47 protein-coding genes (1 of these 47 running past the window's edge) are annotated in these 57,671 nt (G+C 60.9%); 27 read left to right on the forward strand and 20 right to left on the reverse strand.

From position 1 onward, the window contains the following. Positions 1 to 376: 376 nt before the first annotated feature. Positions 377 to 595 (forward strand): DUF2970 domain-containing protein, encoded by a 219-nt coding sequence (locus FHL16_RS25815; RefSeq protein WP_010460924.1) that lies wholly within the window; start codon positions 377 to 379, stop codon positions 593 to 595. Here FHL16_RS25815 and FHL16_RS25820 read toward each other — a convergent pair. Then, positions 592 to 1,665, reverse strand: coding sequence for an ABC transporter substrate-binding protein (locus FHL16_RS25820; RefSeq protein WP_077749669.1), 1,074 nt, complete (start codon positions 1,663 to 1,665; stop codon positions 592 to 594). The genes FHL16_RS25815 and FHL16_RS25820 overlap by 4 nt on opposite strands. Before the next feature lie 524 nt (positions 1,666 to 2,189). On the opposite strand from FHL16_RS25820, the gene FHL16_RS25825 reads away from it, so the two are divergent. Together FHL16_RS25825 and FHL16_RS25830 are read left to right on the forward strand one after the other, a co-directional pair. After that, positions 2,190 to 3,848 (forward strand): nitrite/sulfite reductase, encoded by a 1,659-nt coding sequence (locus FHL16_RS25825; protein ID WP_077749670.1) that lies wholly within the window; start codon positions 2,190 to 2,192, stop codon positions 3,846 to 3,848. After that, a complete protein-coding gene (locus FHL16_RS25830; protein WP_010460931.1) occupies positions 3,832 to 4,326 on the forward strand; it encodes a DUF934 domain-containing protein in 495 nt (164 codons plus the stop codon). Before FHL16_RS25825 ends, FHL16_RS25830 begins: the two co-directional genes overlap by 17 nt. 50 nt (positions 4,327 to 4,376) lie before the next feature. Here FHL16_RS25830 and FHL16_RS25835 read toward each other — a convergent pair whose 3' ends face one another. From FHL16_RS25835 to sohB, 3 genes are all read right to left on the reverse strand, one after another. Further along, a complete protein-coding gene (locus tag FHL16_RS25835) occupies positions 4,377 to 8,186 on the reverse strand; it encodes a dermonecrotic toxin domain-containing protein (protein ID WP_077749671.1) in 3,810 nt (1,269 codons plus the stop codon). Continuing rightward, the gene (locus FHL16_RS25840) at positions 8,183 to 13,045 is read right to left on the reverse strand and encodes an NEL-type E3 ubiquitin ligase domain-containing protein (protein ID WP_238706192.1); all 4,863 of its coding nucleotides are present in this window, start codon (positions 13,043 to 13,045) and stop codon (positions 8,183 to 8,185) included. The genes FHL16_RS25835 and FHL16_RS25840 overlap by 4 nt, the downstream gene beginning before the upstream one ends. Positions 13,046 to 13,177: 132 nt before the next feature. After that, positions 13,178 to 14,200: a protease SohB gene (gene sohB / locus FHL16_RS25845; protein WP_010460936.1), complete on the reverse strand. Its 1,023-nt coding sequence runs from the start codon at positions 14,198 to 14,200 to the stop codon at positions 13,178 to 13,180. A gap of 204 nt (positions 14,201 to 14,404) precedes the next feature. Between sohB and FHL16_RS25850 the strand changes: the two genes are divergently transcribed. The 7 genes from FHL16_RS25850 to FHL16_RS25880 all read left to right on the forward strand — a co-directional run bounded on the left by FHL16_RS25850 (position 14,405) and on the right by FHL16_RS25880 (position 22,907). Beyond that, positions 14,405 to 15,115: a histidine phosphatase family protein gene (locus tag FHL16_RS25850; RefSeq protein WP_077749673.1), complete on the forward strand. Its 711-nt coding sequence runs from the start codon at positions 14,405 to 14,407 to the stop codon at positions 15,113 to 15,115. A gap of 64 nt (positions 15,116 to 15,179) precedes the next feature. Then, positions 15,180 to 15,494, forward strand: a complete 315-nt coding sequence (locus tag FHL16_RS25855) for an SCP2 sterol-binding domain-containing protein (protein WP_077749674.1) — start codon at positions 15,180 to 15,182, stop codon at positions 15,492 to 15,494. A 294-nt stretch (positions 15,495 to 15,788) separates the two neighbouring features. Next, on the forward strand, positions 15,789 to 17,636 hold the full coding sequence (locus FHL16_RS25860) for an amidohydrolase (RefSeq protein ID WP_077749700.1): 1,848 nt from the start codon (positions 15,789 to 15,791) through the stop codon (positions 17,634 to 17,636). 300 nt (positions 17,637 to 17,936) lie between these two features. Beyond that, positions 17,937 to 19,661 (forward strand): hydrogenase maturation protein, encoded by a 1,725-nt coding sequence (locus FHL16_RS25865; RefSeq protein ID WP_077749675.1) that lies wholly within the window; start codon positions 17,937 to 17,939, stop codon positions 19,659 to 19,661. Positions 19,662 to 19,715: 54 nt separating this feature from the next. Further along, complete coding sequence (locus FHL16_RS25870) at positions 19,716 to 20,579, forward strand: LysR family transcriptional regulator (protein ID WP_010460947.1); 864 nt, start codon at positions 19,716 to 19,718, stop codon at positions 20,577 to 20,579. A 100-nt stretch (positions 20,580 to 20,679) separates the two neighbouring features. After that, positions 20,680 to 21,819: an SRPBCC family protein gene (locus FHL16_RS25875; RefSeq protein ID WP_077749676.1), complete on the forward strand. Its 1,140-nt coding sequence runs from the start codon at positions 20,680 to 20,682 to the stop codon at positions 21,817 to 21,819. Next, positions 21,816 to 22,907, forward strand: a complete 1,092-nt coding sequence (locus tag FHL16_RS25880; protein WP_010460951.1) for an SMP-30/gluconolactonase/LRE family protein — start codon at positions 21,816 to 21,818, stop codon at positions 22,905 to 22,907. Before FHL16_RS25875 ends, FHL16_RS25880 begins: the two co-directional genes overlap by 4 nt. A 107-nt stretch (positions 22,908 to 23,014) precedes the next feature. Here the strand turns inward: FHL16_RS25880 and FHL16_RS25885 are convergent, their stop codons facing one another. Further along, the gene (locus FHL16_RS25885; protein WP_077749677.1) at positions 23,015 to 23,257 is read right to left on the reverse strand and encodes a hypothetical protein; all 243 of its coding nucleotides are present in this window, start codon (positions 23,255 to 23,257) and stop codon (positions 23,015 to 23,017) included. Between the two features lie 111 nt (positions 23,258 to 23,368). Next, entirely contained in the window at positions 23,369 to 23,611 is a 243-nt protein-coding gene (locus FHL16_RS25890; protein WP_010460955.1) for a hypothetical protein, read from the reverse strand. Between the two features lie 219 nt (positions 23,612 to 23,830). On the opposite strand from FHL16_RS25890, the gene FHL16_RS25895 reads away from it, so the two are divergent. Continuing rightward, positions 23,831 to 24,352, forward strand: a complete 522-nt coding sequence (locus FHL16_RS25895) for a DUF4142 domain-containing protein (protein WP_077749678.1) — start codon at positions 23,831 to 23,833, stop codon at positions 24,350 to 24,352. Between the two features lie 54 nt (positions 24,353 to 24,406). On the opposite strand, the gene FHL16_RS25900 is transcribed toward FHL16_RS25895, so the two are convergent. After that, on the reverse strand, positions 24,407 to 24,679 hold the full coding sequence (locus tag FHL16_RS25900; protein WP_077749679.1) for a hypothetical protein: 273 nt from the start codon (positions 24,677 to 24,679) through the stop codon (positions 24,407 to 24,409). Between the two features lie 281 nt (positions 24,680 to 24,960). Here FHL16_RS25900 and FHL16_RS25905 point away from each other — a divergent pair, with 281 nt between their 5' ends. From FHL16_RS25905 to FHL16_RS25930, 6 genes are read left to right on the forward strand one after another with little or no spacing between them, the layout of a single operon-like run. Beyond that, positions 24,961 to 25,812: an STAS domain-containing protein gene (locus FHL16_RS25905; protein WP_010460961.1), complete on the forward strand. Its 852-nt coding sequence runs from the start codon at positions 24,961 to 24,963 to the stop codon at positions 25,810 to 25,812. A gap of 4 nt (positions 25,813 to 25,816) precedes the next feature. Beyond that, positions 25,817 to 26,179 (forward strand): STAS domain-containing protein, encoded by a 363-nt coding sequence (locus FHL16_RS25910; protein WP_077749680.1) that lies wholly within the window; start codon positions 25,817 to 25,819, stop codon positions 26,177 to 26,179. Then, positions 26,176 to 26,580: an anti-sigma regulatory factor gene (locus tag FHL16_RS25915; RefSeq protein ID WP_010460966.1), complete on the forward strand. Its 405-nt coding sequence runs from the start codon at positions 26,176 to 26,178 to the stop codon at positions 26,578 to 26,580. The genes FHL16_RS25910 and FHL16_RS25915 overlap by 4 nt, the downstream gene beginning before the upstream one ends. Next, positions 26,577 to 27,587 (forward strand): ATP-binding protein, encoded by a 1,011-nt coding sequence (locus FHL16_RS25920; protein WP_077749701.1) that lies wholly within the window; start codon positions 26,577 to 26,579, stop codon positions 27,585 to 27,587. Before FHL16_RS25915 ends, FHL16_RS25920 begins: the two co-directional genes overlap by 4 nt. Then, on the forward strand, positions 27,580 to 28,455 hold the full coding sequence (locus FHL16_RS25925; RefSeq protein ID WP_077749681.1) for a sensor histidine kinase: 876 nt from the start codon (positions 27,580 to 27,582) through the stop codon (positions 28,453 to 28,455). Before FHL16_RS25920 ends, FHL16_RS25925 begins: the two co-directional genes overlap by 8 nt. Next, positions 28,445 to 30,388 (forward strand): response regulator, encoded by a 1,944-nt coding sequence (locus tag FHL16_RS25930; protein WP_077749682.1) that lies wholly within the window; start codon positions 28,445 to 28,447, stop codon positions 30,386 to 30,388. The genes FHL16_RS25925 and FHL16_RS25930 overlap by 11 nt, the downstream gene beginning before the upstream one ends. Positions 30,389 to 30,464: 76 nt before the next feature. On the opposite strand, the gene uvrA is transcribed toward FHL16_RS25930, so the two are convergent. From uvrA to FHL16_RS25945, 3 genes are all read right to left on the reverse strand, one after another. After that, positions 30,465 to 33,092 carry an excinuclease ABC subunit UvrA gene (gene uvrA / locus FHL16_RS25935; protein WP_077749683.1) on the reverse strand — a complete coding sequence of 876 codons (2,628 nt, stop codon included), beginning with the start codon at positions 33,090 to 33,092 and terminating at the stop codon, positions 30,465 to 30,467. A 121-nt stretch (positions 33,093 to 33,213) separates the two neighbouring features. Further along, complete coding sequence (locus tag FHL16_RS25940) at positions 33,214 to 35,325, reverse strand: hybrid sensor histidine kinase/response regulator (protein WP_077749684.1); 2,112 nt, start codon at positions 35,323 to 35,325, stop codon at positions 33,214 to 33,216. A 146-nt stretch (positions 35,326 to 35,471) separates the two neighbouring features. Continuing rightward, complete coding sequence (locus FHL16_RS25945; RefSeq protein WP_010460977.1) at positions 35,472 to 36,161, reverse strand: GntR family transcriptional regulator; 690 nt, start codon at positions 36,159 to 36,161, stop codon at positions 35,472 to 35,474. Between the two features lie 140 nt (positions 36,162 to 36,301). Between FHL16_RS25945 and FHL16_RS25950 the strand changes: the two genes are divergently transcribed. The 7 genes from FHL16_RS25950 to FHL16_RS25980 all read left to right on the forward strand — a co-directional run bounded on the left by FHL16_RS25950 (position 36,302) and on the right by FHL16_RS25980 (position 43,659). Continuing rightward, entirely contained in the window at positions 36,302 to 37,387 is a 1,086-nt protein-coding gene (locus FHL16_RS25950; RefSeq protein ID WP_077749685.1) for an ABC transporter ATP-binding protein, read from the forward strand. Between the two features lies 1 nt (position 37,388). Beyond that, entirely contained in the window at positions 37,389 to 38,306 is a 918-nt protein-coding gene (locus tag FHL16_RS25955; protein WP_010460983.1) for an ABC transporter permease, read from the forward strand. Continuing rightward, positions 38,303 to 39,091: an ABC transporter permease gene (locus tag FHL16_RS25960; RefSeq protein WP_010460984.1), complete on the forward strand. Its 789-nt coding sequence runs from the start codon at positions 38,303 to 38,305 to the stop codon at positions 39,089 to 39,091. Before FHL16_RS25955 ends, FHL16_RS25960 begins: the two co-directional genes overlap by 4 nt. Positions 39,092 to 39,108: 17 nt before the next feature. Next, complete coding sequence (locus FHL16_RS25965) at positions 39,109 to 40,170, forward strand: extracellular solute-binding protein (RefSeq protein ID WP_010460986.1); 1,062 nt, start codon at positions 39,109 to 39,111, stop codon at positions 40,168 to 40,170. Positions 40,171 to 40,303: 133 nt separating this feature from the next. Beyond that, positions 40,304 to 41,500, forward strand: coding sequence for an amidohydrolase family protein (locus tag FHL16_RS25970; RefSeq protein WP_077749686.1), 1,197 nt, complete (start codon positions 40,304 to 40,306; stop codon positions 41,498 to 41,500). Continuing rightward, entirely contained in the window at positions 41,497 to 42,984 is a 1,488-nt protein-coding gene (locus FHL16_RS25975) for an amidohydrolase family protein (protein WP_077749687.1), read from the forward strand. Before FHL16_RS25970 ends, FHL16_RS25975 begins: the two co-directional genes overlap by 4 nt. Positions 42,985 to 42,996: 12 nt before the next feature. Next, entirely contained in the window at positions 42,997 to 43,659 is a 663-nt protein-coding gene (locus FHL16_RS25980) for a flavin reductase family protein (protein WP_077749688.1), read from the forward strand. A 51-nt stretch (positions 43,660 to 43,710) separates the two neighbouring features. On the opposite strand, the gene FHL16_RS25985 is transcribed toward FHL16_RS25980, so the two are convergent. The 8 genes from FHL16_RS25985 to FHL16_RS26020 all read right to left on the reverse strand — a co-directional run bounded on the left by FHL16_RS25985 (position 43,711) and on the right by FHL16_RS26020 (position 52,346). After that, positions 43,711 to 44,370 (reverse strand): DUF799 domain-containing protein, encoded by a 660-nt coding sequence (locus FHL16_RS25985; protein ID WP_010460994.1) that lies wholly within the window; start codon positions 44,368 to 44,370, stop codon positions 43,711 to 43,713. Further along, on the reverse strand, positions 44,367 to 44,708 hold the full coding sequence (locus FHL16_RS25990; protein WP_370654478.1) for a DUF4810 domain-containing protein: 342 nt from the start codon (positions 44,706 to 44,708) through the stop codon (positions 44,367 to 44,369). Before FHL16_RS25990 ends, FHL16_RS25985 begins: the two co-directional genes overlap by 4 nt. A 60-nt stretch (positions 44,709 to 44,768) precedes the next feature. Next, entirely contained in the window at positions 44,769 to 45,443 is a 675-nt protein-coding gene (locus FHL16_RS25995) for a CsgG/HfaB family protein (RefSeq protein ID WP_162179691.1), read from the reverse strand. Positions 45,444 to 45,658: 215 nt separating this feature from the next. Continuing rightward, positions 45,659 to 48,757: an error-prone DNA polymerase gene (locus tag FHL16_RS26000; RefSeq protein WP_197678975.1), complete on the reverse strand. Its 3,099-nt coding sequence runs from the start codon at positions 48,755 to 48,757 to the stop codon at positions 45,659 to 45,661. Further along, on the reverse strand, positions 48,733 to 50,148 hold the full coding sequence (locus FHL16_RS26005) for a Y-family DNA polymerase (protein WP_010461003.1): 1,416 nt from the start codon (positions 50,146 to 50,148) through the stop codon (positions 48,733 to 48,735). Before FHL16_RS26005 ends, FHL16_RS26000 begins: the two co-directional genes overlap by 25 nt. A 7-nt stretch (positions 50,149 to 50,155) precedes the next feature. Further along, entirely contained in the window at positions 50,156 to 50,773 is a 618-nt protein-coding gene (gene imuA, locus FHL16_RS26010; protein ID WP_010461005.1) for a translesion DNA synthesis-associated protein ImuA, read from the reverse strand. Beyond that, entirely contained in the window at positions 50,773 to 51,390 is a 618-nt protein-coding gene (lexA, locus tag FHL16_RS26015) for a transcriptional repressor LexA (protein WP_042932007.1), read from the reverse strand. The genes imuA and lexA overlap by 1 nt, the downstream gene beginning before the upstream one ends. Positions 51,391 to 51,428: 38 nt before the next feature. After that, complete coding sequence (locus tag FHL16_RS26020; RefSeq protein ID WP_010461008.1) at positions 51,429 to 52,346, reverse strand: LysR family transcriptional regulator; 918 nt, start codon at positions 52,344 to 52,346, stop codon at positions 51,429 to 51,431. 103 nt (positions 52,347 to 52,449) lie between these two features. Between FHL16_RS26020 and FHL16_RS26025 the strand changes: the two genes are divergently transcribed. Together FHL16_RS26025 and FHL16_RS26030 are read left to right on the forward strand one after the other, a co-directional pair. Further along, on the forward strand, positions 52,450 to 54,192 hold the full coding sequence (locus tag FHL16_RS26025) for an amidohydrolase (protein WP_077749690.1): 1,743 nt from the start codon (positions 52,450 to 52,452) through the stop codon (positions 54,190 to 54,192). 109 nt (positions 54,193 to 54,301) lie between these two features. After that, complete coding sequence (locus FHL16_RS26030; RefSeq protein ID WP_077749691.1) at positions 54,302 to 55,039, forward strand: TorF family putative porin; 738 nt, start codon at positions 54,302 to 54,304, stop codon at positions 55,037 to 55,039. A 30-nt stretch (positions 55,040 to 55,069) separates the two neighbouring features. On the opposite strand, the gene FHL16_RS26035 is transcribed toward FHL16_RS26030, so the two are convergent. Together FHL16_RS26035 and FHL16_RS26040 are read right to left on the reverse strand one after the other, a co-directional pair. Then, positions 55,070 to 56,038: a Gfo/Idh/MocA family protein gene (locus FHL16_RS26035; protein ID WP_077749692.1), complete on the reverse strand. Its 969-nt coding sequence runs from the start codon at positions 56,036 to 56,038 to the stop codon at positions 55,070 to 55,072. A 15-nt stretch (positions 56,039 to 56,053) separates the two neighbouring features. Continuing rightward, a complete protein-coding gene (locus FHL16_RS26040) occupies positions 56,054 to 56,941 on the reverse strand; it encodes a Dyp-type peroxidase (protein WP_077749693.1) in 888 nt (295 codons plus the stop codon). A gap of 400 nt (positions 56,942 to 57,341) precedes the next feature. Here FHL16_RS26040 and FHL16_RS26045 point away from each other — a divergent pair, with 400 nt between their 5' ends. Further along, positions 57,342 to 57,671, forward strand: the 5' end (the start) of a protein-coding gene (locus FHL16_RS26045) for an NADP-dependent glyceraldehyde-3-phosphate dehydrogenase (protein ID WP_010461018.1). It continues 1,296 nt past the right edge of the window; the window shows 330 of its 1,626 coding nt (coding positions 1-330); it begins with the start codon at positions 57,342 to 57,344; its stop codon lies beyond the right edge, outside the window.

The raw sequence follows: 57,671 nt of genomic DNA on the forward strand, positions 1-57,671 counted from the left end.
GATGTTGAATGTTATGGCCAATTCGCTAGCAGGCTAGCTCCCACAGTTGTTTTGGGTCGTTCACAAACGTGTGGATCAACCCGATCAAGTGTGGGAGCGAGCCTGCTCGCGAAGGCGATGTGACAGTCAACGAAGATGTTGAATGTTACGACCCCTTCGCTAGCAAGCTCTCTCCCACAGTTGTTTTGGGTCGTTCACAAACGTGTGGATCAACCCGATCAAGTGTGGGAGCGAGCCTGCTCGCGAAGGCGATGTGACAGTCAACGAAGATGTTGAATGCTACGACCCCTTCGCTAGCAAGCTCGCTCCCACATTTGCTTTGTGCATGCCGCGGATTGTCTATGCTTACTCTTCACACATTGATGACGAGGGATTTATGGACGATCCAGTCGACAACAAGCCACCGACCTTCTGGCAGATGCTGCAAAGCGTCATGGCGGCGGCGTTCGGTGTGCAGAGCGGGAAGAATCGGGCGCGGGACTTCACCCACGGCAAGCCGAGTCATTTCGTGATTCTGGGGATTCTGTTCACGGCGGTGTTTGCATTGACGCTGTTCGGCATCGTGCAACTGGTGGTGCATCTGGCGGGGCGTTAGCGCATCAGGGTTTGCAGGCTGAACGGATAGCGATAGGAGGTCGGCCGGCCCTTGGCCGACAGACGACGGAAATTCACCCCGTAATCCGGTGATGCGCCCATGGCCAGCAACCGCTTGGCGTGGGCCTTGTCGATCAGTTGCAATACCGGAATCAACCGGTCGCGCCCGCCGTACTGGTCCAGATCCACGCCCATTTCCACGTCATGCAACTCCACCAGCGCCCAACCGCCCAATGTGAAGTGCCCGCCCACCAACACGCTCAGGCGACCGTCGATCATCGCCTGCAATGCAGCGGGCGACGTGTTCACCCCGCTGAACAAGGCATCTTTGCCGGGCACGCCACCCGTCTCCGAATAGGCTTGCATGGCGCCAAACGCCATTTCGTCATTGGCAGACCACACCAACGAGACATTCGGGTAACGCCGGAACAACAATTTGGCCTGCTCATAGGCCCTTCCCCGGCTCCAGCCACCATAAACCACTTGGCGCAAGCGCACTTCCGGGTGCTCGGCCAAGGCGCGCAGCATGCCTTGTTCGCGCAGTTGCGACGACGGCGTGATCTTCAGGCCGGAGAACGCCAGTAATTCGATGACCTGGCCAGGCGCCACGGGTGGATGCTGGCGAATCAGCTCCTTGAGCATCAGGTAGCCGCCCTCCTCATCGTTCGGCACCAGGCTGCCCAATCGATCGGAACGCTCGCCCAGCAGGCTCAGCTGATTGGCGGTCAGCGAAGCGTTGACCGTAAACAGCTTCACCCTGCTGCCTTGAGCCAGGCGCAGAATCTGTGGAGCGACATACTGTTCGTTGACGAACACCAGATAGTCCGGACGATCGGGACCTTGCAGGGCCAGGCGGGCTTGCGCCACGGTGAGCTCGGGCATGCGTTGGGAATACAGAATTCGCAGATCAATGCGCAGATCCTTGGCGGCCGCCTGCATGAATTGCGAATAGCTGATCCAGAAGGCCTCATCCGTCTTGCCCGGATTGAGGAACAACACCGACTCTGCATGCGCGACAGGACCCCAAGCCGCGCCAAGCATCAGCAGGAAGGTGTAGACAAACTTCAACATTAACGCCCGAGCCCCCGGAAATTTTCGCCGCGCATTATAGCCAGCGAAGTCCCGGCAAACGGCGTTTATTCCGGTTTTTGTCCGACAATCGTCGGAACCGGGCCCGGACGGGGTCGGTTATTGATGGCTGACCCAAAATACAGCGGTGCCCACGACCAGAATGATCAGGAACAGAATCGCCCAGGCATCGACCGTGCTATCAGGTTTTGTCGCTTTGGTAGGGTTGCTCATTGCATCGCCTCTTGTCGGTTTTATCGGTGATTGCATAAAGACTCGACCACAGTAAAGACGACGATTGCCCTCACGACAAATACGGGCTTATCAATAACGGATCTCGTTAGTCGTTTTGGTTCTTTACATATACTCAAACATCACTTTTGCGCATAACTGCAAACTGGTATCTTGCCCCGGCTCCGTAGGGAGTGCGCGGCCGTGCGCGCAGAATTGCCGAGGCAGCATCGGAGACCTCCAGGCGAAAAAACGCAACGGGATCCGACCGGCCCAAGCCTGAGAACAGGACTTATATGTACGTATATGACGAGTACGATCAGCGGATCATCGAGGACCGCGTCAAGCAGTTCCGTGATCAGACCCGACGCTATCTGGCAGGTGAGCTGAGCGAAGAAGAATTCCGCCCCCTGCGCCTGCAAAACGGGCTTTATATCCAACGCTTCGCGCCGATGTTGCGGGTGGCGGTGCCTTACGGCCAACTGACTTCGCGCCAGACGCGGATGATGGCCAAGATTGCCCGCGACTATGACAAGGGCTATGCCCACATCAGTACACGGCAGAACGTCCAGTTCAACTGGCCGGCGCTGGAAGACATCCCGGACATTCTCGCTGAGCTGGCCACCGTGCAGATGCACGCGATCCAGACCAGCGGCAACTGCCTGCGTAACGTCACCACCGACCAGTTCGCCGGTGTCGCTGCCGATGAGCTGGTTGACCCGCGCCCTTGGTGCGAGATCGTTCGCCAGTGGACCACGTTCCACCCGGAATTCGCCTACCTGCCGCGCAAGTTCAAGATCGCTATCAACGGTTCGACGTCTGACCGTGCGGCCATCGAAGTCCATGACATCGGGCTCGAGCCGGTGCACAACGCGGCCGGCGAACTCGGTTTCCGCGTGCTGGTGGGCGGTGGTCTCGGCCGTACACCGGTAGTGGGAGCGTTCATCAATGAATTCCTGCCGTGGCAAGACCTGTTGAGCTACCTCGACGCCATCCTGCGGGTCTACAACCGCTATGGCCGTCGTGACAACAAGTACAAGGCGCGGATCAAGATTCTGGTCAAGGCCCTGACGCCTGAAGTCTTCGCCCAGAAAGTCGACGCGGAAATGGAACACCTGCGCGGTGGCCAGACCACGTTGACCGAGGCCGAAGTGCATCGCGTCGCCAAACACTTCGTCGACCCGGACTACAAGGCCCTGGACAACCAGGCGGCCCAACTGGCCGAGCTCGACAAACAACACCCGGGCTTCGCCCGCTGGCGCACCCGCAATACCCTGGCCCACAAAAAGCCGGGTTATGTCGCGGTGACCCTGTCCCTGAAGCCGACCGGCGTTGCGCCGGGCGACATCACCGACAAGCAGCTCGACGCGGTGGCCGACCTGGCCGATCGCTACAGCTTCGGTCAACTGCGCACGTCCCACGAGCAGAACATCATCCTGGCCGACGTTGAACAGTCCCAACTGTTCGCGATGTGGGGCGAGTTGCGCGAGCAAGGTTTCGCCACGCCGAACATCGGCTTGCTGACCGACATCATCTGCTGCCCTGGCGGTGATTTCTGCTCGCTGGCCAACGCCAAGTCGATCCCGATCGCCGAGTCGATCCAGCGTCGTTTCGAAGACCTGGACTACCTGTTCGACATCGGCGAACTGGACCTGAACATCTCCGGTTGCATGAACGCCTGTGGTCACCACCACGTCGGCCACATCGGCATCCTCGGGGTGGACAAAAAAGGCGAAGAGTTCTACCAGGTCTCCCTCGGTGGCAGCGCGAGCCGCGACGCCAGCCTGGGCAAGATCCTCGGCCCGTCCTTCGCCCAGGAAGCCATGCCTGACGTGATCGAGAAACTGATCGACGTGTACATCGAACAACGTACCGAAGACGAGCGCTTCATCGACACCTATCAGCGTATTGGCATCGACCTCTTCAAGGAACGCGTCTATGCAGCGAATCATTAAGAACAACGAGGTCGTCGACGAAACCTGGCACTTGCTGCCCAAGGATTTCAACATCGACGAGATCAGCAACTGCGACGACCTGATCGTCCCGTTGCAGCTGTGGCGCGAACACAGTCGTATGCTCAAGGCCCGCGATGGCGGTCTTGGCGTGTGGCTGGATGCCGATGAAGAAGCCGAGGAAATCGGTGAAGACGTCGATCAGTTCCAAGTGATCGCCCTGAATTTCCCGGCCTTCACCGACGGGCGCAACTACTCCAACGCACGTCTGCTGCGTGACCGCTATGGCTTCAAAGGCGAATTGCGGGCAATCGGCGATGTGCTGCGCGACCAGCTCTTTTACATGCACCGCTGCGGGTTCGACGCCTTTGCCATTCGCGCCGATAAAGACCCGTATGAAGCCCTTGAAGGTCTCAAGGACTTCTCGGTGACCTATCAGGCCGCCACCGACGAACCGCTGCCGTTGTTCCGTCGCCGCTGATACCGGCAAAACCTTGAACCCCGCCCGGGGTTCAAGGCGCCCTCCTTCGCTTAGAAACCCGCACGCGCCTCCAGCGCCCGGAATGCCGCCATCGGGTGATCGAAGCGCCCGCTCCCGCGAATTATCCGCCCCCACATGTCCTCTGAAGCATCGGCCTCTTGCAACAATCGCCAGACTCGCGCCTGAAGTGACAGGTAACTGACCCGAAAATCGGCCGTCAGGCTCAGCCGGTCTATGACGGCTAAAAACCGCGTACCGGAGGGTTTACCTGCCAATCGCTGCCAAAGGGCTTGTCGGGACTGTTGCAACGCTTCGTCGCAGTCGCGCAACCACACCGTCGGCGTACCATAATCCGCGGCCGGAGCGCTCAGCCACAGATTGATGCCCGTCTGTTCACGATGACTGATCAACCGGTGCAGCGTGTCCTCGTCTGTCAACGGATTGCCCCATAGCAATACGCGGTCGTCCGCCACCGCCTGATTGATGATCGCGGGCGGAACCCGGTTAATACGGTTGTCGCGCAGGTCCAGCATCGTCAGATAAGGCTCATCCTTGACCCCGACAGGGCAGCGATTGATCGCCGTATTCCTCAGGTTGAGCTGGCGTAAATTGTTCATGCCCAGCACCACTGGCGGAACGCCCAACGGGTTGTCGCTCAAGTCCAGGGTTTGCAAGTGGGTCAGATCACTCAATTGTGAAGCGGCGCGCTCAGTGAATGCCAACTGTGTGGCTCGCAGATTGAGTGAGACCAGTTTCGGCAACTGCCCGATAACGGGCGGCAAGGCGCGCCCTGCGTCACCGCCTACGAAGAAAGGACGCAAATCGAAGCCTTCCAGATTCAACACTTCAAGGTTCGGAAAGCCCTCCAGGAACCCGTTCAGACTCTCGTGCTCGGTCAGGTGAAAACCATGCATCGACAATTCGATCACATCGTTGAGCCTGGCATTCAGCGTGGGTAATCGGTGAAAGTCCTCGAAGGTCAGGTCCAGCCTGACACCACGCAGTTGCCCGTCGACATAGACACGATCTTGCAGCGGCCCGCGTTTTTGCCAAATGGCGACAAGCTCCACGGCAAGCTCAGTCCTGACCCCGCGCTCCTGTTGCAGGGCGGTGTGCAGGACGTGGGCATTGTGCACGGCGATTTGCGCAGGGTTCATCCCCTCCGCCTCCTCATCGCCCATGGCCACGAAGGGAACGTCCATATCGGCAATGTCTTGTACCGCTTGATCGACCCATTCGGTCAAATCGACATTGAGCTGTTGCAGTTGCAGAGCCAGCAGGTCGATATACGCCTGCACCCTGCCCTCTGCCAGCAGCAACACCTGATCAATGCTCGCGTCGCTGATGTCCGGATAAATATCCTTGAACTGCAACTTGATCGCTTGCAACTTCAGGGCGTCACCCTGAGGGGTTGTCGGGTAACCGCCGCCGCGCAGTCCCTGCCGTTCAAAGGTCAGCCCCGTGTCCAGCCTTTGCAGGCCGAGCAGGGTATCGGCACGGGACAATGCCCGATCGCCGAGGTTGAGCCGCAACGCCTTGGCCGGGTCTGGTGACGTGAGGTGCAACGCCGAGCGTTCCTCGTCCGTCAGCACGCCGAGGACCGCGTCATAGACATCCGTTTGCCGGCCTTGGCGCAGGTAACGGTTTCCCACCTTGATGATGTTTCGGCAGTGAGGGCTGTCAAGGGGGCCGCAACGATCAAGCACCCGGCCAGAGGACGCACCGTCGAGGACCTCGATGCGCAGGTCTTTCGGCCAGCCGGGCAGATTGTTCAGCGAGTGCAATGCCAGCGTGTCCGTCTCGGCATTCGCGACCGAGCGCAGGTAAAAGCCTTCATAGACCCGGTCGAGACGGACATGCTGTTGATATTGCCGGGCTTTGCCGTCCAGTCGCGCGAATACCTGCCTGGCCTCGGTCGCATCTGGCAACGACGTGATGTCGATGCCATAGCGGTCGAGCATCTGCTCGATGGCGATTGTCGGCAGGTCGGGGTACTCGCGCTGAAATAGCCGGACCCATTCATGCTCCGACTTTTGCAGCGCTTCGTAGCGTTGGTTGAAAAGCACAGTGTCTGCTTCCAGACCGAGATCCTGATCGATCTTGAAGCGGCTGATGGTATCCGCCAATAAAGGGGTCGGTGGACGGCCCGTCTGCATCAACCGCAGCATGTCATCGTCGACCGCGCTGACCTTGGCGATCTGCGCCAGGACCTCATCGCTGAAGGAGGCCACCGAGGGGCCGATTCCACGGATCAATTCGATGCGAGGGTTCAAGGGCGTCGGCGCAACGGCCGGTTCCGACGCAGGACGGGCGCCCGGCTCTGCCGGATCGACGCTGGGCTCGCGGACGCGCTCCGCCATGCTATCGGCCTGCGCAGCGCTCCCATTGAGCGCTGACTCGGCACCCAGCATCGGCAACGCATTCAGCAAGCCAAACACCGTGCGTGTCCGGCCCTCCGAGCGTTGGCCCGGCGTTTTTCCATTGACCGCCTGATTCAGGCCATACCCGGCGTCAATGAGTCCGGCCAATGCCAGCACCCCCTCGCCTCCTGGGACAAACAAGGCGAGCGGACCAAACCGGTTGACCCATTGCACAACGGGTTCGACGACGGCGCTCAACTGATCCCGGTTGACCTGCGCATCGTCACGGATGGCCTGAAGCTCTGCCCGTGCGGCCTGTTTCATTGTCATTAGCAGGCGGGCAAAAGGGTCGGTCGCCGCCGCCGGATCATCGAAGCCGATGTAATCGTTCGGGTCCCAATAGCCATCGTTGTTGAAGAAACCGGCGTTGTTGCCCAGCCAATGTTTAGCCGGATAAATCGCCATGCCATCCAGCGCTGTCAGAACGCCGGCGTGAAACGTTCCATCTTCGCGATCGTCCTCGGCAAAGTGACGGGCCAAGGCCTGCCTGGTCGCGTCGAGCTTGCCCTGCGTGGCAACCCACTGGCGCAACTGCGCGGTATTGGCGAATTCATGCAGCGGGGAAGAATTGCCAGGGATGTACACCAGCACACGGGCACTGACGGTGTCACGGAAGGCCCAGATATCGGTCGCGGTGTAGCGGTACAGTTTCAGAAGGCCGAACTTGACGGTTGAAGGTACGCGAGTCGCTGCTTGCAGCTGCTCAAGGGTCAGCGTTTGCCAAGACTGATCGGCGGACAGACCTGCCGCCCGCATCGCCAGCGCCAGACCTTCTTGCGTCAGGCGTTGTTCATGTCTCTGCAACCAGGCCGCCATGACGAACGCCGCCTTGACCGACGTTCTCAATGCGGACGGTCTGGCCGCCACCTGCACAGCGTCGGCTGGCCATGCCTGATCGAGATACGCTTGGTACAGGTCCTTGAGCTCCAGCTCCCAGACCCATTTCTTGAAATCGGCGGGCCTGAGATTGAGCTGAGTCAGCGGCCCATATACCTGCGGGGTGGTCTGCCGGTAGATGCCTTCATAGGTCTGGTGATTGCCGCTGCCGTGATCGGCGAATTCGTCGACGTGCTCGACAATCCGAATCGTCGGTCCCACGTCCGGCGGCGTGTACAGGCCGAACGCCGTCTCGGCAAAACGCCCGTCACCCACCGTCTGGTCGTTGGACAGCAGCGCGTGCAGCAGCGACCGGGAACTTGCCACTCGTCCCTGCTCGAAACCGTTCTCGGCAGGATGACCCTTGTAATGGTAATCGAGCGTGACCAGCAAGGCCGTCTGCGGGTCGATGCCCGCGCCCCACTTTTGCTTGATCAGGCATTCGCCGAACTGCCCTGGGGATTGTGGCAAGGCGAGATCGATAACGGCTTTCAATTCATCACGCCATTTCGGCGCCGCCGACGGTGTCGGGCTATCAGCAGACTCGTGAGCGATGTCGTTCATTGAGCGGCCCCCGAATGGCTGGGCCCCGGGACTGGCGGCGCAGGATGGCGCATCAGCGCCGCACCGGTGAGCTGCCTGATCAATGCCCGACGTTCATTTTTGAAGTTATCGAAAATGGCGTTCAGGCGTTCGGTGGCCACTGGACGGGTGAGTTCAGCCTGCCTCTCCACCTGGGCAAAATCTCGTGCCGAGCGGTCGGCGATTGCCAGGAAACGATCTGGATTTGACACCTCCAGATACTCCACCCAAAACCGTTGGATGATCATCCATTCCAGCAACGCGCTGGTGCGTTCGGTGGTCAGGACTTTCTGATAAGCCCGTTCCAGCGCCGCCGGCGCCACCTGGACATCCAACGCCGATGTCACCATTCTGGGCTGAGCCGGCAAGCTCAGGCGTTCGGCCAGCCCCACGCGATACGCCAGACTGATTTCCAGAGCTTGTTCGTAGCTTCCGGACTGTGGACCGGTGCGCGCATTGATATCCGCCAGCGCAAACCCCTCGACCTCATGCAGCCTGAACAACCCCCTGAGCAGGGTGATCAGTTGCTGCTCCACCGAAGCAGGCCCGGTGAGGGCTGCGGCCATGGCCCGATAAAACAACACCTGCACTTCCATCTCACTGAAGAGTGCGGAGTAGCCATCAGCGCTGAACCTTCCGACCCGGGCCAGACGAAACAGCCTGCGTCGCAAGCCATCATCTTCCGTCGCAGCCTCCACGACACTCCACACCCGCTGGCTGAAGTGGCTGAACAGTCGTTTGTAATCGGCCGTCTCGGACAGTTGCGCAAGCATAGTGAAAAAGCTCCTGGATTCCGGATAGGCACGCAATGAATCCCACAACCCGCGCCTGCGCCGGGTTTCGGTAGAGCCAAGCCCGGTCAGCCACGCGGAACTGTGAGCCTCGGTCGGCGAGTAAGCGCCTGAGCGACGGTAGTCCGAAGCAATGATCCCCAGGCTTACACCGGTCTTCTGCTGATGCACCACGACCTTTTTCAACGTGTCGGCGGACAGAGGATTGCCATACAGGTTGGTGCCTTTGTTCGGGACCGCATGCCCCTTGAAGACATCCTCAGGCAGGATTTCGATCTGATTGTCTCGTAAATCCAGCTCACTCAGCCTGGGCAAACCGGAGGCGCCCAAAGGCCAGTTTTTTATCCCGGTGCCTTGCAGGTTCAGGTGTTCCAGGTGCTGCAACTTGCTGACATCGGGAGCCCTCACAAGGTTTGGGTTAAACGCCAGGTTCACTGATTGCAGGCTGGTCATATCAGCCAATTGAGTCACCGATTCAGAGGTCAGTTGAATGAGGTTGTCGCTCAGATCCAGATGAACCAACCCGGACATTGAACTCAACGCCAGCGGCAGCCTCGTCAGTTGATTGCCTCTCAGTGACAAGCTTCGAAGAGTGCGGAAGTTGCTCAGGAAGGCGTTCAGCCCGGCGCTGGCGCCCACGCCGTCCAGCACCAACCTCTCGACGTGGCTGAAGTCCCCGACGATAACCGGCAATTCGCCCAGAGGCTGGGCGTCAAAGCTGAGTGTGGAGCGTAGGTTAGCGCCCGCTTCACTCGCCTCGGGCTCGTTGCGCCAGCAGCGAATGATCGCCTGAGCGATGCGATATTTGCCGAGACGACTGACCTCCTGCCTTGAGCCATCGGGCTGCAGATACCAGGTTTGCCGACTGACCCAGTGACTCAGTACCTGCCTGATGGTCTGAAATTGCAGCCTCAACGCTTCCAGCTTCTTCAAGACGACCGTCACGTTCTGCCCCAGATCATTTACCAACGCGTGAATGCGAACCGGGGAATGCATCGGATACAGTTCCAGCGCCCTGCGGACCAGGACGTCTTGGGTGGTTTTGATGAGCACGGGCCTCGGCATAACGGGAGAAGACGACGTGGCGTGCCTGTCTGCCAGCCGCATGGGGGAGGTGTAGCCCGCTCGCGGGGGGCGTGCATCGATCAGTTCCGCGATGGCGGTTCGCCGTGTCAGGGCGAGCTGCGTTATTTTCTCTCGCAACGCTGCCCCGCCGTCGCTCAGGTTAACGCCCAGTGCTGTTTTGAGCGGCGTCGAGAGGCCATGCCAGAGGGCCTTGAAATACTGTTCGCGCGTGCGTCCCGAGAATGCGGTGGCGGGAGCAATGTCGTCGATCGACACGCTGTATCGATCAGGATGGACGTCGATCTGCAGCTTCTGCGCAGCGTCCGCCGATCCAATGCTGGTCGACTCGCTTTGCGCACCTGACGAAGCCTGTAACTGAACCCTGGTATTACCCGTCCATCCCGGCAGTTGCTCAAGGGTGTCGAGCACCAGGCGGTCGGTGGCCAGCCCACCCACGGCATTAAGGTACAACCCTTCGTAAGCGCGACTGATCTGCACCCGTTGCAAATAACGACGGGCTTCCTCCGCCAGACGCAAGGGTACGTTGCCCTCCTCCAGGCTGCTCAACTCCGCAGCATCGGCATGCCGCACCAGTTCTTCGGCAATCGCCGAGGGCAGCTGGGCCATCTTGTCGATCAACACCGTGACCCGGGTATCAGCCGGTACTTCAGTACGTTTGTAAATCCGCTCGAACAGCGCGAGCTTGCTGCTTTCGGCTTGATCGGCAATGAGCTTTGTCAGGGCCTTTGCCCGCGCGCTCGCGTCCTGGGTAGTGGAGCCCAGAAGGCTTTGGCGTTGGGCGCTGTCCATGGCTGTCAGCAGCGAGGTGTGTAATTGGCCCTTATGCAAAGCATCCTGGTTGAGGCTGACGGTTTTCCCCGGTAACGCCGTGGCCGCGCCATAGAAACCCGTTTGCCTGCCTGCGGCAGTGACAACTTTGATGGCCGAGTTGTCTGGCCAATGACGGGACGTCGTCAGCAGGTGCAATTGCAGATCCGGGTCTGCCAAGACTGCCGACGACGGGGTTTTCAACTGCTCGATAAAGTCGGTGACCGCAGCATCCGCCCGAAACCGCTGCACTGTATCGACCAGCAGTGCCGGTGGCCGGCTGCGGTCGACGTGTGCCTGGCGCAAGACCGTGTCCTCGATCCCGCAGACGGCAAGGATGTGCGTCGCCGTGGTATCGGGCACCTTGTCGCGGGTGTAACCGAAACGGCGAAACAATTTAAGCCGATCCCATTCTTGCGGCAGCTCAGAGTCATGGCGCCACGCCCCGACATCGTTGGTTTCAAGCTCGGGTGAATAGGTGCCGCCGCTCCCCACCGGGGCAATCACCTCCCACAGGTCCGTCGCCGTTTTTGGCCGCACGGCATACAGATGTGTATCGATTGGAAGGTACGCCTGGCCGTCCATCCAGTGCAGTCCTCTCGCATCCGCTGCGAGTGCCGGGGGTAACCGTCGGCTCTGTTGATACACCGTAAGATCGGGATTCCACAGACGGACCCGAGCGTCCACACCCGGAACCTTTCTCAGGCGCTCGATGAAGACGGATGTCCTGATGTTTTTAAACGCGGTACCAACAGCCGCCGAACCGGCGGCAAACGCGGCCATCAGGATCAGGTTTTCGATGGTATCGAACAGATAATCCGTGGCTTGCTCCTGCTCGCCCCTGGACCAACTGGCCACGCCTTCATACACCTCCGACAGCAACTGCATCACCGTCACAGCCAAGAGGATGTGGCCAACAAACGGCACAAACGATGCGCCGAACAACAGGACATTAAGGCTGATGGCCTTGTAGGTCTCCAGCCGGTCCAGTCGGGATTTTTCGTCTTCGTCGTCCGTGGGCACCACCAGAAGCCGGGCATCGGCGATGACCTGATTCGCATACTGACGAAAAATTTCCTCGAACATGTCGCCTTGTATGTCCACACCCGACAGCGACACGTAGACACTGGTCGCGGGAAGCGGCGAGGAAACGGGGACGGACAAGCGTTTTTCAAGAGCTTGCAGAAACGCGGACCGTTCACCCAGCTTGATGTAGCGCATGAAGAATTTCTGGAACGCGGAGGTTCTCAGGCGCTTACTCAATTCCACCTCGAAATCCGTGAAGGACGCGTATTCCTTCAACGGGTGCAGCGGGTCATCCGGCAGGTAGACCACGCAGCGGTAATCGTCATCGTCATGCTCCTCGACCGGCCCGATAAACATCGCGCCATTGACCGTGACATCAAACATTTCCAACGCCTGGTAACCCAGCGTGTGGTTGCCAAGTTTGACGGGGCGCTGTTCCTTGACTGACTTCAATGCCTGGTGCATTTCGACACTTATGGCTTTTTTCATCAGCGCGACATGCCGCTGTACTTCAAAGCTGTTCTTGGCGTGCGCAACATACTTGTTAGATAAGTGGTTGATACCTGACGCTGGCTCAAACAGTGATTTGACATGCGCCTGGTATTGTTTTCCAAGATCAAGTTTGCGGCACAACGCGGCGAACTCATGCGGCTCTATCGATAAGACTTTATTGACTGTGCCGGTGATGGTTTGCGGGATATAAATTAACGATGTATCGCTATAGTTTCCGGCCAGTGTTTCGCTGAGTTCAAAATTTTCACAGGCGGCCGACAGCAGATCCCGATCAATCGGCAGCACCAGTTTCTTGCGAAGTCCCAGCAGGCTGGACGTTGATCGCACGTGCTGGAAAATGACGCCCTGCGTATCCAGTGGCGTACCCAGCTTGTCCGACATGGCTTGAGCCAGTAAGGGACGACAGACGCTTTCAGGCGATTTGAAGCCCTTCAGGAGGTCGGCAAGTTCACCTCTTGAACGATGGCTGGCGGTCAGGCTTTCATAAAGTTCACTTCGCCGTTGACTTGAGGCAGTCAGCAACCAGGCAGGAGCATTACTTTTAATCAGATCAAAAAAGACACCCTGTTGATCTGGCGTCAACACAGGCGTGTTTGAGTTTGTGGGCGGAGAAGACATTGTGATCACTCGAAACTGACTAGGATCGCTAGCCTATCGAGCCACTTTTTTAAAAAGCGCTATCTATATACCGCCACAAAAAAACGGTCGCTTTCACTGCAAGGCAGTGCAAGCGACCGTTAATTTAAAGTGTTACCAAAAGCGTTGCTGGGTCAACCGGCTCCACCAGCTCAGCAATACGCGATCCACCGACCCACTGGCCGCCATCCCGATACGCTCTTGCAGGCTTTTGCGTTCGGCGTAATGCAAATGGTACAGCTCCGACTTCTTCGCTCGTTCAGCGAGGTATTCGTCGCTGGTCTTGAGTTCGTCCACCAGTTGCTTGTCCAGCGCGGCGATGCCAAGCCAGATTTCACCGGTGGCCACTTCGTCAATGGCCAGTTGCGGGCGATAACGCGAGACGAAGTTCTTGAACAGCTGGTGGGTGATGTCCAGGTCTTCCTGAAACTTCTCGCGGCCTTTCTCAGTGTTTTCGCCAAACACAGTCAAGGTGCGCTTGTATTCGCCGGCGGTCAGGACTTCGAAGTCGATGTCGTGCTTTTTCAGCAAGCGATTGACGTTAGGCAACTGCGCCACGACGCCGATCGAACCCAGAATCGCAAACGGGGCGCTGATGATCTTCTCGCCGATACACGCCATCATGTAGCCGCCACTGGCCGCGACCTTGTCGATGCAGATGGTCAACGGCACGCCGGCATCGCGGATGCGCGCCAGTTGCGAGGACGCCAGGCCGTAGCTGTGAACCATGCCGCCGCCGCTTTCCAGACGCAGTACCACTTCGTCTTTGGGCGTCGCCAACGTCAACAGTGCCGTGATCTCGTGGCGCAGACTTTCAGTGGCCGACGCCTTGATGTCGCCGTCGAAATCCAGCACGAATACCCGCGGCTTGGCCTCGGGTTTCTTCTTTTGTTTTTTATCGGTTTTAGCCTGGGACTTGCGCAAGGCCTTGAGCTGGTCCTTGTCGAGCAAGGTTTGCTCCAGGCGTTCGCGCAGCTCTTTGTAGAAATCATTCAGTTTGCTGACTTGCAACTGGCCGGCCGATTTGCGCCGACCTTTGCTGCGCAGCGCCGCGAAACTGGCCAGGACCACCAGAATGGCGATCACCAGTGTCACGGTCTTGGCCAGGAAACTGGCGTACTCGGACAAAAACTCCACAGTGACTCCTTCAAAACGATGCGCGGCTTAAAACACGCGCGGGACAACGCCAGCATACCCATGCTCCGCCTCGGCGGCCAGCCGTGAAACCTCTGGCAACAGGCCTGTAACGGGCATTTCAAACAAGCGTATGTTTTTTCATTGACAGCTCACTGTCATCCTCATAACCTCGCCAAACCTTCAACGTACCGGGATGACGCGGACGTGGGCAGCATCTATCTGATTCGACATGGCCAGGCCTCCTTTGGTGCAGACGACTATGACGTCCTGTCGCCGACCGGTGTTCGCCAGGCAGAAATCCTCGGCCAGCACCTCGCCGAGCTGGGTGTCAGCTTTGACCGCTGCCTGTCGGGCGACTTGCGCCGTCAGCAGCACACCGCCACCAGCGCGCTGGAACAGTTCGCTGCCGTGGGCCTGCCGGTGCCGACCCTGGAAATCGATTCCGCCTTCAACGAATTCGACGCCGACGCGGTGATCCGCGCGCTGCTGCCGGCCATGCTGGAGGATGAACCCGAAGCCCTGGACATCCTGCGCAATGCCGCGCAAAACCGCGCCGAGTTCCAGCGCATCTTCGCCCTGATCATCGAACGCTGGCTCGCCGGCACCTATGACACGCCGGGGCTTGAAAGCTGGCTTGGGTTTGTCGAACGCGTACAGGCCGGTCTGCACCGCCTCCTCGAAAGCGCCGACAACACCCAGAAAATCGCCGTGTTCACCTCCGGTGGCACCATCACTGCCCTGCTCCACCTCATTACTCAGATGCCCGCAAGGCAGGCATTTGAACTGAACTGGCAAATCGTCAACACCTCGCTCAACCTGCTGAAGTTTCGCGGTCGCGAGGTGGCACTGTCTTCTTTCAACAGTCATGCGCACTTGCAGCTGTTGAAGGCACCGGAACTCATCACGTTTCGCTGAGTCCGGACTATTGTGACCCTGGCTGTAATCACCCAGCTCTAATTACCCAAGAAAGGATCGAACCATGACCTCCGTAGCTGATGCCGTACAAGCAATGAAAGCCAAGTTCAACCCAGCCGCCGCTGCCGGTCTGGACCTGGTATTCGGTTTCCGCATCGACGACACCAAGAACTTCTCGCTGGTCGTCAAAGATGGCACTTGCGAGCTGCAGGAAGGCGAAAATCCTGACGCCCAGGTCACTCTGGTGATGGACGGCGAAACCCTGAACGGCATCGTCGACGGTTCGACCGACGGCATGCAAGCGTTCATGGGCGGCAAACTGCGCGCTGAAGGCGACATGATGCTGGCCATGAAACTGTCCGAGCTGTTCCCAAGCTAAGACGGCGGTTCCCGTCTTCGGGAACCTCTCTGGCTGCACACGAATCCCGCCCCTTGTGGCGGGATTCGTCGTTTTCCGCCCCCGCAAATCGGCTACCGTTGAATTTGCCGTCTATATTCCTTGTGGCCGCATGCGTCAGACATCGGCTGTTTGCCCCTCGATGAATTGACGGAGCGCACTGCCATGAGTCCACCTGACAACCACGAAGGTCTGAACCGCCGACGTGTACTGCAAGGCCTTTCGGCAGGCGCCGTCGGTGCCTGGATCAGCCCGCTCATCGCAGGGAGTAAAACCATGCCCGACACCCCGGCCGACCTCATTCTGTACAACGGACGCCTGCACACCGTCGACCGCAAGAAACCCCAGGCCAGCGCCGTCGCGATCAAGGACGGACGCTTCGTGGTAGTCGGCAGCGACGCCCAGGCCATGGCCCTGCAAGGCCCCGGCACACAGATCGTCGACTTGCACGGACGCACGGTGATTCCCGGCCTCAACGACTCGCACCTGCACCTGATCCGCGGTGGCTTGAACTACAACCTCGAACTGCGCTGGGAAGGCGTGCCATCGCTGGTCGATGCCCTGCGCCTGCTCAAGGACCAGGCCGACCGCACGCCCACACCGCAATGGGTGCGGGTGGTCGGTGGCTGGAACGAATTCCAGTTTGCCGAGAAGCGCCTGCCGACGATTGATGAGCTGAACAAAGCCGCACCGGACACCCCGGTGTTCGTGCTGCACCTTTACGACCGCGCCCTGCTCAACCGCGCGGCGCTGAAAGTGGTCGGTTATACCCGCGACACGCCGAACCCGCCGGGCGGCGAAATCCAGCGGGACGCTAATGGTGATCCCACCGGCATGCTGATCGCCCGCCCGAACGCGATGATTCTCTACTCGACCCTGGCCAAGGGGCCAAAGTTGCCGCAGGACTATCAGGTCAACTCGACCCGCCAGTTCATGCGCGAACTCAATCGCCTCGGCGTGACCAGCGCCATCGATGCCGGCGGCGGTTATCAGAATTACCCGGACGACTATCAAGTCATTCAGCAACTGGCCAAAGACCAGCAACTCACCGTGCGCATCGCCTACAACCTGTTCACACAGAAACCCAAGGAAGAGCTGACCGACTTCAAAAACTGGACCAGCACCTCCCATTACGGCCAGGGCGACGATTTCCTGCGGCACAACGGTGCCGGGGAAATGCTGGTGTTTTCGGCGGCCGACTTCGAAGATTTCCTCGAACCACGCCCGGACTTGCCGCAAACCATGGAACAGGAGTTGGAACCGGTGGTGCGGCATCTGGTGGAACAGCGCTGGCCATTCCGCCTGCATGCCACCTACAACGAATCCATCAGCCGCATGCTCGACGTGTTCGAGAAGGTCAATCGCGACATCCCGTTCGCCGGTTTACCGTGGTTTTTCGATCATGCGGAAACCATCACCCCGCGGAACATCGAGCGGGTCAAAGCCTTGGGCGGGGGCATCGCCATTCAGGATCGCATGGCTTTCCAGGGCGAATACTTCGTCGACCGCTATGGCGCCAAAGCCGCCGAACACACGCCGCCGATTGCGCGCATGCTCGCCGAAGGCATTCCGGTGGGTGCCGGCACCGATGCCACGCGGGTGTCCAGCTACAACCCCTGGACATCGATGTATTGGCTGGTCAGCGGCCGCACCGTTGGCGGACTGGAACTGTACCCGCAAGGCTTGAGCCGCGATACGGCGCTGGAACTCTTCACCCACGGCAGCGCCTGGTTTTCGTCCGAACAAGGCAAGAAAGGCCAGATCAAGGTCGGGCAACTGGCGGATCTGATTGCACTGTCGGCGGACTATTTCCACATCGACGATGAAGCGATCAAATGGATCGAGTCGGTGCTGACCATTGTCGACGGCAAGATCGTCTACGGCAGCGTCGAGTTTGAAAAACTCGGGCCGCCGCCGATTCCTGTGGTGCCCGAGTGGTCGCCCGTCGCCAAGGTGCCGGGCCACTGGAAGCCCGTGGCGCCACTGACGGCGCAGGTGCATCAATGCAGCGGCGCGTGCGCGGTGCATGCGCACAGCCACGAGCGGGCGCGATTGTCGTCAGCGCCGGTCAGCGACTTTCAGGGGTTCTGGGGCGCGTTTGGCTGTTCGTGTTTTGCGTTTTGAACAATGATTCCCCCACACCCACTGGGGGTCTGCCTCAGGCATGACTCCCAGGCTGTAGCCGCACTCGCCCCCCCCTTCTTTAGCGACCGCCGACATCGCAAACTCGTCTAAAAAACTGTTGGTTCTTACAGGTGCCAGCACAAGGACGTCGGCCCTATTCTTTCAACTGACAGGCAAGTCGGAATGGTTTGACCCACATCAAGGTCCAGCGCCTGTCATTCCCGCACCCTAACTTGCATCGAAAGCCAATGAAGGCTTATTCGAGGCTGATGGCCGGCCATTCTCAAGGAAGAGTCAAACATGCGTTCACTCAACATTATCCTGTTGTCATCGGCATTCAATGGTCTGAGCCAAAGGGCTTGGCTCGAATTGCGCGAGTTGGGACACAGCCCCAGCGTAGTGCTGTTCACCGACGAAGAAGCTGTCTGCGAGCAGATTGAGCAGTCGGGGGCCGACCTGGTGATTTGCCCCTTCCTCAAGGACCGGGTGCCGCAACTCCTGTGGAGCAACCGTGATCGCCCGGTGGTGATTATCCATCCGGGCATTGTCGGTGACCGGGGCGCCAGCGCACTGGATTGGGCCATTACCCGTGAGCTGACCCGCTGGGGTGTCACCGCGCTTCAAGCCGTGGAAGACATGGATGCCGGGCCGGTCTGGTCTACGTGCGAATTCAACCTCCCCCAAGGCCTGCGCAAATCCGAGCTGTATAACGGCCCGGTCAGCGATGCCGCGATCCGCTGCATTCGTGATGTCGTGGACAAATTCATCGACGGTTATGAGCCAGTACCGGTCGAACATCATCCCCGGGTGATGGGCCACTTGCAGCCGAACATGAACCAGGCTGATCGGACCTTCGGTTGGCATGACTGCTCGCGATTCATCAAACGCTGCATCGACGCAGCGGACGGGCAACCTGGCGTATTGGCGAGCCTGGCAGGTGGTCAGTATTACGTGTACGACGCCCATCTGGACTCACGCAGCGGCACACCTGGAGACATTCTGGCGGTGCGCGACGACGCGGTACTGGTCGCCACCGGCGATCACAGTGTGTGGATCGGTTCGATGCGACGCAAACCCCGGCCGGGCGAAGAAACCTTCAAACGTCCAGCCCGGCATGTACTCGCTGCTCAGCTGAATAACGTGCCCATCCTCCACGGATCGATCGCCTCGTCCCCTGACACCGAAACCTATCAACCGATCCGCTACCGTGAATCGGGGACTGTCGGCGAGCTCACTTTCGAGTTTTATAACGGCGCCATGAGCACCGAGCAATGCCAGCGACTGGTCACCGCTCTGCGCTGGGCCAAGACCCGAGATACCCAGGTGCTGCTGATCAAGGGTGGGCGCGGCAGTTTCTCCAATGGCGTGCACCTCAACGTGATCCAGGCTGCCGAGGCGCCGGGGCTGGAGGCCTGGGCCAATATCCAGGCGATCGACGACGTCTGCGAAGAGATGCTCAGCGCCCGGCAACTGGTGGTCAGCGGCCTGACGGGCAGTGCCGGGGCCGGCGGCGTGATGCTGGCGCTGGCCGCAGATATTGTCTTCGCCCGCGCGGATATCGTCCTCAACCCGCACTACAAAACCATGGGGCTGTACGGCTCTGAATACTGGACCTACAGCCTGCCCCGCGCCGTCGGTCCGCGGATGGCGGAAAAACTTTGCGAGGAGTGCCTGCCGGTCAGCGCGACGCATGCCATGCAACTGGGCATGGTTCAGGAAATCGGCCCACGCTGTCCGGACGCGTTCGGCCGGTGGTTGTTGCAACGGGCGGGCAATGCGCTGACCGATCCGGCGTATGCCGCTGTGCGCGAGCGCAAGAGCCGGCTCGATACGCAACTCATGCAGCACTGCAGAAACGCCGAGCTGGCGGCGATGGAACTGGACATGGTGCACGACCGCAAACAGTTCGCCGAGAAGTGCCGACATTTTGTGTTCAAGCGCAAGGCGTGCGGCACACCGGTGCGGCTGGTGGCGCAGTGGGCACGCCAGCGCAGCCGGACGCAGCCGTTGGCCGCTGCTACATAAGCCGGCCCCCGCAGATCCGTTTACAATGCCGGCACCTCCCGCACCGGCCGCCCCATGGACATTGATCTCGCTCGCACCTTTCTGGAAATTGTTCGCCACGGCAGCCTGGCTGCCGCGGCGGAAAAACTTCACGTCACCCAGACCGCAATCACGGCGCGCGTGCAAAAACTCGAGAGCCAGCTGGGCAGCACGTTATTCGTGCGCAACCGTGCCGGCGCGCGGCTGACCCCCAATGGCGAGGCCTTTGTGGTGTACGCCAATCAACTGGTCGAGACCTGGGAAGCCGCGCGGCGGGACTTGCCGTTGCCCGACGGTTACCGCGATGTGCTGCACATTGGCGGCGAGGTCAGTCTGTGCAATCCGCTGATGCTCAGTTGGGCCGGCGAACTGCGCGAGAAGATTCCCAGTCACGCCTTGCGCATGGAAATCCGCGACGGCGAGACCCTGCTGCGCCAACTGGAACTGGGGGTGCTGGACGCGGCGCTGGTTTATCAGCCCGAATATTGGCCGCGCCTGCAAGTCGAGCAGATCCTCGAAGAAAAACTCATCCTGGTACGCCTCGCCGGGCAGCCCGATCCTTATGTGTATATCGACTGGGGTCCGGACTTCCGCCGTCAGCACGATGCCGCCCTGCCGGAAAAAGCCAAGGCTGCCCTGAGCTTTAACCTCGGCCCCCTGGCCTTGCAATACATTCTGGAAAACGGCGGCAGCGGCTACTTCCGTACACGCGTGGTGCAGAGCTACCTCGAAAGCGGCGTGCTGGAGCCCGTGCCCAAAGCCCCGGAATTCAGTTACCCGACCTACCTGGTTTACTCGCGGGATCGCGACTCGGCGACCCTGCAACGGGCCTTCGATTTACTGCGTGAAGTGATCAAGATCGACGACGACTGGTCCCAGCGCTGGAATCCGCTGACCTGAATACACCGGATCATGGCGCTTGTGTCATCCAGGTTTGCTCAAGCTTGCGCGGGCAGATCAGCTAATCTGCTGGTGATAACAATAAGCAGAGGTGAACGCAGTGAGGCAAACCACCCAGGCATTCCGCGATCGCTATCGCGCTGACATCCATCCGCGCTACAACCCTTGGCTGCACGGGGCCTTTGTGCTGCTGTTCGGCGTGCTGGCCATCGGTGGGTTCTGGAGCACTGTGCATCAGGTCCGGCCGCTGGAATGGCTGACAGTGCCGTTGACGCTGTTGTTCTTCAACTTCGGCGTGTACTTGGTGCATCGGCACTTGGGGCATCACAAAAAGAGCTTCGCGCGGATGTTCTACGCCCGCCATGCCGGCGACCATCACAGTTTTTTCGCCCCCGGCCACATGACCTACGATACTGCCCGGGACTGGCGGGTGATTCTGTTTCCAGCCTGGCTGATCGTGATCCACACCGTGGTCTTCACCCTGCCCGCCTGGTGGCTGTTCAAGCAGGTCAATGCCAACGTCGCCGGATTGTTTGGTGGCTGTCTGGTCCTCGGGTACCTGATGTACGAGGTGTTCCATGCCTGCGAGCATTTACCGCCGGACAACCCGGTCACACGTCTGCCGTGGATCCGCCAGATGCGCCGCCTGCATGAACTGCATCACCGCCGCGAGCTGATGCAGGAACGCAATTTCAATATCGTTTTCCCGCTGATGGACTACCTGTTCGGCACCCTGTACTGGGAGCCGGTGCCTGCCCCCCTCACGAGTACGACCATGACCCGCATGCAGCACAAGATCGCTATCGCTGGAACTCCGATTGATGTGCTCGCCTATGCCAGCACCGTCACCCGTTGGCCGGAGTGGCATCCTTCGTCCCTGAAGGTCGAGGGCCAGGGTGGGCCGCTGCATGCCGGCCTGCGGTTCGAGGAGGACATCAGTGCCGGCGGGCGCGCGGGGCACTTGAGTTGGGAAGTCAACGAATACCTGCCAGGACGCCGCTGGAGTGCCTGGGCGCGCGGTGATCACGGGTTGTCGCTGGTCGTGACCTACGAATGCGAGGCGCAGGGCGAAGGCACACGTTTTGTACGGACCCTGGAGTATCAATTCTCGGGCCTGGCGATGCGCATCACTAATCGATTGCTGCTCAAGCGACGTATCGAGCGTGAGTCCGCAGCATCGATGCTGGCGTTGCGTGACATGGCGCAGAAAAACCTGAATCCGGCAGGAGTCAGCGTGTGAGAAGCGCCTTCAGGTTTCGCCATCTGTTGTCGCTGCTGATCATTGTCCTGGGGGCTTTTCTATTGTTGTTCCCGACCAAGGTTCGACCGGTGGCCTGGACACCGCCGCCGGCGCCTTCCCTGACCAGCGGGGTGTATGCCGACAATCAGCGGCTCAAAGGGGTGGAGCGTGTCGGCCCGGCGGACATCGAAGGGCCCGAGGCGCTGCTGCTGGAAGATAACGTGCTCATCACCGGGCTGCACGACGGCCGGCTGATCCGCACCAGCCTCGACGGCAAGGACACCAAAGTGCTGGCCGATACCGGCGGCCGGCCTCTGGGCCTGGCGCGGCACCCGAACGGGTTGCTGGTCATCGCTGACGGCGTGAAGGGTTTGCTGTCCCTGGATGCCCAGGGCCGGTTGATCCCGCTGACCACCTCGGCCGGCGGCGTGCCTTTCGGGTTTACCGATGACGTGGCCATCGATAAATCCGGGCACTACGCCTATTTCAGCGACGCTTCAAGCCGCTGGGGCTACGGCAAGGATGGCGAGGCAATCATCGAGCACGGGGGCGACGGCCGTTTGTTGCGTTACGACTTCCAGACCGGCAAGACCACGGTGTTGCTGGACACGCTGGAGTTTGCCAACGGCGTGACACTGGGCCCGGACGACAGCTTTGTGCTGGTCAACGAAACCGGCGCTTACCGCATCATCCGCTTCTGGTTGAGCGGGCCGAATGCCGGAACCCACGATGTATTTATCGACAATCTGCCGGGGTTGCCGGACAACCTCGCGTTCAATGGCCGCGACCGTTTCTGGGTGGCGCTCTACGCACCCCGTAATGCGCTGCTCGACGCCACGGCGCAGCACCCGTTCGTGCGCAAAATGATTGTTCGGGCATTGACGGTACTGCCCAAACCCGTGGAAAAGCGCGCCTTTGCGCTGGGTCTGGACCTGGACGGCAAGGTGATTGCCAACCTGCAGGATGCGAGCACCGGTAATTACTCGCCGATCACGACAGTGCGCGAGTATGGGGACTGGTTGTACCTGGGTTCGTTGAAGGCAAAAAACATGGCGCGCCTGCCCCTGAACACCGCGCTCCAGAAATAACGCACACCAAAAATGTGGGAGCGGGCCTGCTCGCGCGGGCAGTCTGCCATTCAATAGTGATATTGACTGGCAGGCTCGCTCCTACAGGGGGTATGTGGTGGTTTTGGCTAGCGGGGATCTATCTCGTCATCGCGCACGGCATTGTCCGTCTCTTCAAGCACCCGCTCAGGGTCCATCGCGGTGGAGTCGTCTTCATCCAGCGGGCGCACGCCTTCGTTGTTCGGCAATTCGTCGATGCCCGGCTCGTCTTCGGGATTGACCGTCGTGCGGCCGGGGCTTAGTGGTTCGGGATGAGTCGGGATCGGGTCGTACCCGCCCTGCTCTTCACTTGGAAATCTGGGCTCGTTCATAAGGCACCTCGCAAGGAGTCGAAAAGGTCGGACTCTGATCTTTCGAGGTGCCGGTCTTGATCACCGTTCCAATTTTTCATTCACCGGTTGTCGGTGGGTGGACAAGGCGTGTCAGGACGGCGATTGGAGCCGGTCAACGATCTTTTGCTTAACCTGCACGCGCGTCTCCTTGAGCTTCTTCAGTGCGTCATCGCTGGGCGCATCCGATTTTGCGGTTTCAGCCTTTACTACCTCGGCGTCCGCTTGCGAATACTTGTTGATCAGTGAATCCAGTAACGGATCCTTGGAGCGTTTTTGCTGGATATCTTCCTTTGAAAGTTTCAGGTCCTGATAAAGGTCGTGTGGCACCGGCATGGAACACCTCCGTTTGTTGATCGGCAGCAAACGCGATCGATTGCGTTCGCCAACTATCAGAATGGCCTCGGTTGGCCGGTTCTGTCGACCGCCTATCAGACCAGCGGTGTCCGTTCGTCGTCCTGGCGCAAACCCGATAAAACCTTTAACGCAGCGCCTGCCTCCATTGAATAACGATCACCTCGATCGCTAACCCGAACCCTGTGTGGAGAATGACCAATGGACGGATTCACCCTGCGCCATCTCGCCCTGGCCGTCGCCTTGAGCACCAGCATGGGCACAGCTTTTGCTGCCACTTCCAATGACTTTGTCGACAACGCAGCCGCAGGTGGCATTGCGGAAATCGAGACCAGCCGACTGGCGCTGGAAAAAAGCTCATCGGCCGACATCAAGAAATTCGCCAACATGATGATCACCGATCATTCCAAGGCCAACGATGAACTGGCGGCCCTGGCGAAAAAGAATGACATCGAGGTCCCGGACGAGACGACGCTGGTCAAACAGGCCAAGGAAAAAATCCTCGACATGCGGGACGAGTCCTTCGACGCGGCCTACGCCAATAACCAAGTGAAGGCCCACGAAGACACGATCAAGCTGTTCGAAAAACAGGCCAACACGGTGACGGACGACAAGGTCAAAGGCGCCACCGATTTGAAAGGCTTCGCGCAAAAAATGCTGCCGGCACTGGAAAAACATCTGGAGATGGCGAAAGAGCTCCAGGCCGCGCACCCCAGCAAATAACCGGTAAAAAGAAGGCCGCATCGATGGATGCGGCCTTTCTGCATACTGCCGGCACTAGCCGCCATCGGTATCGATGTCGGCATCCGTATCATCGCCGGGTTTCGGCCGGTCGGGATTCGGTTTGAAGCCGGGGCTGAACTCGTTGTCATTGTCGGTATGGCGGTTCTTCTGATCCACCGCTGCGTCAGCGCTTTCTGAGTCGGAGGATTGGCTCTGACGCTGACCGCCTGGCGCACCCTCACCCGGCGTCTGCGGGTCAATCGCCGGGTCATTGCGGTCGACCGGCATCCCCGATTGATCCTGTTGTTGTGTCGATTCGTCTTTCATACACACCTCGCTTGTGACGGCCAGCCCACGATTCAAACAGCCGGGGGCTTAAAGGTTCGAAGCCACCCCGGGACAGGGGTTCAATCCAATGGACAGGCAACGTCAGGCTCAAGGTCAAAAAATCGCCGTCTGCGGCAGTGCCGACTAGAGTTACCGGGCAAATGCCGGCCAGGACGAAAAATTCTTGTCAGGACGAACAACTATTTCAGACGGCAAATGTCACTGATTCGGGTCGATCGTTTTTGGGGAATCGGCCCGCCATCTTTCAGGAGCACAAGGACATGGCAGCAATGCAGATCAACACACTCGACGCGATGAAAAACAACCACACGTATTTGCTTGGGGAATGGATCAAGAGCCTGGAAGCCGGTGGTGCCAATCGTAATGTCAAAGACCACGATCTCAAGCAGCAAACCTCGGATTTTCTGCAACTGGTGACCGCGGGCCTGGAAAACGGCAACGGTCCCAACATCGCCGCGCCGGGTTGGGATGAGGCTCGTCAGTTCCTCGAAAAACTCTCCCACAGCCGCGCCCTGCTCGGCCAGGATTCGCACCAGACCGCCAGTTTCATTTTTTCACTGAAAGGTCCGCTGTTTTCCCTGCTGCAGTCCCACTACAAAGAAAATCCTGGGGTACTGGCCGAACAGCTCTGGCAAGTGTCCGAGCTGCTCGACGCGCTGGGCATGCACACCATCCGTACCTTCCAGAAATCCCGCGAAGCAGTGATCAAGCGTCAGCAGGAAGAACTGCTGGAACTCTCCACCCCGGTGGTCAAGCTCTGGGATGGCGTCCTCGCACTGCCGATGATCGGCACCCTGGACTCGCAACGCACCCAGGTGGTGATGGAATCGCTGCTGCAACGCATCGTCGATACCGGCTCGGAAATCGCCATCATCGACATCACCGGTGTGCCGACCGTTGACACCCTGGTGGCTCAGCACCTGCTCAAAACCGTGACTGCAATTCGCCTGATGGGCGCCGATTGCATCATCAGCGGCGTGCGCCCGCAGATCGCACAGACCATCGTTCACCTGGGGCTGGACCTGCAAGGCGTGGTCACCAAGGCCAACCTGGCCGATGCCCTGAAACTGGCCCTGACCCGTCTGGGAATCACCGTCAGCAAGACGGTTTAAGACGATGGAGCGCATTCCGATTTTGCAGATGGGCGACTTCCTGCTGGTGACCATTCAGGTGGACATGCATGACCAGCTTGCCCTCACGCTCCAGGACGATCTCTCTGAACGCATCAGCAAGACTTCCGCTCGCGGCGTGTTGATCGACATCTCGGCGCTGGACATGGTCGACTCGTTTATCGGTCGAATGATCGGCACCATCTCCGGCCTGTCGAAAATCATGGATGCCCAGACCGTGCTGGTCGGCATGCAGCCTGCGGTCGCGATCACGCTGGTAGAGCTCGGGCTGACCTTGCCCGGCGTCAGCACCGCGCTGAACGTCGAGCGCGGGATGAAACTGCTCCAGGAACGAGTACGCGAGCAATGACCCTGCGCAGCAGCGGCACTCAGCCCATTCAAATCGAGCAGGACGTGGTCCTGGCCCGGCAGACGGCGCGCAAGCTGGCCACCGAGTGCGGCATGCGCCTGATCGACCTGACCAAACTGGTGACCGCCGTCAGCGAGCTGGCGCGCAACACCATGGTCTATGGCGGCGGTGGCGACATGGACTGGCAGATCCTCGACGAAAACTCGCGGGTCGGCCTGCGCCTGACGTTTCGAGATGAAGGCCCGGGCATCCCGGACATCAAACTGGCAATGACCGACGGCTGGACTTCCGGCAGCGGCCTGGGCCTTGGCCTGACCGGCGCGAAACGGCTGGTGGATGAGTTCGAACTGGACACCGTACCCGGACAGGGCACTCGCATCACGATCACCCGATGGACATGAACATCGGGGGGTCGCTGACCCAAGTGCTGTTGATCGAGGACAGCAGCCAGATCGGCCATGCCCGGCGCACGGCGCAGAAGCTCGCCGAAGACAACGGTTTCGACGCGACGGATGCCGGACGCGTGGCACTGGTGGCCACTGAATTGGCCAGCAACGTGCTCAAGCATGCGGCCAGGGGCGAATTGCACCTGCGCATCCTGCCGGGCAGCAGCGCCAACGGCATCGAGATACTCGCAGTGGACCGTGCCCAAGGCTTTGACCTGCAGGCGTGCATGACGGATGGGTTTTCCACGGGCGGTACGCAGGGCATCGGCCTGGGGGCAGTGTCGCGCCAGGCGGAAGTCTTCGATGTTCATACCGACTCGCGCGGCACCGTGTTATTGGCCCGGTTATACCCACGCGCCAGCAAGGCCGCCGACTTGCGCATCGGCATCAGCCAGCACTCGCTGCACAACGACCCGGCGTGCGGCGATGTCTGGCACCTGGCGTTCGACGGGGCGAACCTCAGCGCGTTGGTGATCGACGGCCTGGGTCATGGCGAAGAAGCCGAACGCGCCGCCCGCGCCGGTGAAAAAGCTTTCGCCCTGGCCCCTTTTGCCTCGCCGGTGTACCTGCTCGAAGACATTCACCAGGCCATGACAGGCACCCGCGGCGGTGCGCTGGCGATTGCGCAGTTCGACGGTCACCTCGGTACGCTGAGATTCACCGGTATCGGCAATATCGGCGGCAGCCTGATCAGTGCGGACAAGTCCCGTGGCCTGGCGTCCCATCCGGGAATCGTCGGCGGGCAATACCGCAAAGCCCAACCCTTTGACTACGCTCATGTGAACGGACATCTATTGATCATGTACAGCGACGGCCTGCAATCCCGTTGGAACCTCCACGATTACCCCGGCCTGGTGTACCGCCATCCCGCCGTGATCGCCGCGGTCCTGCATCGCGACTTCTGTCGCGGCCGGGACGATGTAACGGTACTGGTCGTTGCACTGGAGGCTGCCCATGGCTGAATCGCCCCTGCTGCCGATCGAAGAACAATCGGCATTGATCGAGCGCTTGCAAAGTGAAGCCACGGCGCTGCGCGAAGAGCTCGACGAAACCAATCAGGGCGTGCTCGCGCTCTACGCCGAACTCGACAACCAGGCCGAAGAACTGCGTCAGGCGTCGGACCTCAAGAGCCGCTTCCTGTCCTACATGAGTCACGAGTTTCGCACGCCCCTGGGCTCGATCCTGAGCATCGCCAGCCTGCTGACCGATGAACTCGACGGCCCGCTCAGCCCCGAGCAGCACAAGCAGGTCGCATTCGTCAGCACGGCCGCGCGGGAACTGAGCGACATGGTCGACGACTTGCTCGACCTGGCGAAAATCGAGGCCGGGCGCATCACCATCTCGCCCGCCTGGTTCGACATGTTCGACCTGTTTGCCGCCCTGCGCGGCATGTTTCGCCCGATCGTCAATGCATCCGCCGTGGACCTGATCTTTGAAGAACCGGTTGGCCTGCCGCGCCTGTACACCGATGACAAGAAGCTCGCGCAGATCCTGCGCAACTTTATTTCCAACTCGCTGAAGTTCACCACACGCGGTGAAGTGCGGGTCTCGGCCTCGCTCGAAGGCTCCAGCCAAGTGCGCTTTGCCGTCACGGATACAGGAATAGGTATCGCTGCCGAGCTACATGGCGCATTGTTCGAGGACTTTTCCCAAGTCGATTCGCCCTTGCAGAAACGCTTGCGCGGTACCGGTCTGGGCTTGTCTTTGTGCAAACGCTTCGCCGCGCTGCTGGGAGGCGACGTCGGGGTAGAAAGCACGCCCGGGGTCGGCTCGACCTTTTTCGTGATCATCCCGCTGGCCATCGCCATGGAGCCCGCCGATGAAACGTGACATCCGCCTGTTGATCGTCGATGACAACGTCGCCACCCGCTATGCCCTGCGTCGACGCCTGGAACGCCACGGTTACCTCGTGCTCGAAGCCGGGACCGGCGGCGACGGCCTGGCGCTGATCGACAGCGAATTGATCGACGCGCTGATCCTGGATGTCAACCTGCCGGACATGAGTGGCTTCGATATCGTGCGCAAGCTGCGTTCGGAGCCGGCCACGGCGCTGTTGCCGGTGATTCACGTGTCGGCGGCGTCGATCCAGACCGGCGACATCATCACTGGCCTGGACGCCGGGGCCGATGCCTACCTGATCCACCCCGTGGACCCGGACGTATTGCTGGCCACCCTGCGCACCCTGCTGCGGGTGCGTGAAACGGAAAACGCCCTGCGAGAAAGCGAGGCGCGTTTTCGGGAGATTTTCGTCAACGTCTCGGCCCCCATCGCGGTGCTCGACGCGCAATTCAAAGTCCACGAATGCAATCACGCCTTCGCCCGACTGATTCAGGACAATCGCGATCCACAGAGCTTGCGTGAATGCTTCGCCGAGCAACAGGAGTCGATTCTCGATGAATTGCGGGTGCGCCTGACGGCGGGTGAACGCTGGAAAGGCACGCTGAATATGCGCATCGACGGGGAGCTGCGGGAAACCGAGTGGCAGATTTCGCCGTATCGCACCCCTGAACTGAGCCTGGTATTCGTCGAAGACGTCACCGAGCATCGCCATCGCGAGCGCTCGCACCTGGCCCGTCTCGACGATGCCACCTCGCAACTGGAACACGAGATCGCCGCACGCGTGCGCACCGAGAGCCAGTTGCTGCAAGTGCAGAAAATGGACGCACTGGGCAAGCTGACGGGCGGCATCGCCCATGACTTCAACAACCTGCTGACCGGCATCATCACCAGCCTGGAACTGATCCAGAAACGGGTGGCCGATTCGCGTACCGACAAGGTCCAGTTCTATGCCGAAGCGGCGCTGAACTCGGCCATGAGCGCCGCCTCGCTGACCCATCGCTTGTTGGCGTTCGCGCGCCAGCAACCGCTCAATACGCGTCCGGTGGACATCAACGAACACATCCGTTCCCTTGAGGAACTGCTGGTGCGCACCATCGGCGAACACATTGCGCTCAAACTCGAACTGACCTCCAAGGCCGCGATTGCCCTGGTCGACCCGATCCAGCTGGAAAGCGCCGTGCTCAACCTGGTGATCAACGCCCGCGACGCCCTTCCCCAAGGCGGAAATATCTGGGTCAGCACCTATGCGGCGTATTCCCACGGCGACCTGAAACTGGCGGACGGGGCATATGTCGCCCTGTCAGTGCGCGATGACGGGACGGGCATCGAACACAGTGTGATCGACAAGGTGTTCGACCCGTTTTTTACCACCAAGCCACTGGGCCAGGGCACCGGGTTGGGGTTGTCGAGCATTTACGGGTTCGCCCGGCAATCGGGGGGCGATGCGCACATCCGCAGCGTGGCCCGCCGCGGCACCGAAGTCACGATCATGTTGCCCGCCAGCGCCGACCCGACCACCACGGAAGCGGAACCGGCGACCGTCGATCAACAAGGCGCGGGCGAGCATGTACTGATTGTCGAAGACATGCCGTCGGTGCGCATGTTCGTTGCCGAGGTGTTGGTGGATGCCGGGTACCGCTGCACGCAGGTGGGCGATATCGAAGGCGCCCTTGAACGCCTGCAGAACGACCCCTCGATTGATCTGATGCTCACAGACGTGGGACTGCCGCGCATGAACGGCCGGGAGCTGGCCGATGTCGCCCGAGGCTGGCGTGAAAGCTTGCCGATCCTGTTCATGACCGGCTACGCGGAGAACGCGATCAATCGCCAGGTATTCCTCGGCGATGGCATGGAGATGCTGATCAAGCCGTTTCAGATCAATGAGCTGTTGGACAAAGTCCGACGCTCGCTCGACTGCGCCTGACATCGATCCTGTAGGAGCGAGGCTTACCCGCGAAGAACGATAACCGTATTTTGATCGTTCCCACGCGTGGGAACGATCATAGGACCCGGGCCAGGAACGGCGCAGTCCTACTCTTCTTGCTCTTGGCGACTTTCTGCGGCGTGCCGGCAACGACAATCTTGCCGCCCTGATCCCCCGCCCCCGGCCCGATATCAATCACCCAGTCACTCTGCGCCACCACGCGCATTTCATGCTCCACCACAATCACCGTGTGCCCCGCCGCGACCAGCGTATTCAACTGTTCGAGCAACCGGTCAACGTCCCTTGGATGCAAGCCGGTGGTGGGTTCGTCGAGCACATACAACGTCGCCCCGCGCTGGTTGCGTTGCAGCTCGGTGGCCAGTTTGATGCGCTGGGCTTCGCCACCCGAGAGTTCCGTGGCTGGCTGGCCGAGGCGCAGATAGCCCAGGCCGATGTCGCGTAGCACTTCCAGCGAACGGCGAATGCCCGGTTGCTCGGCGAACACCTCGACCGCTTCGTCCACGGTCAATTGCAAGACCTGAGCAATGTTCAGACCTTGCCAGACGATCGCGAGCGTCTCGGGGTTGTAGCGAGCGCCATGGCACGTCGGACACGGTGCATAGACGCTGGGCATGAACAGCAACTCAACGCTGACAAACCCCTCGCCTTCGCACGTCGGGCAACGGCCTTTGGCGACGTTGAACGAGAACTGCCCGGCGTCGTAGCCCTCGGTCTGCGCCTGGGGGGTGGCGGCGTACAGTTTGCGCACGTTGTCGAACAGCCCGGTGTAGGTCGCCAGGTTCGAACGCGGCGTGCGGCCGATGGGTTTCTGATCGACCTGCACCAGGCGCTTGATCGATTCCAGCCCCGCCGTGACCTGACCGCCGCTGACTTGTGGCGCATCGTCCTCAAGGCTCAACTCTTCAGGTTCGCTGGCGCTGGTCGCGCGCCCCAGATGCGCGCCCACCAACTCGAGCAAGGCCTGACTGACCAGGCTTGATTTGCCGGAACCGGAAACGCCGGTCACCGAGGTAAAACACCCCAAGGGAAACTCGACGCCGAGGTCGTTCAGGTTATTGCGCGTGATGCCTTCCAGGCGCAGCCAATCGGTCGGCTTGCGGCTGGTTCTGGCTTCGGTGACTTGCTCGGCGAACAGGTAGGCGCGGGTCTGGGAATCTTTGATTTCGGTCAGCCCCTGTGGCGGTCCGCTGTAGAGGATCCGACCGCCATGCTCACCCGCCGCCGGGCCGACATCGATCAGCCAGTCCGCACGGCGCATGGTTTCCAGGTCGTGTTCAACCACAAACAACGTATTACCAGCCGCCTTCAAGCGTTGCAGCGCTTCGAACAGCGCTTCCCCATCGGCCGGATGCAGACCGGCCGACGGTTCATCCAGCACGTAGATCACGCCGAACAACTGCGAACCCAATTGCGTGGCCAGGCGCAGCCGTTGCAACTCGCCGGACGACAGTGTCGGCGTGCTGCGCTCCAGCGCCAGATAACCAAGACCCAGATCGGTCAACGTGCTGACCCGTTCCAGTAAATCCTGGGCGATGCGTTGCGCGGCCAGGCGTTTCTCCACCGACAAGTTAGGCGTATGCCGCACATCCGGCGCGTTGGCATGGCCACTGGCGCCGTGGGCCACGCGCTGTTCACGGGCCTCGCGGGTCTGACGGTGAGTCAACACCTCGCCCGCCTCATCGGCCTGTTCAAGGTAGCTGTGGGCCGCCACCGGTTTCAGCACCTCGGCCACTTGCAGCAACGGCATCTGCGACAGCTCGCCGATGTCATAGCCGGCAAAGGTCACCGACAACGCCTCGCGCTTGAGCCGTTTACCGTCGCACAACGGGCAAGGACTGCCGAGCATGAATTGCGCGACGCGCTTCTTCATCAACGCACTTTGCGAGTGGCTGAACGTGTGCAGGATGTAGCGTCGGGCGCCGGTGAAGGTGCCCTGGTAGCTGGGCTCCATTTTGCGTTTGAGCGCCACTTTGGTTTCTTCCGGGGTGAGCCCGGCATACACCGGAACAGTCGGTGTTTCCTCGGTGAAGAGGATCCAGTCACGCTGCTTTTTCGGCAGATCGCGCCAGGGTTTGTCGACGTCGTAGCCCATCGTCACCAGGATGTCGCGCAGGTTCTGCCCTTGCCACGCCGTGGGCCAGGACGCCACCGCCCGTTGGCGGATGGTCAGGCTCGGGTCCGGGACCATCAAGGCTTCGGTGACTTCATACACCCGGCCCAGGCCATGACATTCGGCGCAGGCGCCTTGAGGCGTGTTGGGCGAGAAGTCCTCGGCATACAGCATCGGCTGCCCCGGCGGATAACTCCCGGCCCGGGAGTACAGCATGCGGATCAGGCTCGACAGCGTCGTCACGCTGCCCACCGAAGACCGCGTACTCGGCGTGCCGCGCTGCTGTTGCAGGGCCACGGCCGGGGGCAGGCCTTCGATGGAATCCACGTCCGGCACACCGACCTGATCGATCAGCCGCCGCGCGTAGGGCGCCACGGATTCGAAATAGCGGCGCTGCGCTTCAGCGTACAGCGTGGAAAACGCCAGCGACGACTTGCCCGACCCCGAGACGCCGGTGAACACCACCAGGGCATCCCGTGGAATGTCGACGTCAATGTTCTTGAGGTTGTGTTCCCGGGCACCGCGTACCCTGACCATGCCGGAAGGAGGATTGGAGGTACGCGTTGAAGTCATCGTGAGCCCTTATTGGATAGCAGAAAAAACACAAAATCCTAGGGAGCGAGCGTGCTCCCACCTGATCATTCCCGCGCAGAGCGAGGGACCGATCATTCAACCCCCCATAATGTGTGCGTGGTCAGCCACTGAGGACGGTGTGGATCATGTGTGTCAGGGCTTCGGGCCCATAAGGTTTGCTCAGCAGATGGGTATCCGGGCTGAGCTGGTGATTGCGCGAGATGATGTCCCGGGTGTGGCCGGAGGTAAACAGCACCGCCACCGGGGGATTCTGCACCTTGGCCCAGGCTGCCAGGTCCGAGCTTTTGATCAGGCCGGGCATGACAACATCGGTGAAAATCAGGTTCACCCGCACGCCCTCCAGCAACATCTGCATCGCCTGGTCGCCGTTGGCCGCGGTCAGGACCTGATAGCCCTCTTCGCTCAGCAATTCCACCGCCGAGCTGCGCACCGCTTCGTTGTCCTCCACCACCAGGATGGTTTCGTGCCCGCCCTGCCGGGGTGAATTACGTAATGTTGTTTCACTGGGCAACGCACGCAAGCTGCGCGGGAAGTAAAGCTGCACCCGAGTGCCCTGCCCGACGATGCTGGAGATCTCGATGTGCCCGCCGCTCTGTTTGACGAAACCGAACACCATGCTCAGTCCCAACCCCGTGCCCTGACCATCGGCCTTGGTGGTGAAAAACGGCTCGAACGCCTGCCCGAGTATTTCGGGCGACATACCGGCGCCGCTGTCGGCCACCGCGACACGCACATAATCGCCCGCCGCGATGCCCTTACCGGCACAGAATTTACGATCGAGCGCGACATTCCCGGCGCTCAGCTCAATGGTCCCTTCGCCCTGCATGGCGTCACGGGCATTGATCGCCAGGTTGAGAATGGCATTTTCCAACTGGTTGCGATCGACGTTGATGTACCAAGGTTCTTGCGGCACCTGCACATCAATCTGGATGGTTTCCCCCAGCGCTCGTTGCAACAGCTCACCCAGCCCTTCGAATATCAGTTGTGGATCGCACACCGCCGGCGACAACGGTTGGCGGCGGGCAAACGCGAGCAATTGCGAAGACAGTTTGGCGCCGCGCTCGACGGCCGCAATCGACGCACTGACCCGGCGCTGCACGTTGGCGTTGTCCGGCTCATGCCGCGCCAGCAGGTGCAGGTTGCCGGCGATCACCTGCAGCAGGTTATTGAAGTCGTGGGCCACGCCGCCGGTGAGGCCGCCGATGGCTTCGAGCTTCTGCGACTGGCGCAGTTGCTCTTCAGCCGCCAGCCGCGCATCGACTTCGTCGGCCACGCGCTGCTCCAGGTTGCGGGTGAATTTGAGCAGAGAATCTTCAGCAATCTTGCGTTCATGAATGTCAATCAACACGCCGGGGAAGCGGAACGGCTCGCCCTGCTCGTTGAACTCGCAGCAGCCGCTCGCCTGCACCCACAAATAACTGCCGTCGGGGCGCAAGACCCGGTACTCGGCGTTGAAGGGTTCGCCGGTCACCACTGACTGACTGACCCGTTCCTGGACCCAGCTGCGGTCGTCGGGATGAATCTTGGCTTCAGCAATGTCGGCGGGCAGGTCGGCCAGGTTCTGCTCGGTCGGGTAGGAGAACGTCCGGGCGAAGCGCTCGTCACCGGACAGCACGTTGCCCTTGATGTCCCAGACGAACGAGCCGAGCAATGCCCCGGCATTGAGCGCCAGGCGCACCCGTTCGTTGTCGGCGCGATAGGCGTCTTCGGCTTCCTGGCGCCGGCGTTCGGAGATCACATATTCAGTGGTTTCAACGACCATCGCCATGACCCCGGCGGGGCGCCCTTCATCATCGGCGACAGGGCTGTAATAGAGGTCCAGCCAGACGTCTTCGGGGACCCCGTCGCGTAGCAATTCCAGCAGTTTATTACGATAGGACAAGGTGCCGCCGGCCAGGCATGTATCCACCACATGTCGATTGAACTCGGCCACTTCCGGCCAACCCAACTCGACCGGCGAGCCCAGCAGATACGGATGGCGGCCACCGGCAAACGTCGAGTAGGCATCGTTATAGATCATGTAGCCCTCGCGCCCCCAGAGCATCACCATCGGCAGTGGCGACGCGAGCATCAGCCGCACCGTGCTGCACAGACTGGCGGGCCAGGTGTCGATGTTTCCAAGCTCGGTCTGGCTCCAGTCGAACGCGCGGATGCGCCCGGCCATTTCACCGTTCCAGCCGGCACACCCGTGGCTATCAGATAGAAACTGCATCGACTGGCTCTTTGTCCCTGTGAGTGACTGAAATGCGGGATCGCAGTGCGAGGACGGCACGTGCCCGTTTGTTTCGAGCATCGCCGACGCCAATGGTTTCATATGAGGTTAGCCGATTCAAACCGTGCGGGCTCTTGTGGCGAACGCTAGACCTCAATCAGGTGCTTGAGCGGGTGGTAGCCGGTTTTCAGTGTGGCGGCAACGTCGAGGATCGCCTTCTCGATACCATTCAAATGCATGCAGGTCAGCTCAATGGCCGCGCTTTGATTGCCGGCCTCGATGTATTCGATCAGCCGAAGGTGTTCATCATCGCGGCACGCCTCGTGGCTGTCGTCATCGAGGGCGGCGGCGTACAGCGAGGCACGGGAAATCAGCTTCTGGAACCAGTCCAGCAGCACCGGGTTGTTCAGGCTTCGCGCGAGTTTGATGTGGAACTCGCCGAGCAGATGAATCAGCCGTTCGTGGTCGCCGCTGCGGTGCGCTTCATCTTCCAGCAACAAATGATCGCGCAAGTCCTGGGTCACCGCGGTGTCCCGACGACGGCAGAGTTCGCTGACGATGCCGATCTCGATCAACCGCCGGGTTTCGAACAGCGAACGGATCTCTTCGTCGCTGGGCAACGACACCGATGCCCCCTTATTGGGCTCGGTGGTGACCAGCCCATCCGCTTCCAATTGCTTGAGCGCGGCACGAACCGACGTGCGGCTGACATTAAAAAGTTCGGCCAGCGAAGCCTCTCCGAGCTTCATGCCGGGGCGCAACGAACGTTTGCTGATCGCCTCGTAAACCCCTTGGTAGACGCGGTCGACCGTGGTTTCGAGTTTCTTATCGGTCATTTCAACCCTCCTTTAGCGCTAAACAACCGGCCCCAGGCGATGAACAGCCTTTGAAAAAGGGGGTTGCACGGGCAGATTAATCCGGTTATTTGTAGATTGCATCCAGATATTGCATACAATAATTAGAGGATTGCACCATTATGGGTCAACCAATAGCTATCGAAGTGCGTAACGTCTCTAAACGGTATTCCGACGATCCGGGACTGGCTCCAGCCCTCGACAACGTATCAGTCGACATTGCCGACAACGAATTCTTCACCCTGCTCGGCCCTTCCGGCTGCGGCAAAACCACCCTCCTGCGCACCATCGCTGGCTTCGAACATGTCAGCGACGGCGAGATCCGTCTGGCGGGCGAACCGGTCAACGATTTGCCGCCGTTCAAGCGTCGGGTCAACACCGTCTTTCAGAGCTACGCGCTGTTTCCGCACATGAGTGTCGCGCAGAATATCGCCTTCGGCCTCGAGATGCAGGGTCTTGATCACAAGCAAATTGCCCAGCGTGTCGATGAGATGCTGGCGCTGGTGCAAATGCAACACCTGGCCAAGCGCAAACCGGCCGAATTGTCGGGCGGTCAACAACAACGCGTAGCCCTGGCCCGGGCCCTGGCGCCGAAACCCAAAGTACTGTTGCTGGATGAGCCGCTGTCGGCGCTGGACCTCAAGCTGCGCAAGGAAATGCAGGTCGAACTCAAGCGCGTACAGAAGGAAGCCGGCATCACCTTCATTTTCGTGACTCACGATCAGGAAGAAGCCCTGACGCTGTCTGATCGCATTGCCGTGATGTCCGCCGGCAAGATCCTGCAGATCGGCACGCCCAACGACATTTACGAACGCCCGCAACATCAATTCGTCGCCCAGTTCATCGGCGACATCAACTTCCTCCCCGGCCACCTCAAGCGCGGCCAGCAGAACGAAAAACTCTTCGTGCCGAGCGGCATGCCGGTGGAAATTCCTTGCCCGGCTCAAGGCTTCGACGGCGCCAAGGTGCAATTGGCCTTCCGCCCGGAACGTTCGCAACTGGTCGATCCGGCGCAACCGCATCACCTGCGCGGCGTCATCGAAGCGGTGTTGTATGTCGGCACCGCGACGCTTTATCAGTGCCGCTTGAACAACGACATCAAGGTCATGCTGCGCGAAAACAACGAAGGCCTGAACCGTGGCCGGGTGGTCGGTGATCGCGTGGCGGTCAATCTGCCGCCCCACGCCTGCCTGTTGATGGAGGCCTGAGATGAGCGTCAGCAGCACTTCTCCCGCCCTCAACCGCGCCCTGTTACTGAGCCCGGTAATTCTGACCTTGCTGGCGCTGATCGCGATTCCGCTGGGGATCATGGGCTACATCAGCCTGTTGCCGCGCAATGTGTATGGCGGCGTCGACTGGCAGGCCGACTGGCAATTGCAAAGCTACGTGCAGCTGTTTTTCCAGGAAGGATTCGACGGTGAACTGGAACTGAACTGGGTCTACGCCCAGGCGTTGTTGCGCTCGGTGTTCCAGGCGGGTGGCACCACCGTGCTGTGTTTCCTGTTCGGCTTTCCGGTGGCGTTGTGGATGTCGAGCCTCACGCCGCGTCGGCGCAACCTCATGGTCTTGCTGATTACCATCCCGTTCTGGACCAACCTGCTGATCCGCAACTACGCCTGGCTGATCATCCTGCGCGAGCACGGCTGGGTCGCGCAAAGCCTCAACGCGCTGTTCCCCCAGGCCGGCGGCATCACCCTGCTCTACAACGACTTCGCCGTCTGTGTCGGGCTGGTCTACAGCTTCTTGCCGTTCATGATTTTGCCGATCTATTCGACCCTGGAAAAACTCGACTGGCGCCTGGTGGAAGCCGCCTACGACCTCGGTGCCAATCGCTGGCATGCGCTGAAGCGGATCATCCTGCCGCTGTCGATGCCGGGGGTGATTGCCGGTGCCCTGCTGGTGTTTGTGCCGAGCCTGGGGGCCTTCATCACCCCGGCGATTCTCGGCGGTGGCAAGACGCTGATGATCGGCAACCTGATCCAGCAGCAGTTCGGCACCGCGCGCAACTGGCCGCTGGGCAGTTCGCTGTCGTTCCTGTTGCTGGGGATTCTGCTGCTGTCGCTGGTGGGTTACGCCCTCTATAGCCGCAGCGCTGCCAAAACACTACGTCGGGGAGCCACCGCATGATCGCCCTGCACCTGAAAAAACTGCCACTGACCCGCGAAGTCAGCCTGCTGATCCTGGCCTATCTGTACGTGCCGATCTTCGTCCTGATCGCCTACAGCTTCAACGCCAACCGCTCGGCGACGGTGTGGACCGAGTTTTCGTTCGCCTGGTACGGACGGATTCTGGCCAACCCGTCGATCCAGACGGCGGCATTGAATTCGATCATCGTCGCCAGCATCGCCACGGTCTGCGCCACGGCGATTGCGCTGCTCGCGGCATTGGCAACGTACCGGCCGTTCTATGGACAGAAGATGGTCGAGGGCGGGATCAACCTGCCGCTGATCCTGCCGGAAATCGTCACCGCCGTGGCCACGCTGCTGCTGTTCATGGCGCTGGGAATCAAGCTCGGTTTGCTGACGGTGATCGTCGCGCACATCGGCTTCTGCATTCCCTTCGCGTACCTGCCGATCCGCGCACGCCTGAATGATCTGGACAAGAGCCTGCTGGAGGCGGCGAACGACTTGTACGCCAACCCGTGGCAGGTGTTCCGCCGGGTGACGCTTCCGCTGTTGTGGCCGGCAGTGCTGTCCGGTTCGGTGCTGGCGTTCGTGGTCAGCCTCGACGATTTCATCATGACCTTCTTCGTCGCCGGCCCGGGTTCGACCACCTTGCCGGTGTACATTTTCTCGGCAATCAAGGCCGGCGTAACACCGGAGATCAATGCGATCTCGACCCTGATGCTGTTGATTTCCATCGTGCTGGTGGTGCTGGCCTTCTGGCTGGGACAGCGCGGTAAACAACAATGAGCCTGGAGCGTTCTCGAATGAAAACAAAAAGCATGCGTCCCGCTGTCGCCGGTCTGGCCCTTAGCTGCTTCACTGCACTCACTGCGTTCGGCGCGCACGCCGCGGAACCCAAGGAACTGTTTTTCTACAACTGGACCGATTATTACCCGGTCGACCTGCTGGCCAAGTTCGAAAAGGAGACCGGAATCAAGGTCACCATGGACGGCTACGACAGCAACGAAACCTTGCTGGCCAAGTTGCAGGCCGGTGGCGCGGCGTATGACGTGATCGTGCCGTCGCAGTCGATCATGCGCACCTTGATCAACCAGAACCTGCTGCTGGAAATCGACGCCTCCACCCTGCCCAACTTTCAATACGTGAAACCCGCATTCCGCGATCCGGTATTCGACCCCGGCCGCAAGTTCTCCGCACCGTATTTGTGGGGCACCACCGGGTTCTCCTATGACAGCGCGCGCGTGCCCGGCGGCAAGCTCGACGATTCGTGGAAAGAGTTCTTCGAACCGCGCAAGGAACTGCAAGGGCAACTCGCCGCCCTCGACACTTCCAGCAGCGTGATCAACGCCGCCAGCCATTACCTGAACGTCGACGAATGCAGCGAAAACCCGCAGGACGCCAAGCGCATCCTCGAACTGCTGCAAAAACAGAAACCGTTCCTGAAGATGTACAGCTCGGACAACACCGTCGACCGCATGGCCTCCGGTGAAGTGATCATGATGCAGAACTGGAACGGCTCGACCGCACGCGCCACCTTGCAGAAGAGCACCATCAAATACGTGTATCCGCGCGAAGGCCTGGCGATGTTCCAGGACAACTTCGCCGTGCCGAAAAGCGCACCGCACCCCGGTAACGCGAAGATTTTCATCGACTGGATGATGAAACCGGAAAACGCCGCCGCCGTGTCCAATTCCATTGCCTACGCCAACGGCATCCAGAGCGACAAGCTGCTCGACGCCAAGTGGAAAGTCATGGACGCCATCAACATGCCCGACGAATTCGCCTCGCGCTTGCGGCCGGAGAAAGAGTGCAGCAACAAGGCGCGGGAGCTGCAGGATCGGGTTTGGTCGAAGCTCAAGGGCTGAGTGCCTGACTTTAGACCGAGGCGCGGCCTTCGCGGGCAAGCCTTGTTCCTACAGGGGAATGCGCATCCTTGTAGGAACGAGGCATGCCCGCGAAGACGCCGGCCAATCCACCATCAAATTTGAGGTGTATGCAATGACTCAACCCCGCTGGCTACGCAACGTGCGCCCCTACGGCGCCACAGCCGAAGACCTGCTGCTGGAAAACGGCCTGTTCAAACAACGCCGCCCGGCCTCCAACACCGCGCTGGCCGCCACCGACATTGACGGCCAATACCAGCTCCTCAGCCCTGCCCTGGTGGAAAGTCACGTCCACCTCGACAAAACCCTGTGGGGCCAACCCTGGCGCCCGAACAGCGCCGGCCCGACCCTCAAGGACTACATCGCCAACGAGCGCCGCGTCCTGCGTGAAGTTGACGCGCCCATCGCCCATCGTGCCGGCGCGTTGCTGGAAAACTGCATCGCCCGTGGCTCGCTGACGATGCGTTGCCACGTCGACATCGACCCGGAATTCGGCCTGCGCCATGTCGAGGCCATGCAACAACTGCGCGACATCTACCGCGACCTGATCGACCTGCAACTGGTGGTGTTTCCGCAAACCGGCCTGATCAGCCGCCCCGGCACCACCGAATTGATGCGCGAAGCCATGGCGCTGGGCGTGGAAAACGTCGGCGGCCTCGACCCGTGCGGTATCGACAACGACCCGGTCGCGCAACTCGACTTCGTGTTCAAGCTGGCCAGCGAATTCGACCGTGGCGTCGACATTCACCTGCATGACAAAGGTGAACTGGGCCTGTGGCAAATCGCGTTGATCGCCGATTACACCGAGCGCTTCGGGCGGCAAGGTCGGGTGATGATCAGTCACGCTTACTGCCTGGGGATGTTGCCGTGGAGTCAGGTCAAACCGCTGGCCGAACGCTTGGCGGCGTTGAGCATTTCGCTGATGAGTTCGGCGCCGGCCGATTGCGCGGTGCCGCCTTTCCTTGCGTTGCGTGAAACAGGCGTGAATGTCTGCCTGGGTTCGGACGGCATTCGCGATGCGTGGTCGCCGATGGGCAACGGCGACATGCTGGAACGGGCAATGCTGCTGGCCTTGCGCTTTGACTTGAACAAGGACGATGAACTGGCCGCAGCGTTCGAAGCGGCGACGGTGAACGGTGCCCGGGCGCTGGGTTGTGAACGGTATGGATTGGAGATCAGCCAAGCGGCGGACTTCCTGCTGATGCCGGTACAGACTTTGGGCGAAGCCGTGGTTTCTCGACCCGTGCGGCAGGTTTATCGCGGCGGTGAGTTGATCGCCTCTGGTGGTCGGCTGCTGGAAAGCCGCTTGTGAAATGCATCGGTCTGAAGGCCAGTTGCGTGGTCGGCTTCGACGGCACGCAGCATGTGCTGTGGCGCGACGGCGAAGTGGTGTTCGAAGGTTCGCGCATTGTGTTTGTCGGGCGTGGTTTTACCGGGCCGGTCGATCAGTGGATCGACTATGGCAATGCGTTGATCGGCCCGGGTTTCATCGATCTGGACGCACTCGGGGATCTGGATTCCACGGTGCTGACGCTGGACAACGGCGATGAACGCGACATGGGCCGGATGTGGTCTGAGGACTATCTGGCGGCCGGTCCGCGCGAGAGTTTCGACCCTGATGAAGAAGTCTTCAAATACCGCTACGCCTTCACGCAGTTGATCCGCAACGGCATCACCACGGCCCTGCCAATCACCTCGATGTACTACCGCGAGTGGGCCGAGACCTACGACGAATTTGCAGCGGTGGCCGGCGTGGCGGCCGAACTGGGGCTGCGCACTTACCTCGGCCCCTGCTACATGAGCGGCATGAGTTATTGGCGGGCCGATGGCACCCTCGGGCATCACTGGGATGAAGCCCGGGGAATGGCCGGACTCGATGCGGCGGTTCGGTTTTTCCATGATTTCGAAGATGCGCACCAAGGCTTGATTCGCGGCGCCTTGTTGCCGGATCGCATCCAGACCTGCACCCCGGCGCTGCTGCAACGCACCGCCGCGCTGAGTCGCGAATTGAGCGCGCCGATGCGTTTGCATTGCTGCCAGGGGCTTGGCGAGGTGGCGATGGTCGAGCAACTGCGTGGTGTGTCGCCGCTGCACTGGTTGCAGCAACTGGACCTGCTGACCCCGCGCAGCCTGCTGCCCCACGGCATCTACACCTCGGGCGATGACGATCTGCAACGGGTGGTGGATGGCGGCGCAAGCCTGGTGCATTGCCCGGTGGTGTTTGCTCGCGACGGTGAGGCACTGAATTCGTTTGGGCGCTATCGGGCCAAGGGCATCAACTTCGCCTTGGGCACAGACACCTGGCCGGCGGATCTGCTGGAAAACATGCGCCAGGGGTTGAACATCGCCCGTTTGATGGAGGGCGGCGATGCGTTGACCTCCACGCTGGACATGTACAACGCCGCCACCCTCGGCGGTGCGAAAGCCTTGGGCCGCGATGATCTCGGTCGCCTGGCAACCGGGGCCAAGGCCGACATCACGGTGTTCAGCCTTAGCGGCCTGCACCTGGGGCCGTTGTTCGATCCGCTGAAAAACCTGGTGCTGGCCGGGCGCGGTGACGACTGCATCGCCAGTTACATCGACGGCCGCTGCGTGATGCAAGACGGCCAGGTTCAGGGCATCGATTACCCCGCTCTGCAACGCCAGGCCCAACAACAATTCGAAAAACTGATGCGCAGCCACAGCGACCGGGCCATGGGCCGACCGGACTGGAAAACCCTGTTCAAACCGGCCATTCCGTTCGCCGACGACTACAGCGCAGACGCGCCGTTGAGCGCAATCGATCCCCTTATTTAGAGATGTCTTCCAATGCAAAGCTTCGACTTCAGCACATTGAGTGCGCGGGACAAATACAAGATTCTGATCGGCAGCGTGGTGCCTCGGCCGATTGCGCTGGTCACCACGATTGATGGCGAAGGCCGGATCAATGCCGCGCCTTTCAGTTTCTTCAATGCGCTGTCCGCCGACCCGCCGATCCTGGCGCTGGGCGTGGAAAACTACGGCGACCAAAGCCCCAAGGACACCACCCGCAACATCCAGCTCAATCAGGAATTCACCGTCAACATCGTCAGCGATGCGCTGGTGGAGGCGATGAATGTGTGCGCGGTGCCCTTCGCGCCCGGCTTCGATGAGTTGACGGCTGCGGGGCTGACGGCGATTGCCGGCACCACGGTCAAATGCCCGCGCATCGGCGAGGCGCCGGTGGCGTTGGAGTGTCGGCGGATGATGGCGCTGTCCATCGGGCAGTCGCGGGAAATTATCTTCGGGGAAGTGTTGATGGCGCATGTGCGGGACGAATTGATCGACCCGAAAACCTTGTACATCGATCAGCTGGGGCTGGATGCGATCGGGCGCATGGGTGGGCATGGCTATGCACGGACCCGGGATTATTTCGATTTACCGACGCGGTCGTTGCAGGCGTGGACGGATGCGCCGGGGGGTGGGGAGCGGTTTTGGCCTGCCACCAAATGATCGTCCCTTAACTGATCGTTCCCACGCAGCGTGGGAACGATCTCACTGGGTTCAATCAGTACCGTATTTCGGCGAACGCGGTCCGTACAGCAAGCCCGCCGGTTGACCGGCCGACAGCAGGCGCGCACTGGCCACACCGGCAATCGGGTGACCGGCGTCGGTGGCGCTGTTGATCACTTGCTTGACCGCTGCCGTAATCAGCATGCCAACCAAGCCGCCGCCACCGTTGTTGCCGCCCTCTTCGCTCGAAGCCCGGGCCGAGCCGGTCCACAGGGTGGTGCCGCTCTTGAGGTCGACCAGTTTCGCGGTGGCGGTCACCACGGTTTCGCTGCTGATGATCATGTAGCGCGTACCGTAGTCCGTCACGGTGATGTACAACGCCGCATCGGCACCGAAAATTTCCTGCAGCTTGTTGGCCGGGGCCTGGTGAATGTCCGCCGGTGTGGTCAGGCCATTCTGGCGGAATGTCTCATCGACCAGGGTGATCGGCAGCACGTAGTAACCGGCTTCTGCCAACGGGTACGTGACCTGCGACAACATGCTGTAGGACGCCTTGACGTCCGGCGAGTTGTTCAGCGGCGGCAGCACCAGAATGGTTTTCGGACGGGCTTGCTTGTACGCCGAATAGTCCACGGTCTTGGGGCTGACGCAGCCACCGAGCACAGCCAGCGCCAGCAACCCGGCCATCAGTTTCAATGAACGCGCGATCATTGGGTGTCTCCGGTCTTGGCGTTTTTAAGCAGAAAATCCATGTACGGCGTCGACTCGGGAAACAGGGTTTTCTCAGTCCTGAACTGCTGCACCATCTGATCGTCCTTGCCCATGCTCAGGTACAACAGACCGAGGTGCGCGTGATAGCCAGGCGGCGGCGTCTTGCCGGTGGACTTGATCTTCTGCAGGTCGCGTTCCAGCGCTTCGGCCTGGGCTTCCTTGGGTTCTTCACCCTTGAAGTACTCGTAAACTTCCGGCTGGTAGCTTTCCCACTGGTAAAGGGTTTTCGGGCCAGCGCAACCGGCCAACAGGCCGCTGACCAGCAATGTCGACGCCATCAGCGCCCACGACACATACGTCTTGAACATGCTTTTACCGCTCCTTGTCATCAACCTTGATCAGTTACCCGGTTTCCATGCCCCGGCGTTCATCCCGTCTACCAGGCGATTGATCGCCTCGCGCATGGCCAGGTCGAGCACCTTGCCGTTGAGGGTCGAATCGTAGGCAGCGGTGCCGCCGAAGCCGATGACTTCACGGTTGGACAAGGCGTACTCGCCCGCGCCCTGAGTCGAATAAACCACTTCGGAGGTGCTGATATTGACGATGTTCAGGTTGACCTTGGCGTAGGCCACCTGGGTCTTGGCGCGACCGAGAATGCCGAACAGTTGGTGGTCGCCGGTTTCTTTGCGGCCGAACTCGGTGACATCACCGGTGACCACAAAGTCAGCACCCTTGAGGCGCTGGGACTGGCCCTTGATCGCGGCTTCCTGCTGGATCTCGCCCATGTTGTCGCGGTCCAGCACGCTGAAGCGGTTGGTTTGCTGCAAGTGAGTGATCAGGATGGTCTTGGCCTGACCGCCGAGGCGATCCACGCCGTCGGAGAAGATGCCGCGCATGTAGCTTGAACGGTTGTCGAACTTGCCGACCGCCATGGGCACACGAACACCGGCATACGCCACGCTGGCGCTTTCGACTTTTGCGACTGGCAAGGCGCGCGAGCTTTCCGTGGCGCAACCGGCCATGCTGCCCAAAAGGGCAATCGCTGCCGCCGATACCAACATCCGAGAGATCATTCTCACTGTGCATTCCTTCTGAAAAAACGGTTTATCCCGGCACGGCAATAGCCAACCGCTGCGGGTTGCAGCGGCGAAAAAGCGAGGGGGAATCAAATCGATAATCGACGTGCGGGACGTCGGCGGCCGGCATTATGCCAAAGTGCCATCACTGATAACAGTGTTTAATTTTTTATTGGCGCCAATGCATTGGCTGTCGCGATCAGTGGTTGGGATCAGTGGAAATCGCGGCTGCGCACGCTGATGCCATCCAGCAAGGGGCTCAGGTCGCTCAAGCGTCCGGCAATCAGGTGGCGCACCTCGCCTTCCTTTTCCCAGCGGCCATCGACCTTGAGCAACTGCGAGCCGACCAGCACTTTTCGCTGCCGATCAGCCAGGTCGCGCCAGACGATGACGTTGATGTTGCCGAATTCGTCTTCGAGGGTGACGAAGGTCACGCCACTGGCCGTGCCCGGCCGTTGCCGGCCGGTGACCAGCCCGGCGACGCTGACCGGGCGCCCGTGCTCGACCTCCATCAGCTCTTTCGAACTGCGGCAACGTCGGGCTTTCAACTCACCACGCAACAACGCCAATGGATGCGGACCCAGGGTGGTGCCGACACTGTTGTAGTCGGCCAGCAGGTCCTCGCCCACTGTGGGTTTGGGCAGATAGATCGCAGGTTCTTCCTGACTCGGCAGGCCGGCAAACAAACCGAGTTGCTTCTGCACCCCCGCCACTTCCCAGCGCGCCCGATGACGATCGCCGGCCAGGCCCCGCAACGCACCGGCATCGGCCAGTTGCTCCTGGGCACGGGCATCGAGTCGCGCGCGCTCGCCCAGGTCGGCGATGTCGACAAATACACCCTTTGCCCTCGCCGCTTCGATGCGCCGGGCATCGTCCTCGCGAAAGCCCTTGATCATCCGCAGCCCCATGCGAATCGCCGGCTGCGCGCCGGTGATCGGTTCGAGGCTGCAATCCCAGTCACTGGCGCGCACGTCCACCGGGCGAATCTGCAAATGATGTCGGCGCGCGTCCTGCAGAATCTGGTCCGGGCTGTAGAAACCCATGGGCCAACTATTGATCAGCGCACAGGCGAAGGCCGCCGGTTCATGGCATTTCAACCAGCAACTGGCGTAGGTCAACAAGGCGAAACTGGCGGCGTGGGACTCTGGAAAACCATAACTGCCGAAGCCTTTGATCTGTTCGAAGATCTGCGCGGCGAACTCGGCCGTATAGCCGTTTTTCTTCATCCCGGCGGCCAGCCGATCCTTGTGCGGTTCCAGTCCGCCATGGCGTTTCCAGGCGGCCATGGAGCGACGCAACTGATCAGCCTCGCCGGGGCTGTAGTCGGCGGCGACAATCGCAATCTGCATCACCTGTTCCTGAAACAGCGGCACGCCCAAGGTGCGTTTGAGCACGACTTCCAGCGCCGGGGACGGGTAAACCTCGGGTTCCTCCTTGTTTCGCCGTCGCAGGTATGGATGCACCATCCCGCCCTGGATCGGCCCCGGACGGACGATTGCCACTTCGATCACCAGGTCATAGAAGGTCCGGGGCTTGAGCCTCGGCAGCATCGACATCTGTGCCCGGGATTCGATCTGGAACACGCCGATGGTGTCGGCACGGCCGATCATGTCGTAGGTTTGGACATCTTCGGCGGGGATCGTCGCCAGGCTCAAGTCCAGATGGCGATGACGACGCAGCAGATCAAAACAGCGGCGGATCGCACTGAGCATGCCCAAGGCCAGAATATCCACCTTGAGCAGCCCCACTGCATCGAGATCGTCCTTGTCCCACTGAATGATGGTGCGCTCGGCCATGGCAGCGTTTTCCACCGGCACCAGGCTGTCCAGTGGCTGCTCGGAAATCACGAAACCGCCGGGGTGTTGGGACAGATGCCGGGGGAAACCGATCAGTTGCTGAGTCAAACTCAGCACCCGGCGCAGCACCGGGCTCTCGGGGTCGAAACCGCCTTCAAGCAGGCGCTCCACGGGCGGCGTTGCATCGCTCCAGTGGCCGCAGCAATCGGCCAGGGCGTTGATCTGATCCGGTGGCAAACCCAGGGCCTTGGCCACATCGCGCACCGCGCCGGCCGCGTGATAGGTGCTGACCACTGCCGTGAGCGCGGCGCGGGTCCGGCCATAACGCTGGAACACGTACTGCAAGACCTCCTCGCGGCGCTCGTGTTCGAAATCGACGTCGATGTCCGGTGGTTCATTGCGCTCTTTGGAGAGAAAGCGTTCGAACAACAGAGTGGTGCGGTCCGGGTCGATTTCCGTGATGCCCAAGGCAAAACACACCGCCGAGTTCGCGGCAGAACCCCGGCCCTGACAGAGGATTTTTTGTTCACGGGCAAACCGCACAATGTCGTGCACCGTGAGGAAGTAGCTTTCATAGCCCAGCTCGGCGATCAGCTCCAGCTCCTTGTCGATCTGCACCAGCACCTTGGCTTGCGGACCGTCCGGCCAGCGCCACGCGATCCCCTCTTCGGTCAGATGCCGCAGCCAGGACGTGGCCGTCTGGCCTTGCGGCACCAGCTCGCGGGGATACTGGTAACGCAACTGGCCGAGGTCGAAGGTGCAACGCCGGGCAATGGTCAGCGTTTCATCGAGCAGTGCTTGCGGGTAGATCGATTGCAGGGCATCGAGGCTGCGTACATGCCGCTCGCCGTTCGGATGCAGCCGCAACCCGGCCTCGGCCACCGGCAGGTGATGACGGATCGCGGTCATGGTGTCCTGCAAGGCGCGCCGTCCACGGGTGTGCATGTGCACATCGCCGCTGGCCACCGCAGGAATCCGCAGTTCCCGCGCCAGGGTCAACAGCGCGTCCAGTCGCCGGGTGTCGTCCTGCCCGCGATGCAACTGCACCGCCAGCCACAGGCCATCGGTGAACGTCTGTTTGAGCCAATGACCGCTGGCAAAATCATCGACCGTGTCCGGCACCCACAGCGCCAGCAACCCCGGCATCGGTTCACTGAAGTCCTCACGCAGCACTTGATACTGGCCTTTCTCCGTGCGGCGCCGCGCCCGGGTGATCAACCGACACAGGGTCTGGTAACCCTCAAGGTTTTCCACCAGCAGCACCAGCTTCGGACCGTTCTCGATGCGCACTTCACTGCCGATAATCAGCGGCAGCTCCACGGATTTGGCCGCTTGCCAGGCGCGGACGATACCGGCCAGGGTGCATTCATCGGTGATCGCCAGCGCTTGATAGCCGTGTTTTTTCGCCCGCTGAAACAATTCCAGGGCACTGGAAGCACCGCGCTGGAAACTGAAGTTCGACAGGCAGTGCAGCTCCGCATACTCGACGCTCATGCGAACCAGCCTTGCAGCCACAGCGGGCCACCCTCACCCACCGCACGGTAGGCCCAGCCCTGCTGGCCGGAACGGGTTTCGATCAGGTAGTAATCGCGGCGCACGTCGTCGCCGTCCCACCAGCCGGACTCGATGCGCTCCGGCCCCATGAGGATCCGCGTCGAGCCTTCGTGTACGGCTTGCGGCTCGGTCAGCAACCAGCCCGGACGCTGCACCCCCGCCAATCCCGCACACAGTTGTTTGTCGGCCCGCGCCTGCCACGCGCACTCTGGCCGGTGATCGGCCTGGAAACGCAAGCCATGCACCGCGTCATCCCCGAGCCGTGCACGCAAGCGTTCGCGCAGTTGCTCCCAGGGCAAGGACTGCTGCGGACGGTCGTCGAACAGTTCCTGACGTTGCGGGACGAAGCTCGGCAGGTCTTCGGCGCGCAGCCGAAAACCGCGCACCGGGGCCTCGACCTGCACCTGTTCCAGCCGTCCCCGGGCCAGTTCGAAGAGCATCGCCGGATCGCGCTCGGCGCTGAGCAGGCCGACCTTGATCAGCGTGTCCGGCAAGCCGGCGTGTTCCAGATGCAGGTCGAAACGCTGCACGCCACTGTCCCGGCCACAAAGGAAGGCCGACAGATCGCCGGTCAAGCGACGCAATGGAAACAACAACGCCTGATGGGATTGCACATCGAAGTTGAGCTCGATGCGCACATCAAACCGGTCCGGCGGCAGGTAGAACGCCAGCGCCAGCCGCCGCTCGCCGAACAGCGCATCCAGGTGCTTGAGCACTTGGGCCTCGAAACGTCGCGCCAGGCTGTTGCGCGGCAACGCCTGAACCTGGCTCAAGGTGCGCAACCCCATGCGCGACAACGCCGTGGCCACCGCCGGTTCCAGGGCGATCCGGTCAACCGGCAATTGCCCCAGGTGATAGCGCAAGGCTTGATCGTCCGGCACCACCAGGCCGTCATACATATTGGCCAACACCCGCGCAGCCACCGGGTTGGGCGCGGCGACGATCCGATGCCGAAAGCCCAGTTCGCCGAGCTCGGCACGCAACCGCGCCTCGAACTGCGGCCACGGCCCGAACAACCCCAGGCTGGATTCGATTTCAAACACCACGGCACGCGGGTAATGCACGCTAACCTGAGAGCTGAACCGATAGGCCCACGCCGCCAGGAACTGTTGCCAGTGCTCGATCTCGGCGACATCGTATTCGGCCGTGACAAAACCTTTGCTCAAGGCCTGGGCGGCGGTCATCGACTGCCCCGGGCGCAAACCCAGCGCCCGCGCCGGAGCGTTGACCGCTTGCAACACCCGGCGCTGTGCCGGGCCCGTCAGCAGCGCCAACGGTTCATCGGGATCGGGGCGCTGACGCAGTACCGCGTCCAGCGCCAATTGCGGGAAGAGAATGCACACCCAGCGCATGGCAACCTCAATGCCCCACGGGAAAGGCAATCGGCGCCGAACGCGCCAACCCGCCCCGGCACTTGAGCACACGCAACTGTGCAGGCCGGGCATCGATGGCGATGCGCAGCGCCGCAGGCGAAGGGTTGATGGCTTCGTTGATCGAGCGATAGGCGAACGCCAGGGTCGAGCCGGTTTCGGCCGCCACCTGCAAGCGTCGCAGCGCCCGGTCATCGGCCTTGTGCGGCCAGCACAGCACCGCGCCGCAACTGCCCGAACGCAGGCATTGTTCCGCTGCCCACAGCGCATCGCGCTCGCTGGCCTGGATGATCGACAACTGGCGCAGATCGACCCCGGCGTTCTGCCAGGCCTGGGGATACGGCACGTAAGGCGGCGCCACCAGCACAATGCGCTCGCCCGCCGCCGACAGCCGCGCCAGGGCCGGCCACACCAGTTGCAACTCGCCAACGCCCTGCCCGGCCAGGAGGATTTCGGTCAGCGCCGCCTCCGGCCAGCCGCCGGTGGGCAACGCCGCGTCCAGTGCGGCATGCCCGGTCGGTTGCGGGCTGACAGATGGTGGCGCAGGCCGGCCCTTCCAGACCTGGCCGCCATTGAACAGCGTATCCAACGCAACGACGGCGCCCATCACCCTTGCCTCACCAGACCGCAGAACACGCCTTCGATGGCCAGGTCCTGATTGGCCTCGACGATGATCGGCTTATAGGCCGGGTTGCGTGGCAACAACCGGACAACATCGCCGACCCGCTCGAAACGCTTGATGGTGACTTCGCCGTCGAGCCGCGCCACGACGATCTGGCCGTTGAGCGCTTCGGGATTGCGGTGTACGCCCACCAGGTCGCCGTCGAGAATACCGTCCTCGATCATCGAGTCGCCCTGGACCCGCAGCATGTAGTCCGGCACTCGCGAGAAGATCGACGGGTCGAGCAGCAAGCGGCTGTGCACTTCGGCATCGGCACCGATCGGCGCACCCGCCGCGACCCGCCCGAGTACCGGGATGTCCAGCAATTCGGGCCGCGCCGGTTGCCCGAGCAAACGAATGCCCCGGGCCTGATGCGGGTTGACCTCGATAAAACCGGCCTCGGTCAGCGCCAGCACATGCTTGCGCGCCACGCTGCGAGAGGCGAAACCAAATGCCTCGCTGATTTCAGCGAGGCTTGGGGATTGACCGTGCTCCGCGATTCGATCACGGATAAAGGTCAGGATGGCGGTACGGCGGGGAGTTAAAGTCGTCATGGAGTACATTTGTACTCTTTCGGCATTTTCCTGGCAAGGACCGCCAGTCAGCTCAAGCCACGCGACGCCAGAAACCCTGCGATGTAATCGATGAAGGCCAGCACTTTGGCGGTTGCCCGCCGATGACTGGGGTACACCGCCAGGATGTAGGAGCCAAAACTGTCGGGATCGATGTCGTAATCGGCCATTACCCGCACCAGCCGCCCATCGGCGATGTACGCCGCGGCACTCCACAACGGCGTGTGCAGCAAACCGCGTCCGGCCAGTGCGTTGGCCAGCAGCAGGTCGTAGTTGTCACTGCGCAATCGTGGTGATTGCGGTTGCGCCAGGCTCAATCGTTGCCCGTCGCGCTCGGCCCACCAGAATTCGCGGCTGAGCAGCGGATGACGGTAGAGCAGCCATTCGTGGTCATCGAGGGTGTCCGGCGTGACCGGCAACCCCTTGCGCGCCAGATATTCAGGGCTGGCGCATAACGCCAGCCGATTGCTGCCGACGACGCGAGCAATCAACCCCGGCAAATCGTCATGCCCCTCGCGCAACGCCAGGTCGTAGCCGCTTTCCAACAGGTTGACGAACTCATCGCACAGGTCCACTTGCAGGTTGATCTGCGGGTATTGCTCCAGAAAGCCGCCGCACACCTGATCGAGAAAAGCCTGCCCATACGCCAGCGGCGCGGTGATTTTCAGGTTGCCGCGCAGGCCATGCTGCAACTGCTCGATTTCCTCGCCGGCCTCCTCCAGCCGCTGCAACACCTGGCGCGCGGTTTCCAGATAAAGACGACCCGATTCGGTCAGCAAAATCCGTCGGGTGCTGCGTTCGAACAAGCGGGCGCCGAGCTCCGCTTCGAGGTGATTGACCGCTTTGGTCAGGGCCGACGGGGTCTTGCCCAGTTGCTCGGCGGCGCGGCTGAAACTGCCGAGTTGCGCCGTGACCACGAACATTTTCAATGCACCCAACTTGTCCATTCTTTTTCCATTCAGGCAAAAACGTTTTTCGTGAGCGAGGCGTTCTGCTGGCCGTGACAAGCCACTAATCTGGCCATCAGACGCAATAACAAGGAAACATTCAATGAAAAGATTCATTCCGAATCTATTGATGGCCGCCGTCAGTTTTGCCTCGATGGAAGCCATGGCAGCGGCCGATCTGGTGCTGTTCAATGGCAAGATTTTCACCGCCGACCGCGCGCAACCGAAGGTGCAGGCGTTGGCGGTGCAGGACGGCAAAGTGCTGCAAGTGGGCAGCGATGCGCAGATCAAGGCCCTGATAGCGTCGGGCACCAAAGTCGTCGACCTCGGCGGAAAAGCCCTGATGCCCGGTCTGATCGACAGTCATTCCCACGCCATATTCGGCGGTCTGGAAATGACCTCGGCCAATATGGAAGACGAGGTGGTCGACCTCGACGAACTGGAAAAACGCCTGAAAGCCTGGCGCAATGACGGCAAGGCCAGGCATGGCGATGTGCTGGGCGTGGCCGGCATGAGTTCGGCTTATTGGGCCCAGGCCGAAGCTTTTGGCCAGAAATTCAACGCTGGCGAGTGGGCCAAGGTGCCCGTGGTGTTCACCGGCAGCGATCACCACACCGCGTGGGCCAACAACGTGATGCTCGAACGCGCCGGGATTGATGCGGCGCTGCTCAAGTCATTGCCGGACGCCGAGAAAGACACGATCGGCAAACTCGCCGATGGCAGCCCCAACGGTTTTCTGGTGGACGCCGGCTGGGATCGCGTCGCCTCGAAGATGCCGGTGCCGAGCCCCGCCGACATGTTGAAAGCCGCGCAATCCGCCGTGCGCTACAACAACAGCCTGGGCATCACCGCGTGGATGGACCCCGCCGCCAACGCCGCACCCGGCGAACCCGTGTTCGCGCTCAAACCCACGGAGAACACCGTCGGCGTGCTGCCGGTGTACAAAGCGCTGGCCGAAAGCGGCGGCATGAGCGCCCACGTCGCCGCACTGCTGGTGGCCAATCCGAAAAGCGTGCCGGCCGATCTCGACACCCTGGACAAGGTCCGCCAGCAATTCCAGGGCATCCCGAACCTGACCTTGCCCGGGGTCAAGATCTTCGCCGACGGCGTGATCGAATACCCGGCGCAGAGCGCGGCGATGATCGATCCGTACAGCAACTCGCACAAACAGGGTGAACTGCTGATCGATCCGAAGCACTTTGGCGAATTGGTCAGTGCCATCGATCAGCGCGGCTGGCTGGTGCACATCCATGCCATCGGCGACCGCGCAGTGCGTGAATCGCTGAACGGCATCGCCCAGGCGCGCAAGGACCGCCAGAGCGGCGTGACCCACTCGATCACCCACCTGCAAATGGTCAACCCGAAAGAGTTCGCGCGGTTCAAACCGCTCAACGTCATCGCCTCGATGCAACTGCTGTGGGCCAGCGCCGACGAGTACACCCTGGACATGATCAAGCCGTATGTCAGTGCGCTCGCTTTCCGTTACCAATACCCGGCGCACTCCTTGCTCAAACAGGGCGCGACCATCGCCGGCGCCAGTGACTGGGCGGTGTCTTCTCCCAACCCATGGAACGCCATGGCCCAGGCCATCTCCCGAGAAGGCCCGCTGGGCGTGCTGAACGCCGATGAGCGCATCGATCGCGAAACGATGTTGTATGCCTACACCCTGAACGCTGCGCGCACCATCGGCCTGGAGAAGCAGATCGGTTCGTTGAGCCCCGGCAAGCAAGCCGACTTCATCGTGCTGGACCGCGACGTGTTCAGCGTCGACAACAAAGCCCTGCATGACACCCAGGTGCTGCAAACCTGGTTCGCCGGTCGCGAAGTCTACGCACCGACGCTGTAAGAAAAATCATCTGAAACCACTGCCCGCCCCCCGCGTTTGTCGCCGGGGTTCGGCGCAGCCTTGCCGTAAAAAATCTGCCCATAACAATCACAATAACGGGACGCACCTCATGAAAGCTTTCACCCTGTTCGCCCTCGGTTCCTTGGGCCTTCTTCCCTTGAGCAGTCAGGCGCTGCCCTTGAATGACGATTTCGCCCTACTGGTCGACCTGACCCTGGCCAGCGACTACCGCACCCGTGGCATTTCGCAAACCCAGAATGATCCTGCGGTGCAGGCCGGTTTGACCTTGGCCCACAGCAGCGGGCTGTACCTCGGCGCATGGAGTTCAAACGTCGATTTCGGCGGCGGTCTGAAGACCCGGCAGGAAGTCGATTACTACGCCGGTTGGCTCTGGCAAGCGACCGATACGGTCAGCCTGGACCTTGGCTATCTCAAATACGCTTACCCCAGGGAGAGTCAGTTTAACCAGGGTGAGACCTACGCAATCCTCAGCGCTTATGGCGTGAAGCTGGCGGCCTATTATTCCGCGGATGCGCCAGGCATCGACAGCAAGCAGAGCTCGCTGTACAGCTACGTGGGCTACGAAACCGAGTTGCCTTACGACACCGGTCTGAAACTGCGATACGGCAACATGGATTTCAAGGACCCGCACCTTTACTCGATGTCAGGCCAGGCCGAAGACTCGTACCGCGAATGGGAGGTCAAACTGTCCCACGAACTGGCCGGTGTAATGCTGGGTTTGAGTTACATCGATACTGACCTGTCGAAAAGCCAGTGCGTCAGTAATTGGGGTTATGGAGATGTCTGCACCGCGACCGTAGTAGCAAGCCTGAGCAAATCCTTCTGACCCCCACAGGATTGCATTGAAGCTTAAATTTCAGGTGCGCTTGAGGATCTGGTCCATCACCCAGTCGGTTTTCAGCGCGTGTTCGGCCATCGCCGGATGCTGCGCTTCGCCCCGGATATGCGCGTTCATGCCCAGCACGTGATGCCACTGGATGTGCTCGTGATGGTCGATGTGCAGGCTGAGATTTTCATCCGCCTCAAGTCGCACCGGGTGCTCATCGAACACCGAAAAACTGATCCGGCCCTGGCTGCCGATCAGTTCTACCTGATCTTCGCGGCGGTCGGCGACGAAATTCCAGCAGCCCATGCCCAGGGCACCCGAAGCAAACCGCCAACTGGCGCTGACGGCGTCTTCGGCGGCATACAAACCGGCCTGCCGCGCGGTAAAACCGGCGACTTCGACGATATCCCCGAGCAAATACTGAAACAGATCGAAGCCATGACTGGCCAGGTCGGCGAAGTAGCCGCCGCCGGCAATCAGCGGGTCGGTGCGCCAATTGTCGGCGCCACCCAGATCGTTCGGAGAAGGCGCCTTGGTCAGCGTCCAGGACAGATGCCGCACCTCGCCGATCCGCCCCTCCTCCAGCCACTGCCGCACTTGCGCAAAGCGCGGCAGCGAACGTCGGTAATAGGAAACGAACAGGTGCAGTCCGGCGTCGGCAAAGACCTTTTGCATCTCGCGGCTTTGCCCGGCATTCAGCGACATCGGTTTTTCGACGCAGCAATGTTTGCCGGCTGCGGCGACCTGCAAGCTATAGGCGTGGTGACTGTCGGGTGGCGTGGCGATGTACACCGCGTCCACCTCAGGATCATTGATCAGCGCTTGCGCATCGGTGTAAACCCGGGCGATGCCGTGACGTGCGGCGTAGTCGGTCACCGCGTCCAGCCGCCGCCCCATCACCGCCACCAGTGCCGAACCGGGGGCCTTGTAAAAGGCCGGCCCGCTCTTGCGCTCAGCGACACTGCCACAACCGATCATGCCCCAGCGCACTACGTCCATGTTCTCTCCTTATCCTTAGCCGATGCGCAACGCGCGCAGGTCCAGATGGCCGTCCTTGAGCGGCGGGCACCAGTAGTAGCCGCCGGTGATCGGGCGGCTGATGCGATACAAACCGTCGGTAATGCCGTCTTCCAGTCCGCTCATGCGCCGCAGTTGGGCTTCGAAGGCGTCGAGGGAAAAACCGAACGCCAGAAACATCAGGCCGGCGCGGTCCCCTTCGATCCACGGCATCGAGCGACGGACCACGAACGCCTCAGGGGCGAAGCTTTCCTGGGCGGTGCGTTTGACGTGGGCGGAAATCGGCGCGTCATCGAGTTCTTCGTTATCGCTCAAGCGACGGCCCATGATGTTGTCTTTTTCCTGGGACGGCATCGCGTGGAAGCCTTTCAGATCATGCTGCCACTGCTGGATCGCGGCGAAGCTGCCACCGACCAGTCCTTCCGCGCCCTCGCCCAACAACGCGGCGGCCACGGCGGCTTCGTCGTGCGGGTTCTCGGTGCCGTCTTCGTAGCCGGTCAGGTCGTGGCCGGTCATGTGGCGGAAAGTTTCGTTCATCTGCACCAGGCGCAGGGCCGGTGCCAGCGCGGCTTCGATGGCGTTGCTGCGATTGAGCAGTTCACCGCGGTCGACGCCGTGTAGCCAGCACCAGAGCGCGTGTTGGGTCGACGGGTTGTCGACGCCAACGCCGGTCAGCGCCGGAAACGGTCGCAGGCCATCGATCTGTGCATGCAGCGCCTTGACCAGGGATTCACCGAAGCCGACCACCGCCGATTTTCCGTCCACCAGTTGCATCAAGTTGTCGAGCGCGGCCGGCAATGCTTCGGCGGATTCGAGGGCGAAGAACATATGGCGGGCTTGAGGCGGAACGGGGGTGGCGAGAATGCCCGGCTGGTAGTAACTCATATGAACTCCTTGAAAAAGAGCACGGAGTTTAACCGGAGCACGAGGGTTTGTGTGGCTTTGGCATCCTTCCCCACACGGCGAAATCGCGCTGGGCTCTGATTGCGAAACGCGCTGGGGCTTATCGTTAACACCGCTGAGCAGCGCCGGCAAGACGCCGCCCATCAACACCAAACAAAGGCTAGGCTTTTCAGAGACTCGAATGGCCCGCATGGCCGTCCTCTCGTGAGGTCCCCCCTCTGGGGGCCAACCAGAGGGGCATCTGGGCCATGACCGACGGTGCCGGCCATTCCACGATCGAAAACCCTGAACCGCCGAACGATGAGATGAGTCATGACAAGCGAGGCCGAGGTCTGCTAAAACGATTCATCAGTTCATCACCCAATCCAGACGGGGTAGCGACATGACCACAGCACATATCCTTGGCAACCTGTTTCCCGACTCAAGCGACATCCCGGAAAAATACCGCCTCGACGGTCAGACCGAGCAGCGTGAATACCTGGTCGACGGCGAACTGAAAACCTGGTCCGGCCCCCTCGCCCAAGTCCGCAGCCCGGTGTACCTGACCGGCGAAAATGGCGATGAACAAGTGATCCTCGGCAGCACGCCGCTGCTCGATGCAGAAACCGCATTGACCGCGCTCGACGCCGCCGTCCGCGCCTATGACCGGGGCCAGGGTTTGTGGCCGACCATGCGCGTGGCCGAACGCATCCAGCACGTCGAAACGTTTCTG

This window comes from Pseudomonas sp. FSL W5-0299 (genome assembly GCF_005930655.1).
Lineage (GTDB): Bacteria > Pseudomonadota > Gammaproteobacteria > Pseudomonadales > Pseudomonadaceae > Aquipseudomonas > Aquipseudomonas mandelii.

Bases quoted from the DNA above. Each gene is read 5' to 3' on its own strand.
- FHL16_RS25815 (WP_010460924.1), top strand. From the start codon at position 377: ATGGACGATCCAGTCGACAACAAGCCACCGACCTTCTGGCAGATGCTG.
- FHL16_RS25820 (WP_077749669.1), bottom strand. From the start codon at position 1,665: ATGTTGAAGTTTGTCTACACCTTCCTGCTGATGCTTGGCGCGGCTTGG.
- FHL16_RS25825 (WP_077749670.1), top strand. From the start codon at position 2,190: ATGTACGTATATGACGAGTACGATCAGCGGATCATCGAGGACCGCGTC.
- FHL16_RS25830 (WP_010460931.1), top strand. From the start codon at position 3,832: ATGCAGCGAATCATTAAGAACAACGAGGTCGTCGACGAAACCTGGCAC.
- FHL16_RS25835 (WP_077749671.1), bottom strand. From the start codon at position 8,186: ATGAACGACATCGCTCACGAGTCTGCTGATAGCCCGACACCGTCGGCG.
- FHL16_RS25840 (WP_238706192.1), bottom strand. From the start codon at position 13,045: ATGTCTTCTCCGCCCACAAACTCAAACACGCCTGTGTTGACGCCAGAT.
- FHL16_RS25855 (WP_077749674.1), top strand. From the start codon at position 15,180: ATGACCTCCGTAGCTGATGCCGTACAAGCAATGAAAGCCAAGTTCAAC.
- FHL16_RS25860 (WP_077749700.1), top strand. From the start codon at position 15,789: ATGCCCGACACCCCGGCCGACCTCATTCTGTACAACGGACGCCTGCAC.
- FHL16_RS25865 (WP_077749675.1), top strand. From the start codon at position 17,937: ATGCGTTCACTCAACATTATCCTGTTGTCATCGGCATTCAATGGTCTG.
- FHL16_RS25870 (WP_010460947.1), top strand. From the start codon at position 19,716: ATGGACATTGATCTCGCTCGCACCTTTCTGGAAATTGTTCGCCACGGC.
- FHL16_RS25885 (WP_077749677.1), bottom strand. From the start codon at position 23,257: ATGAACGAGCCCAGATTTCCAAGTGAAGAGCAGGGCGGGTACGACCCG.
- FHL16_RS25890 (WP_010460955.1), bottom strand. From the start codon at position 23,611: ATGCCGGTGCCACACGACCTTTATCAGGACCTGAAACTTTCAAAGGAA.
- FHL16_RS25895 (WP_077749678.1), top strand. From the start codon at position 23,831: ATGGACGGATTCACCCTGCGCCATCTCGCCCTGGCCGTCGCCTTGAGC.
- FHL16_RS25900 (WP_077749679.1), bottom strand. From the start codon at position 24,679: ATGAAAGACGAATCGACACAACAACAGGATCAATCGGGGATGCCGGTC.
- FHL16_RS25905 (WP_010460961.1), top strand. From the start codon at position 24,961: ATGGCAGCAATGCAGATCAACACACTCGACGCGATGAAAAACAACCAC.
- FHL16_RS25910 (WP_077749680.1), top strand. From the start codon at position 25,817: ATGGAGCGCATTCCGATTTTGCAGATGGGCGACTTCCTGCTGGTGACC.
- FHL16_RS25915 (WP_010460966.1), top strand. From the start codon at position 26,176: ATGACCCTGCGCAGCAGCGGCACTCAGCCCATTCAAATCGAGCAGGAC.
- FHL16_RS25920 (WP_077749701.1), top strand. From the start codon at position 26,577: ATGAACATCGGGGGGTCGCTGACCCAAGTGCTGTTGATCGAGGACAGC.
- FHL16_RS25925 (WP_077749681.1), top strand. From the start codon at position 27,580: ATGGCTGAATCGCCCCTGCTGCCGATCGAAGAACAATCGGCATTGATC.
- FHL16_RS25930 (WP_077749682.1), top strand. From the start codon at position 28,445: ATGAAACGTGACATCCGCCTGTTGATCGTCGATGACAACGTCGCCACC.
- uvrA (WP_077749683.1), bottom strand. From the start codon at position 33,092: ATGACTTCAACGCGTACCTCCAATCCTCCTTCCGGCATGGTCAGGGTA.
- FHL16_RS25940 (WP_077749684.1), bottom strand. From the start codon at position 35,325: ATGCAGTTTCTATCTGATAGCCACGGGTGTGCCGGCTGGAACGGTGAA.
- FHL16_RS25945 (WP_010460977.1), bottom strand. From the start codon at position 36,161: ATGACCGATAAGAAACTCGAAACCACGGTCGACCGCGTCTACCAAGGG.
- FHL16_RS25950 (WP_077749685.1), top strand. From the start codon at position 36,302: ATGGGTCAACCAATAGCTATCGAAGTGCGTAACGTCTCTAAACGGTAT.
- FHL16_RS25955 (WP_010460983.1), top strand. From the start codon at position 37,389: ATGAGCGTCAGCAGCACTTCTCCCGCCCTCAACCGCGCCCTGTTACTG.
- FHL16_RS25960 (WP_010460984.1), top strand. From the start codon at position 38,303: ATGATCGCCCTGCACCTGAAAAAACTGCCACTGACCCGCGAAGTCAGC.
- FHL16_RS25965 (WP_010460986.1), top strand. From the start codon at position 39,109: ATGAAAACAAAAAGCATGCGTCCCGCTGTCGCCGGTCTGGCCCTTAGC.
- FHL16_RS25970 (WP_077749686.1), top strand. From the start codon at position 40,304: ATGACTCAACCCCGCTGGCTACGCAACGTGCGCCCCTACGGCGCCACA.
- FHL16_RS25980 (WP_077749688.1), top strand. From the start codon at position 42,997: ATGCAAAGCTTCGACTTCAGCACATTGAGTGCGCGGGACAAATACAAG.
- FHL16_RS25985 (WP_010460994.1), bottom strand. From the start codon at position 44,370: ATGATCGCGCGTTCATTGAAACTGATGGCCGGGTTGCTGGCGCTGGCT.
- FHL16_RS25990 (WP_370654478.1), bottom strand. From the start codon at position 44,708: ATGGCGTCGACATTGCTGGTCAGCGGCCTGTTGGCCGGTTGCGCTGGC.
- FHL16_RS25995 (WP_162179691.1), bottom strand. From the start codon at position 45,443: ATGATCTCTCGGATGTTGGTATCGGCGGCAGCGATTGCCCTTTTGGGC.
- FHL16_RS26005 (WP_010461003.1), bottom strand. From the start codon at position 50,148: ATGCGCTGGGTGTGCATTCTCTTCCCGCAATTGGCGCTGGACGCGGTA.
- imuA (WP_010461005.1), bottom strand. From the start codon at position 50,773: ATGGGCGCCGTCGTTGCGTTGGATACGCTGTTCAATGGCGGCCAGGTC.
- lexA (WP_042932007.1), bottom strand. From the start codon at position 51,390: ATGTACTCCATGACGACTTTAACTCCCCGCCGTACCGCCATCCTGACC.
- FHL16_RS26020 (WP_010461008.1), bottom strand. From the start codon at position 52,346: ATGGACAAGTTGGGTGCATTGAAAATGTTCGTGGTCACGGCGCAACTC.
- FHL16_RS26025 (WP_077749690.1), top strand. From the start codon at position 52,450: ATGAAAAGATTCATTCCGAATCTATTGATGGCCGCCGTCAGTTTTGCC.
- FHL16_RS26030 (WP_077749691.1), top strand. From the start codon at position 54,302: ATGAAAGCTTTCACCCTGTTCGCCCTCGGTTCCTTGGGCCTTCTTCCC.
- FHL16_RS26035 (WP_077749692.1), bottom strand. From the start codon at position 56,038: ATGGACGTAGTGCGCTGGGGCATGATCGGTTGTGGCAGTGTCGCTGAG.
- FHL16_RS26040 (WP_077749693.1), bottom strand. From the start codon at position 56,941: ATGAGTTACTACCAGCCGGGCATTCTCGCCACCCCCGTTCCGCCTCAA.